Source organism: Spongiibacter sp. C9W, assembly GCF_057370015.1.
Window position 1 is genome coordinate 2,525,787 of record NZ_CM170672.1, and the last position, 56,410, is coordinate 2,582,196.

Genomic DNA, 56,410 nt, shown 5'->3' on the forward strand with positions numbered 1-56,410 from the left:
GGCACCTAAGAAGCGCGGCCGTAAACCCGCTGCTGCCAAAGCCGCTCCCGTCGCTAAAAAAGCGGCTGCTAAGAAGCCTCGCAAGAAGCAGGCCGCGCGCCCACTGCGTAAGTTTAAGCATCCAAAAACCGGTGAAGTTGCAGAGACGCGCGCGCCACAGGTTGATAAAAAGATCCGTGGTTGGGCAACTGAGCTGAAGACTGACTGGCGCAAGCTGGAAGTTTAAGCTAGTCGCACAGACAGAATTAAGCCGTTTGGCTTGATAAAAAAAACCGCCTTAGGGCGGTTTTTTTGTTTAGGGCGTTTGCACTTCTGTTGTCACACTGAGCAGCTTGTCGAGCTGGCAGGTAAGGGTGTCGCCATTTTGCAGTGGCCCCACGCCTGCCGGGGTTCCCGTCAGCACAATATCGCCGGGCTGCAATGTGAAGCTCTGACTAATGTCGGCAAGTAATACATCGATGGGAAACAGCATATCGCTGCAGTGACCCGATTGCTGCCGTTCACCGTTGCGATGCAGCTCAAAGCGCAGCTTTTGCCAGTCGGGGACACTGGCCGCCGGAACAAATGCCGACAGCGGGCAGGCGCCGTCGAACGCTTTGGCTCTCTCCCAGGGGTGGCCTTTGGCCTTTAGTTCTGACTGAAGCTCCCGAAGGGTGAGATCGAGTGCCAAGCCGTATCCCGCTATCGCGGCCAGGCAGTCTTCAGGTTTTGCCTGGCTTAACGTCGAGCCGATCAGCAGGGCGACCTCTAGTTCGTGGTGGCATTCACCCTTGCCCTGTGGGAGCGCTATTGGCGCCTCCAAGGCAGCCAGGGCGCTGGCGGGTTTGATGAAAAGCAGCGGCTGCTCGGGTACCGGGTTATTCAATTCCTTGGCATGAGCTGCGTAGTTGCGGCCCACGCAGACGATTTTTCCCGGTGGCATCTCCAGCGGGCGACCATCGATAAAACGGTGTTGCGAATACATGGCAAAGCCCTTTTAGTCGAAAATTTTTCCAGGGTTCATTACACCGTTGGGGTCAAAAACCTGCTTCACGTGACGCATCAGCGCAATTTCCTCGGGGCTGCGCGAGTATTGTAGATAGTCTTTTTTCAGCAGGCCGACACCGTGCTCGGCCGATACGCTGCCACCGAAGCGTTGCACAATATCGAACACCGCCAGACTGACCTTGCCACATTGCTCAAAGAATTCACTTTTATCCAGACTGTCTGGCTTGAGAATATTCAGGTGTAGATTTCCGTCGCCAATGTGTCCAAACCAAATGATCTCAAAATCCGGGTATTCGCTATTTACGATATTCTCGACTTCGCTGAGGAAGTTGGGGACTTTTGAAATGACCGTGGAAATATCGTTTTTATAGGGCGTCCATCGTGAAATGGTTTCGGAGATATCCTCGCGCAGACGCCACAGGTTTTTTAGCTGCTCAAGGCTTTGGCTCATTACGCCATCGAGTACCCAGCCTTCCTCTACGCAGGCTTCGAATAAGGCCATTGCCTGTTCTTCGGTTTCGTCGTTGAGTTTTTCGAATTCCAGTAGGGCGTAGTAAGGGCACGTCGACTCGAAGGGGCGTGGCAATTTGCTGTGCTCAACGACTTTTTGCAGCGCTTGCTCGGAGAAAAACTCGAAGGCAGTCAGATCCATTTCTGATTGAAAACGGTTGAACAGGTTCATGATGCCATCGAAGTTCTCAACACCCAGTACAAAGGCGGTGAGGTTTTTCGGTTGTCGGGTTAACTGCATCGTTGCTTCGCAGATCAGTCCGAGGGTGCCCTCGGCACCGATAAACAGCTGGCGAAGGTCGTAGCCGGCATTGTTTTTAAGCAGGCCGTTGTTCAATTCCAGTATGTCGCCAGCGCCGGTGACAACGGTCAGCCCGGCAACCCAGTCGCGGGTCATGCCCCAGCGAAGAACCTTGATACCGCCAGCATTCGTGGAAATATTACCGCCAATCTGCGAGGAGCCCGCAGAGGCGAAGTCGACGGGGTAGTAGAGGCCCTGCTCGTCGGCGAAGTGCTGCAGCTGTTCGGTAATCACGCCAGCCTGACAGCGCACGGTGCGGTCGATAGCGTTGAAGTCACTGAGCTGGTTCATATAGTCGAAGGAGACAACCACCTCGCCGTTGGCAGCCACGGCGCCGCCGCTCAGGCCGGTGCGACCGCCACTTGGCACCACTGCCAGCTGTTCGGCGTTGGCCAGTTTAACAATGGCTTGAACGTGCTCGGTGCTGCGCGGAAAAACGACCGCCAGTGGTGCGGGCTCCCAGGCCTTGGTCCAGTCTCGGCCGTGGCTGTGAAGGGTGTCGGCGTCGCAGCGAACTTTGTCTTCGCCAACAATGGCTTGAAGCTCAGCAATAACACGCTCTGGAGAGGAATGGGGATTGGCGGAAGACATGGCAAATTGCCTCGGAAATTGACTACAGGAAAAGCGTTTTATGATACCATATTGCGCTTTCATATTTCCCCTCCGAGAGCACATCCCCGATGGCAAAAACCTCCCTAGACAAGGCCAAGATTAAATTCCTTCTCTTAGAAGGTGTTCACCAGTCCGCCGTAGACGCACTCCACGCCGCTGGCTACAGCAACATCGACTACTATCAGAAGGCCCTGCCCGACGATGAGCTAAAGCAAAAGATCGCCGATGCTCATTTTGTTGGCATTCGCTCGCGTACCCAGCTGACGGCTGACGTGTTTGATTCGGCGAAGAAATTGATCGCGGTGGGTTGCTTCTGTATCGGCACAAATCAAGTAGACCTAAAAGCGGCAACTGAGCGCGGTATTGCGGTGTTCAATGCGCCGTTCTCCAACACGCGCTCGGTCGCCGAGCTGGTGATCGCCGAAGCGATCTTGCTGTTGCGTGGCATTGCTGAAAAGAACGCCGCGGCCCACCGTGGCGAGTGGATGAAAAGTGCTGTCGGCTCTTATGAAATTCGCGGTAAGCGCCTGGGAATTATCGGCTACGGCTCTATCGGTATGCAGCTTTCGGTTATCGCGGAAGGCCTGGGTATGGAGGTGTGCTTTACCGATGTTGTGAACAAGCTGCCACTGGGCAATGCCGTTCAAGTGAGTTTGGGTGAATTGCTGGCGACCTCCGATATTGTCAGCCTTCACGTGCCGGAAACGGCGTCCACGCAGGATATGATCGGTGCCAATGAGCTGGCCCAGATGAAGAGCGGGGCGATCCTGATCAACGCCTCGCGCGGTACGGTTGTTGATATCGATGCCTTGTGTAACGCGCTGAGCGATGCCCGCTTGTCAGGCGCTGCAATCGATGTATTTCCCGAGGAGCCGCGCGGCAATAACGACGAGTTTATCTCGCCGCTGCGTGAATTCGACAATGTTTTCCTCACGCCGCATATCGGTGGTTCAACGGTAGAGGCTCAGCAAAACATCGGTCTGGAAGTGGCCGATAAGCTGGTGAAATACTCTGACAATGGCACAACAACCTCGTCGGTTAACTTCCCTGAAGTGGCGCTGCCGGCCCACCCAGGCAAACACCGTATTCTGCACGTGCACCGCAACGTGCCGGGTATTCTCAGTGCCATTAACCAAATTTTCTCTGAGAACAATATCAATATCTCGGGTCAGTACCTGCAAACCAACGACCAAGTCGGTTACGTGGTCATGGATCTGGATAAGGACTCTGGGGCCTTGGCTCAAGAGAAGTTGTCGCAGATTCCCGACACTATCCGCTGCCGCTTGCTGTTCTAAGTCAGCGCACTGATGGCTGAGCTGGAACGCCTTGAGGCGCTGCTGGATAAAACGGCCCTGGTGGCGCTGAGCTACTTTGATGTAGACGGCGCCGCATTGCAGCAGCGTATGCTGTCGGGCAAGGTCGTGCGGGTAACGCCGAGCGACGGCATTACTCTGCGCCCGCCTCAGGGTGAGGAATTTACCCTGCCCTCGTCCATGTCGCCGTGGTTTATTGCGCCGCCAGGTCAATACCGCGATGGCGCTGGCCACGCTGTCGACAACCCGGATTACCTGGTCACGTGGAATGTGTATCGCTGCCAAGATAAGGATAAGCCAGAGGGCGAGCACCAGTGGTGGGAGTGGGTGGCCAATACCCAGCCACCCACGGTGGGCAGCTGATCTTTTTCGCCAGTGCCAAAATGCCAATTGAGCTGTTTTGCCATAGGTCTGCGCAAGCCACCTTTCTATACTGAGCGCTTATTCGCACAGTTAGAAGGACGCGGCCATGAAACTCGGCTTACATTTGGGCTACTTTCAAAAGCAACCCACAGATCGCTTTATCGAACTTGCACAGGCTGCGGAAAACCTCGGCTTTGACTCTGTGTATACAGCGGAAGCCTACGGCTCCGACTGTTTTACCCCCTTGGCGGCGATCGCCGCAATGACCTCTAAGATTCGACTGTGTACCGGCGTTATGCAAATTTCGGCGCGTACCCCCGTGTGCGCCGCGATGTCGGCACTGACCCTCGACCATATTTCCAACGGTCGCCTGTGTCTGGGCGTGGGGGTATCGGGGCCGCAGGTTGTTGAGGGCTGGTATGGCCAGCAGTTTAAGCGCCCTTTGGAGCGCACGCGTGAGTGGTTGGATATCTTCCAGCAGGTGATTGCCCGTGAGGCGCCGGTGGAGTTCAGCGGCAAGCAGTACAACCTGCCCTACAACGGGCCGGATAGCCTGGGTCTGGGCAAGCCCCTGAAGAGTATTACCCATCCGCTGCGCAATAAGATTCCGGTATTTCTCGGCGCTGAAGGGCCTAAGAACATCGCTCTTGCGGCAGAGCGATTCGACGGCTGGATGCCGATATTTGTCTCGCCCTACCGTATGGATATCTTTGAGGAAAGTCTGGCAAATAAGCCTGAGGGCTTCGAAATTAATGCCATGGTGAATTGCATCATTAACGATAACCTCGAAGAAGCGATGTTCCCGGGCAAGATGACCATGGCTCTCTATCTCGGCGGCATGGGCGCCCGCAAAGATAACTTCCATAAGAACTTGATGGGACGCATGGGCTTTGGCGACGAAGCCGAAAAAGTGCAGGACCTGTGGTACGAGGGTAAGCACGAAGAGGCGATCCAGGCTGTGCCGGATGCCTTAGTGGATGAAATTTCCCTGGTGGGTCCGAAGGAGCGAATTAAAGAACGCTTGCAGGACTGGAAGAAATCACCGGTGACGAGCCTGATGATCGGCCACCGCGATCACTTTGAGACGTCGGTCGAAACCATGGAGTTTTTAGCTGAGGCGGTTCTCTAAGCCTGCCTGTTCAACCTTTTCCCTCACCACCGGCCGGGTGGTGGGGCGCTTCTTGTTCTCTCCTCCTTTAAATTCGCAAAGACCCATAACGATAATATTGTGTTTTAGCGTTGCTGTAGTTAGGCTGCATATGTGCGTCGCGTGTTTTGGCGCGCCATAACAATAATGAATAATTACAGATGGTACTCACTATGCGTATGTTCTCCTGCCTCGGCCGGGGCTTGCTGCCCGGCTGCGTGTTGCTGCTGGGTGCGAGCCCGGCATTTGCTCAACAAGCGCCAGTTGCCGCCAAGGAAAAAATGGGCGGTACTATAGAAGAGGTGCTGGTAACCGCCCGTAAGCGCTCGGAAAATTTGCAGGAAACACCGGTTGCTGTCACCGCGATGAGCGGTGACGACTTGCGTGCCCAGGGCATTTTGAGCACCACTGAGTTGAGTAAATCGGTGCCCAGCTTGCAGATTAACGACAGTACGTCTGCGCAGATCTTTATTCGCGGTATTGGTCAGCGGGCACCGATGGCGCGCTTCGATCCCTCGGTGAGTGTTTATCTGGACGGCATATTTATTCCGCGCCCGGATGGCCAGCTGCTGGATACTATCGACGTAGACAGTGTGCAGGTGTTGCGCGGCCCTCAGGGCACCTTGTTTGGCAAAAACAATACCGGCGGCGCCCTCGTTTTCACGCTAAGCAAACCTGAAGATGTTGCCGGTGGTTATGTGGAGGGGGGCCTGGGTAGCTATGGCGAGAACCGGCTGCGGGCAGCGGTAAATATGCCGGTGAGTGAGGACTTCCTTACTCGCCTGTCAGTGAATAGCCACCGCCGCGACGGCTTTCTTGAGGACCGCAGTATCGGCGACACGCAGTCCATTGACCGGCTCTCGGCCATCTTTCAAACCCGCTGGCTCGCCGGTGATAGCCTGACACTGGATACCCTGACCTTCCTCGGCAAAATTCGCGAGCGCTATCCCACCTATCACTGCAAAATTGTCAATGATGATGCCTTGTTTGTGGATGGCCTCGGCCTGCTGTGGCCGGGCGATACCGACCCGAGCAACCCCCGGGCGTATCGCGACAACTGCGAGGCGAATGATCGGGATAAGCTGCCCGATTTGGTGACCAATCAGGGTGATCAGCAGTATCAAGTTAAAGATCAAGATGTTGTGCTGCTCGGCGCGACGGCAGACTGGGAGCTCAATGCCGATCACAGTATCAAGGGGATTTTTGGCTACCGCGACGCGGTGAAAGGCGGGCCTCAGAGCAATGCGGATGAAGGCGGCCCAGCGCCCTTTTTGCGCGGCATCGTGTTGGGTGACAGCGACCAGGAATCGCTGACCTTAGAATTGCAATTCAACGGCCGGCTATTCGATGGCGCCGTAGACTACACGGCGGGGCTGTTCTGGCAAGATGAATATAAGAACGAGCGCTTTATGGTCGGCAGCCCATTGGTTGGTGCCGATTCCACCTCCTTGGCGCAGTTGTTGGCCGGGCAAGTCCCCAACCCGGCATTGATCCCCCCGGGTGGCACTAACCCTCCGGTGCTGGGCGCGCTGGTGCCCCTGGCAACGGTGCAAGATTTTGAAATATTCGGCGAGACAGCGGCGGCCTTTGCGCAAGCAACATGGCACATCACTGAGGACTGGGAGCTGACCGTCGGCGGTCGCTACACCGAAGAGAGTCGCGACTCCGAACTGGCTACACGCGAGGCCGACTTGGCGGCGGTGTCTACCGCCTTGACCTCGGCCGATCCGCGATTTGTGCCGGTCGAGCCGTCGATGGGCATTCATACTTTCCTGGGTACGTGGTCTCAGGACCCGCTGAGTATTGCCCAGGATATTCTGCGAGAGGCCTACCCCGATATCATCGGTGCGCCATTAGGCGCTGCCAAAAACTACGAAACCAGCAGTACCTTTAAGGAGTTCACGCCGATGGCATCAACCTCCTGGGTGCTGCCGGAGTCGCTACTGGAAAATAGTCTGGTGGATTCCGCCATGGTCTATGCCACGTGGAGTAATGGCTTCAAGTCGGGCTTTCACGAGCCCAGCGGGGTCGATGGCTTGGCGGTGGTTGAACCGGAGTTGCTGGAAAACCGTGAAATCGGCTTCAAGATAGACGCGCTGGAGCGGTCGCTGCGCTTCAACGTGGCGCTGTATGCCATGACCTTCGAAAATATGCAGCTGATCACCGTGAGCGTGGACTCGGCCAATTCGCTGATCGTGACCTCGCAAAATGCCGGCGAGTCGACGATTGAGGGCGGCGAGATGGAGCTGACGTGGCTGCCGACCATGAATACCTTGATTACCCTGAGCTACAGCAATAACAACTACAGCTTTGTCGAGTTTGAAGACACGGCTCTGCTCCCGCTGGCAGTGGCGGGCGACAGCGTTGCAATCGATCGCAGTGATGAAGAGTTTGCAGTGTCGCCGAGGAAAACGGCGGCACTGGGTGTTCAGTACACCTTGAACACAGAGGTGGGGTTGTTCACGCCGCGTATTGATTTGAGCTACAAGGGTGAAGTGTATATGGGCTTGGATGACGCCTCCTGGGACGTGGCCAAGCGCAACCCGGGCTTGGTGTATGCCGACGACTATATGCTGGTCGACCTGCGCCTGAGCTGGAGCAATCGCGAGAACGACCTGAACATCGCCGCCTACGTGAAAAACGCCACCGACGAGCGCTACGATATTGGTGCTGTGGCAACGGGTGAGTCGCTGGGGACTTATGCTCAAGCGCTGGGGGATCCCCGGTTTTACGGTGTGGAGGTTTTTAAGCGTTTTTAGCGCTGTTTACCACTGAGACTGAATGTACCTTGGCCGTTTTGGCCAAGGTGCTCAGCGAGCGCTGGCAGGCAGTTTTCCAGCTCGGTGCGGAGGGTCCAGGGTGGGTTGGCAACAAACATACCGCTGCCGAACATGCCGTGCTCGCCTTGTGGGGCGCATACTTCCAGCCGTGCGCTGAGATAATTGTCGGCGACGCAACTAATTAGTTTCTTTTCGAGACCTAGCGATTCCTGCCGAGGCAGCAGCGGGTACCACAGTGCGTATACGCCGCTCGGGAAGCGTTTTAGTGCATCATTTAGGCTATGTATTAATGTCTGATAGTCGCGCTTGTTTTCATAGGGAGGGTCGATAAGCACCAGTGCCCGCCGAGATGGCGGTGGCAGCAGGGCCTTTAGTCCGGAAAAACCATCCTCTTGATGGACGCGGGCGCGCCCAGCAGTGACGCGCTGCAGCTCTTCATAGTCAGCAGGGTGCAACTCAAAGAGTTCGGCGCGATCGTTTTTGCGCAGCAGTTGCTGGGCAATCAGGGGTGAGCCGGGGTAGTTATTGGCATCGCCGGAGTCTTGATAGTAAGCATCAATCACCTCGAGATAACGGGCTAATTGTGCTGGCAGAGGGGTGTGCTCGGCGGCGCTACGCAAGCGGCTGATGCCACTGCGATGCTCGTGGTTTTTGGCTGAAAAACCGATGTCTAATGGGTATTGCCCAGCGCCCGCATGGGTGTCGATGTATAACAGCGGTTTGTCTTTTTTCTGAAGGTAGTCAAGCAGCAGGATCTCCACCACGTGTTTAAGCACATCAGCGTGGTTACCCGCGTGAAAGCCGTGGCGATAACTGAGCATCTTTTCGGCTAACTCTGGTGGTAATCAATACAGCGGGCGACTTCATCCGCGGCGCCGAGGATGACGGGTACGCGCTGGTGGATGTGCTCGGGCTGAATGTCGAGAATGTTCCCGTCGGGGGTGCAGACTTTGCCACCGGCTTGCTCGACGAGTAGTCCCATTGGGTTCGCCTCGTACATCAGGCGCAGTTTGCCGGCCTGCTCGGGTTTGCGGGCGTCCCAGGGGTAGCAGAACAGACCGCCGCGGCACAGTATGCGATGCACATCGGCCACCATCGCTGCCACCCAGCGCATGTTGTAATTCTTGCCTCTGGGGCCTTCGCGGCCCTGTAGCAGTTCACCAATATAGCGCTGCATGGCGGGGTGCCAGTGGCGCTGGTTCGACATATTAATGGCGAATTCCTTGCACTCCCTGGCAATGCTGACCTCGGCCTCGGTGAGCAGGTATTCCCCCGATTTCGGCTCGTAGGTAAACATCACCACGCCTTTGCCTAGGGTTAATACCAGCATTACAGATGGCCCGTAAAGTACATACCCCGCAGCCAATTGTTGGCGGCCCGGCTGTAAGAACTCAGCCTCGCTAACGGTGCCTTCGCCACGGCTGCCGAGCACCGAGAAAATGGTGCCGACCATACTGTTTATATCGATATTCGACGAGCCGTCCAGTGGGTCGAACGTGACCAAAAATTCGCCATCATTGTGGGCGGCGACGACCTCATCTTCCTCTTCAGAGGCAATACCGCGCACGCTGGGCAATGCCGACAGTGCGGTTTTAATGCGCTCGTTGGCGATCACGTCCAGCTTCTTTTGCTCTTCGCCCTGAACGTTCTCCGCACCGGCGGCGCCGAGAATATCGTTCAACGCGCCGCCGGACAGGTCGTCGCGAATGGCGCGGCTGACCTCGGCAATCGACAAAATCAGTTGTGCCAGTGTCGATGAAGGCGCGTTAGAGGAAAGGTAGTCAGAGAGGTTCTGGCGGGACATATCGGGAGCATCCGGTCGGTGTGGTGACAAAGCCGCTATTATGCCAGTGGGGGTGCATCAGTAACAGTACGTTGCGCAGGCGGGGTTACTGTTCTAGCTTCAAGGGGAAAGGTCGCTTCGCAACAGGGAGGTTGTCGAGATGCGTGGGTGGATCATTGTTGGACTAACGGTGTCACTGCTGTCATTGGAGAGTGCCAATGCAGCGGATTGGCCACAGTGTAAAAGTGCTAAGCGAGAGGCGGTGCGTTTGCAGCAGGCCTTGCGCGATGGTCGTAAGTTGAAGGGCTATAAAAGTGGTGCCGCCATGAAGCGGGCGCGAAAAAGCCGGGAGCTCTGGTTGCGCAAGAACTGTCGCTATCATTCCCGCCGATTGCGGGAGGTCGAGCGCAGCATGATGTGAGCGCTAATAAATGATGCTGTGCATCAAGTAACTAAGAATGGTGGTCGCGCCCAAAAAACTGCAATCGATAAGGGCGACCTTGCGATTTTTAGCCTGCACCCGGCGCAATAGCCAGGCCACGCTAATATAGCTGCTGAGGCAAAGCATCATTGTGCCAGAGGGAAGCAAGCCCTTGTGCAGCAACATCACCAGCACCCCAACCATCCAGCTTTGCAGCAAGCAGGCGCTCGCCATTGCCAGCAACGACGATTCCGGGCCAGCCGCTTTATCGCTGAGCCCCTGCTCTAAACGCCAGGCGTCGCCGAATACTCGCGGTGAATACCAGATGTAGCCAAGCAGTAAACTAAGGAGAAAGGCACTGGCTGCGGCGCCTGGGTGGAGGTCAAAAATCGACATGAGACTTGGGTCCGTACCGCAAGAGTTATCATCACCACTGGGTGTTGATGTAGAGTGTAGTCTGTAATGTTGAGAATACGAACCACGATGTGGTTTTTCATTGAGGCTGTTAATCAGGGAGAGAAAAATTAATGCGACTTTTTTCGTTATTGTTCGCCGCCATTTTGGCCTTGTCGGGCGTCAGCCAATCACTGGCCGCCGAGAAGGTTCAGCTGCCGGACGATCTCGGGACTGCAATGTTGTACAAGGCCAAGCGCAGTGACGCTCCCGCAGTTGTTGTGGTGCACGAATGGTGGGGCTTAAATGATTACGCTCGCAAGCGCGCCAAGATGCTTGCTGAGGCCGGCTATACAGCCATTGCTGTCGACATGTACGGACACGGCAAAACAGCGAGCCATCCAAAAGATGCCACGGCCTTTATGAATGCAGCACTCGCTGAGCCGGAAAAAATGAATGCCCGCTTTGATGCGGCGATGGCTATTTTGAAGCGCCAAACCAAAGGTGATATCTACGCGATTGGCTACTGCTTTGGTGGCGCTGTGGTGTTGAATCAGGCGCGTCGCGGGCTGGATTTGGCGGGAGTGGCGAGTTTTCACGGTAGCCTGGGTACCGAAACCCCGGCGCAAACGGGTGTGGTGAAAGCCAAGGTGCTGGTGGCCACAGGTGGGGCTGACCCCATGGTGCCCGCTGAGCAAGTCGGCGCCTTCGTAGAGGAGATGTCTTCTGCAGGTGTGGATTTACAGCTGATGAGCTTCCCTGGCGTTCAGCATAGCTTTACCAACCCCGGTGCCACGGCCGTCGGTAAAAAATACGGTCTGCCATTGAGCTATGACGCCAAGGCTGACAGCCAGAGCTGGGCAGCCCTGATGCGCATGCTGGAAGACTAAGCACGGCGATGGCCGGTTCGCGTTTATATAAGGTGCGCAACAGCCCTTTGCATGGCAAGGGCTTGTTTGCTCGCCGGGCTATTGCCGCCGATACCGTGATTGGCTGGTGCGAAACAGCGCCAACAGTGGAGCCGGGTTTGCACACCTTGAGCCTGGCGGATGGCCGCGACGTGGATGTTTGCTGCTCCTTGAAATACATCAATCACGGCCGGCCGGCCAATGTGATCTACTATGACGACTTTAGTGTGGTCGCGCTGCGAGATATCGCCCCTGGCGAAGAGCTGCTGCACGACTACGGGGATGACTGGCCCTAGGTCGCTCGTCCGCCAATTTCCCCGCCCAGTGCCACGTAGTTATGAGTGATAAAGAAAAGTCCCTGCACCGCATTAAAACCGGTGGTTTTTCGCGCCGCCTGGAATTATCCAAAGTGGGGCTGCGCTACGGCAGCCGAGCCTTGCGCCAGTCGCTGCGCGAGCGCTTTTCCAACGATGAGGAGGCCGCCCTGGCTCAGCGCCGTGAGAATATTGAATTCTTTATCGCAGAGCTGGGTAAATTGAAGGGTAGTGTGGTGAAAATTGGCCAGGTGATGGCCACCTACGCCGATTACTTAATGCCGCCAGAAGTTGCTGAAGCGCTACATTCTCTGGAGGACGACACGCCGCCAATGAGCTGGCGGGCGATTCGCAAGGTGTTGGAAAAAGAGCTGGGCGAAGAGCGCCTTGCTGAGCTGGATATCGACACCGAGCCGCTCGCCGCCGCCTCGCTAGGCCAAGTGCACAGGGCCGTTTTGCGCAGCAGTGGTGAACAGCTGTGCGTGAAGGTGCAGTACCCCGGCGTGGATAAAACTATCGACGCCGACTTCCAGGCGTTGATGGGGCTGTTGAAATTGTCTCGGCTGCTGGATGCCACGCGTAATATTGATGACTGGTTTGGTGATATCCGCCAGCTGTTGCACAAAGAAGTCGATTACGAGCAGGAAAAACGCGATCTCGATTTCGCCCGCCAGCGCCTGAGCGGTGAAGCGCGCTATGTGGTGCCCCGCAGTTACGACCGCTACTGCACTCGGCGTGTGCTCACCATGAGCTATGAAAGTTCGCTGGGCGTGGCTGCTTGCGACGTCGAGGCATTGTCGCAGGCGCGCCGCAACGCGCTGGGTGAGGCGCTGCTGAGGCTGTTTCTTACCGAGCTGTTTCGCTGGCAGCGTATGCAGACCGACCCCAATTTTGGCAATTACCGCGTGCGTATTAATGACGATGGCGACGACCAGTTAGTGCTACTGGATTTCGGCGCCATGCGACTGTTGCCGCCGGACTTCGCCGAGCGTTTTTGCGAGATGATGCGTGCCGCTTACCGTCGGGATCGCAAGGTGTTCCGGCAGTGCAGTATTGATCTGGGTTTTATGAAGGAGCACTTCCCGGACAGCGTGCTGGATAACTTCGTGGACATTGGTATGGATATCGGAGAGCCACTGCGCTCAGCCTCCCAGGCCCCGGATGAGGCGCGTAGCGCCGACGGCCTTTACGACTGGCGGCGCAGCAACCTTCCTAAACGTATTGCCAAGCGGGCAGTGGCGGCCTCCATCAGCACGTATTTTGCGTTGCCTCCTAAGGACTTCCTTTACGTTATGCGTAAACTCATGGGTGTCTATGCGCTGATTGCGCAGTTGGATGCCCATTTTGACGGTGAACCCGTATTCCAAGAATTTTTGTAGTGGTGTTTATTAACGAGCTGTAACCCCCGTGGCCAGTGACTTCGGGCACTTGAGCGGTCTTTAGTCTTGAACTTTTCGACTATTAGGCATCTAATAAGCAGTCGGTATTTTTGGGCCCCCGCGAGGGAGGCCGTAACCAGTGAGGAGGATGTGCATGAGCACCCATCTGCAGCCAGTACAGCAACTTGTGCCGGGTGGTGATCTCTCTGCATATATTCAAGCAGTAGGCAGTATCCCTGTGCTCAGTGTTGAGCGTGAGCGGGAACTGGCGGAAGAACTTCACTATCGTGGCAACCTTGAGGCGGCCCGCGAGTTGGTTATGTCGCACCTTCGATTTGTGGTGCACATTGCTAAAAGCTACAGCGGCTATGGCCTGCCCCAGGCTGACCTGATTCAGGAAGGCAATGTCGGCCTGATGAAGGCGGTTAAGCGCTTTGACCCCAGCAAAGGGGTGCGTTTGGTGTCTTTTGCGGTGCACTGGATCAAGGCGGAAATTCACGAATACGTATTGCGCAACTGGCGCATTGTGAAAGTAGCAACCACCAAGGCGCAGCGTAAGTTGTTTTTCAATCTGCGCAGTGCGAAGAAACAGCTGGCCTGGCTGAGTAATGACGAGGCCCACGCCGTGGCCAGTGATCTCGGCGTTGATGTCACTGAAGTGCGCCGTATGGAAGGGCGCCTGAGTTCGGTGGATGTCGGCTTCGATGCCAGCGACAGCGACGACGACAGCAGTTTCGTCGCGCCGGTGCATTACCTAGAAGACAACAGCCAAGACCCCGCGCGCCTGCTGGAAGCTGACAACTGGGAAGAGAGCAACCACCAGAGTTTAGCGCTGGCGCTGGACGAGTTGGACGAGCGTAGCCGGGATATCCTGCAAAGCCGCTGGTTGGCTGAGAGCAAAGCGACGCTGCACGAGTTGGCAGACCGCTACGGCGTTTCCGCTGAACGCATTCGACAACTGGAAAAAGCGGCGATGAAAAAGCTTAAGGCGGCCATGGAGTAAGCGCCCCCGCTGCGGCCCTCCCCAGTAACACCTGAAAACGCCCCGCTAGTCGGGGCGTTTTTTTTGCGGGCTGCCACGCATAAATACGCATGTTCCCCCGCTGAGGGACGCGCTACAAATGGCCAAGGTTTGGTGTGGCGGGGCAAAGAATAATGACACTCCCTTGGCTTTCAGCACGCGGCGGCAAGCGCTGCATCGTATTGTGCGGCGCGTTGTTACTGTGCCCGTGGCACGCCTATGGCAAGGGCTTTTTGGATTTTAACCTATACCCCTACCTTGATGACGTAGAAAGCGATTCGGTTTTTACACTGAATATTGGCGCCCGGCTTTCCGAACGCTGGTCATACTTTGGTTTTATCAATTTCTATAACCAGCCGGCTACGGCTGAGCTGTCGGAAACGAATAGCTATTACACCGAGCAAAATCTGCGTCGGCAGTTGGCGGCAGTACCGTCGCTCGATCTAAGCGTGCAGCATAATATGCGCACCGGCGAGGACAATGACCGACTGCGCTTTGGCCTGCGGTGGCGCCTGAATGATAGTTCGTGGTTTCGCCACCTGTTTGCACAACTCAATCTGACCTATTCGCTGACCCTGCACGCCCTGCAAATTGACGACCGCGACGAATCGGTTTGGCAGTTGGAGCATAGCTGGCGCTGGAGTTCCCCCGCCGTGAGTGAGCGCCTATTCCTCGCTGGGTTTATTGATCACACCTTTAATGAAGAGCTACCTGAGGGCTTCCCGGCCAACCCGATGGTTGCCGAGCTACAACTCGGCTGGCGGCTGTGGCAGCAGTGGTATGCGGTGGCGGAATACCGCCTCAATCAATATCGCCGGCAAGATGTGAATAACTTGGCGCTCGGGGTTGAATACCGCGTGCCTTTCTAATTGCCTAATTGCGACGCTGCCGCCGGCAGCTTTGCCTATCGGCTTCGAGCCCTTACAATACGCGCTGTTTTCGTGGGGGCAGTATGGCGTCGATCACTTTCTTTCTGGCCGGGCTTTCCGGCTTTTTCGCTGTGGCCTTGGGCGCCTTTGGTGCCCATGGCTTAAAGGGTCGTTTATCGGCTGACATGGTGGCCGTGTATGAAACGGCCGTGCAGTATCACTTCTATCATACCTTTGCGTTATTGGCCGTCGCGTTATTGATGCAGCTGGGCGTACAACACGGTGCGCTGCGTGCGGCCACCTGGCTCTTTGGCATAGGTATTGTGCTGTTTAGTGGCAGCCTTTACGCCCTGTCGATTAGCGGTATTAAAGTGCTGGGGGCGATCACCCCGGTGGGTGGCTTGTGTTTTCTTGCGGCGTGGATTTGCCTGATGGTGGCAGCCCTAAGAGGTGTGCAATGAGTGAAGAGAACACCAAAATGCGCCGAATTCGCAGCTTTGTACTGCGTACCGGGCGGATGACCGAAGGCCAAAAGCGCTCCTACGATTTGCACTGGCCAAGCAAGGGGCTGGAGCTTGAAAAGGGCGCGATAGACCTGGACGAGGTGTTCGGCCGCCGCGCACCAACGGTGTTGGAAATCGGTTTCGGTATGGGCGACTCGCTGGCCACCATGGCCGCTGCCGCGCCAGAGAAAAACTTTATCGGTGTTGAAGTGCACAGCCCCGGTGTCGGGCGTCTGATGCATTTAATCGATGAGTCCGGTATCGAGAATTTGCGCGCCTACTGCGACGATGCCGTTGAAGTGTTAGAGCGCTGTATCGCCAATGAGAGCTTAAGCCGAGTGCAGGTGTATTTCCCTGACCCCTGGCATAAAAAGCGCCACCACAAGCGTCGTCTAATTCAGCCGGAATTTGTTCAGTTATTGCGCAAAAAACTGCAGCCCGGTGGCGTGATTCACTTAGCGACTGACTGGGAAAACTACGCTGAGCACATGATGGAGGTCATGTCAGCCGCGCCCGGTTTTACCAACTGCGAGGGCGAAGGCCAATTCGCGCCGCGCCCGGAGTACCGGCCGGTGACAAAATTTGAGCGTCGCGGTGAACGCCTGGGCCACGGCGTGTGGGACTTACTGTTTGAGAAAACGGCGGACTGAGTCCGCCGCCGCTGTGCCGCTCATTTAGAATAAGCAAATGTTCCCTCTCATTCTTCGAACGGCGAATTTTTCGCTGCAACAGGCGTAACTCAACGAGTGTGAGCCGGCTCGAGTTGCTCGCTGTGAAAGCGAATATGGTCTTCAATAAAGCTCGCGATAAAAAAGTAACTATGGTCGTAGCCCTCTTGCATCCGCAGAGTCAGGTCAGCGCCGCCGGCTGTGGCTGCGGCCTGCAGCAACGCGGGTTTTAGCTGACTCTCTAAAAAGTCATCGTCGCTGCCCTGGTCAACCAGAATGCGCGGGGCAGTGGCGCCGTGCTCACGAATTAAAAAGCAGCTATCCGCTTGCTGCCACTGCTCACGATCTTCCCCCAAGTACTGGCCGAGTGCCTTTTCTCCCCAAGGGCAGTTCATCGGCGAGCTAATGGGCGCGAACGCCGACAAACTGTGGAAGCGCTCGGGGTATTTTAAGCCGAGAGTCAGCGCGCCGTGCCCGCCCATGGAATGGCCGAATAGACCACAGCGGCTGGCATCAACAGGTAAGTGTGCACTTACTAGTTCTGGCAGCTCGGTGCTGATATAGCTCTCCATTTGGTAGTGTTCAGCCCAGGGTTGCTGGCTGGCATTGACATAAAAGCCAGCCCCCAGGCCCAAATCGTAGGCGCCGTCGGGGTCGTCGGCAACGCCCTCTCCGCGCGGGCTGGTATCTGGCGCAACGATCGCCACGCCATAGCGAGCGGCAAATTGCTGTGAGCCTGCTTTTTGCACGAAGTTTTCGTCGCTGCAAGTGAGTCCGGAGAGCCAGTACAGTACCGGCACCTTGGCGCTTTTCGCCTGGGGGGGCAGAAAAACGGACACCTGCATTGAGCAGTTCAGTGTCTGGCTTTGGTGGCGGTAGCGAAGTTGTCGGCCGCCAAAACAGCGGTGCTCTGCAATTTTCTCCATCGTCGTCCCCCGGTTAATACAGTACGACGGAGCGAATGCTTTCGCCCGCATGCATTAGGTCAAAGCCCTTGTTGATGTCCTCAAGCGGCATGGTGTGGGTGATCAGGTCGTCGATATTGATCTTGCCATCCATGTACCAGTCGACGATTTTCGGTACGTCGGTGCGGCCGCGTGCGCCACCAAAGGCGGAACCGCGCCAGACCCGGCCGGTCACCAGTTGAAAGGGGCGCGTTGAAATTTCCTGGCCAGCGCCGGCCACGCCAATGACCACAGATTCCCCCCAGCCCTTGTGACAGCACTCCAGTGCTTGGCGCATGGTGGTGACATTGCCTATGCACTCAAAACTGTAGTCGGCACCGCCTTTGGTGAGCTCGACAATGGCTTCAACAATATCCGGCACTTCCTTGGGGTTGAGAAAGTGGGTCATGCCGAATTTCTTCGCCAGCTCGACCTTACTGGGGTTAATGTCCACGCCGACAATCATATTCGCGCCCGCCATGCGTGCGCCCTGAATAACATTGAGGCCGATGCCTCCCAAGCCGAACACCACGACATTGCTGCCGGGCTCTACCTTGGCATCGAAGACAACCGCGCCGACGCCTGTGGTGACGCCACAGCCGATGTAGCAGACTTTATCAAAGGGTGCATCCTCACGAATTTTCGCCACAGCAATTTCTGGCAGCACCGTAAAGTTGGAGAAGGTTGAGCAACCCATATAGTGCTTGAGTGGTGTGCCGTCGAGGGAGAAGCGGCTAGTGCCGTCCGGCATTAAACCCTGGCCCTGGGTGGTGCGGATCGACTGACACAGGTTGGTTTTGGGATGCAGGCAGAAGTCGCAGTGGCGGCATTCCGGGGTATACAGGGGAATAACATGGTCACCGGGTTTAACGCTGGTAACGCCCGCGCCGACTTCTACCACAATGCCAGCGCCCTCGTGGCCGAGAATAGTGGGGAACTCTCCCTCCGGGTCATCGCCAGATAGAGTAAAGGCATCGGTATGGCAAATACCGGTGGCCTTTAATTCAATCATCACTTCACCGGCGCGTGGGCCTTCCAGGTCCACATCGAGTACTTCCAGGGGCTTTCCAGCGCCAAAGGCGACAGCAGCTTTTGTTTTCATGGGTGTCTCCCAGTATTGGTCAATGGCGCTAGTCTAAATTGATAACTGATCAACGATAATCCACTATTTGGTAAACTCATTGTTTTTATATGACAACAATAAGGGGCAGCCGTGAAACATTGGGAAGCGGTGGAAGTGTTTGTTGCCGTGGTGGAGCAGGGCAGTTTTTCGGCGGCCGCGCAGCATTTGGGGATGTCAAAATCCCATGCCAGCCGTCAGCTCAGCCGTCTGGAAAATCACCTCGGTGTGCAACTGCTTACTCGCAGCACCCGGCGTTTGGTGTTGAGTGAAATCGGCGAGGCATACTTTCAGCGCTGCAAAAGCATTCTCGGGCAAATGCAAGAAACTGAGCAGGCGGTCATGCAGCAGCAGGCCAGCCCGCAGGGCAATCTGCGGGTGACGGTGGCAGGGGCCTTTGGTGAACGCTACGTGGCGCCAGCGGCGGCAGAATTTTTAAAGCGTTACCCCGCCGTGAATCTGCAGCTGGATTTTAATAATCGCAACATCGACTTGCTGGAAGACGGTTACGATCTGGCAATTCGCGCAGGGGTGCTTAAGGACTCGTCGTTGATCGCCCGGCGAATCGCCGAACGGCGCTTGTTAATTTGTGGAAGCCGCGACTACTTCGACCTCTATGGTGTGCCCAATAGCGTAGAGGACCTGCGCGAACACAGTTGTTTGGTGGGTTCTTTACCCACGTGGCGGTTTCGCGATTCCCGTGGTCAGCATGTCGAACTCAAGGTTGAGGGGCGCTGGCGCAGCAACAATGGCCATGCGCTATTGGCGGCGGCGCGCCGCGGGCTGGGTTTGGTGCAGTTGCCCGAGTTTTACGTTTACGAGGACCTGCAGGCAGGGCGCCTGCAAGCAGTGATGCAGAACTATCAACCCGCCGATACTGCCGTGTGGGCGGTTTACCCCCACAACCGTCATCTATCCGCCAAGGTCAGCGCCTTTGTCGACTTTTTAGCAGAGCAGTTTCGCCAGGTCGACTACCTCAGTTAGCGCGCTTTTGCTTGCGAGATCGCGGGTGTGGCTGGGCTTTCATGCGCGGACGCAGACGCAATATACGCGATTCGCGATGCTGCCAGTCGCGGCGGCGCTGCGCCGCAAAAGTATTGGCGCAAGTGTACAGGCGGCTCAAATCCTCTGGGCTGATATCGACAAAGGAGTCCAGCTCGCGCAGCGCCTTGGCAACGTCTTCTTCTTGCAAACTCGATGATGCTGCGGCGCCGCGTGCGAGGGTGCTGGGGTAGCGGCGCGAGGGAAACAGGTTGTTAAACAGCAGGCCTGCCAACACCAGGGTGCAGGCATTCAGCAGTACCGGATTAAGCAGTAGTGAATACGACAGCTGGTGAATTTCTGGCCCGCCCATCACGGCAAATAGCGCGGTGGCCACGCCGGGAGGGTGAAGGCAGCGCAGGTAGTACATCGCCGCAATAGATAACCCCGTTGCCGCGATCGCGGCGAATTCTTGGGCGGGTAAATAGCGCTGGCAGCTCACGCCGATAAACGCCGAGATAACATGCCCGCCCAATACTGGCCAGGGTTGAGACAGTGCGCCGTGGGGGATGGCGAAAATCAGGGCCGCGCTGGCGCCTGTTGAGGCGAGCATCCAGGCCAGCGAATTCCCGCCGGGCAGCTGGCTGCTCAGCCAGCAGGCGAAGGCCATGCCGAGTGTGCTGCCGATAATCGATAGCCACTTCTCAGCATGGGAAGTGGTGTTGGCCTCAATGCCAAGTAGGCGGGCGAGAGGCTGATGAACGTGGTGGCTTGGCACGTGCGATGGGCCCTTTGACTGGCCTTGCCGGTTTGGCATGGCACCAATTTAGGGCGTGCATTCTAGCGAGCAATAATTATTATGTTTATAGAATATTAATCATATTAAAATTTCATAAAAGTGAATTTAAATAGGCGGCGCCAGCTGTGGACAGAACCCTGTTAAAGACCTTTATGGAGATAGTGAGCGCCGGGAGTTTGCTCGCGGCCGCTGAGCGCCTGCATATCAGTCAAACGGCGGTGACTGTGCGTTTGCAGCGCCTGGAGCAGCAGCTCGGCTGTGCCCTGTTTGTGAGAAACCGCAAAGGCGCGCGCTTAACCCCGGAAGGGGAGCGTTTTGCGCCCCATGCACAGCGCTTGCTCAGTGAGTGGCAGCTGGCAGTTGACGCGCTAGCAGAGCCCCTTACCGAGCAAGCAAGGTTGGCGGTGGGGGGCGAAACCAGCCTGTGGAATCCCTTGCTGAGCGGTTGGTTGCAGTGGGCCCAGCAACAACTGGGCGGGGTGCAGTTTGAGGCCTGTGTCGAAAGTGCCGAGACCTTGCTGGCCAAGTTAGAGTGCGGTGAGCTCGATGCCGTGCTTGTGCACTTGCCGCGTTACCACAGCGACTACGTTGTGGAATTGCTGCTGGAAGAAAAGCTCCTCCTGGCTGAAACGCCATCGCGGTCAGGGCCATTTTATCTGGTTGATTGGGGGCCGGGCTTTCGCGAGCAATTTGAGGCGAGTTTGCCGCGAGCAAAGCATCACCGCTTTAGGGTGAATCTCGGGCCGTTGGCCCTGCAGCTGATGTTGGCCAGCGGCGGCAGCGGCTATTTTCGCAGCCGTGTATTAGCGCCCTACTTTGACAGTGGCCAGTTGCGCCGTGTGAACGACGCCCCCGAGTTCAGCTACCCGGTGTATTTGCTCACCAGGCGTGGTGAGCGCTCGCTGGTCTTGAGCCAAATGCTGGAGGGCTTGCGGCAACAAGCTGCCGAAGAAAAGCAGTGGCAGTTGTAACACCGCATTCCGCGACGCGTCATTGCGGTGAATCATTGAAGGAGAGTGCAATGGGGTTCTGGCACAGCGCAATGTCGCGGCCGGTCGCTTTCACCGCGCTGAAAGTGGCTGCCGTCGTGGGCACGATATTAAATGTGATCAATCAGGGTGAAGTGCTGTGGGCGGGTGTCGAGCCGGATCTGCCGCGCTTATTGCTCAACTACCTTACGCCCTACTGCGTTGCCAGCTACAGCGGCGCGAAAACGCAACAATTGGCCCAGCAAGCGGCTGGGCCAGGCGTGTGCCGCCAGAGTAAAGCGCCTTAGGTTAACTGGCTTTCTACCCAGTCGAAAACCGGGCCATAATTTTCCGGCAGCTGCTGTTTCAACGCCTCTAATGCCGTGCTCACCGCCGACAGCTGTGGATGATTGATATTGATATGGCCGAGTTTGCGCCCCGGGCGAACGTCTTTGCCATACCAGTAGCACTGAGTAGAGGGAATCGCCATCCAGCGGGTATCTCGCTCAATGCCAATCAGGTTGATCATCACGCTATGACCGCGTACCTCGGGTGCCTTGATCGGCAGTTTGGCAACGGCGCGCAAATGCATCTCAAACTGGCTGACGCAGGCGCCGGCCTGGGTCCAGTGGCCGCTGTTGTGCACGCGGGGCGCGAGCTCGTTGACGATCAGTTCGTCGCCAACCCGGAAGCACTCCATCGCCATCACGCCGACGTAGTTCATGGCGTCCATAATTTTACCCAGCATGGCCTGTGCCTGGCCCTGCAGGTGATCCACGCGAGACAGCGGCGCAACGGACGCCATCAGAATACCGTTGCTGTGCAGGTTGAGTGTCAGTGGATAAAACACGTGCTTGCCATTGCTGTCGCGGGCGCCGACCAGAGACAGCTCTTCCATAAATGGAATTTTCTGCTCGGCGATGGCGGTGCCTTGCCACGCCGCGGGCACATCGTCGGCATTGTCACTGTGCAGCCAGTACTGGCCCTTGCCGTCGTAGCCGCCCGTGCGACGCTTCAGTAATACGTCCTTGCCCAGTGCCTGGTGCAGTTCGTCGGCGCTGGTGTCCTGCTCAACGGCGCGCCACGGGGCCGTGGCAACGTCAAGGCTGTCGAGCAGAGATTTTTGGTGGAAGCGGTCGGCAATGCGCCAAAAAACATCGGCGTTGACGAAATTCGGGTGCTCACTCAAGTGGCGAGTCAGCGGTGTTTCCGGCCACTGTTCGCGCTCAACGGTGACAATATCGTTTTCGCCAATGCTGGGTAGCGCGGTCACGTCGGGGTCGAGTGGTTCAACGCGCAGCGCCAGCGGGTACGCGGCCTGTTGTAGCATGGCGCCCAATTGACCGGCGCCCAATACCCAAACAGTTTGCATTAGGCCTCCCGGGGGTCTGGATTGTCGAGAACCGTGTCGGTCTGCTTGCTGCGGAACTGTTCGAGTCGCTCGGCCAGCTCAGCATCGTGGGTGGCCAGAATCTGGCAGGCGAGCAAGCCGGCATTAAACGCACCCGCGGTGCCAATAGCCAGTGTGCCCACGGCAATCCCTTTGGGCATTTGCACGATGGATAACAGGCTGTCCATGCCATTCAGTGCGCGGCTCTGCACAGGCACACCCAATACCGGTAGGCGGGTTTTCGATGCCACCATACCGGGTAGATGGGCTGCGCCCCCAGCACCGGCGATAATCACCGAGTAGCCGTTGTCGACGGCTGTTTCGGCGAAGCTCATCAGCTTGTCGGGGGTGCGGTGAGCGGAAACCACTTCCACGTGGTGCTCGACCCCTAGCTCGCTCATGATCTCGGTGGCTGGACGCATGGTGTCCCAGTCGCTTTTGGAGCCCATGATTAGGGCAACTTTTGCTGACATTGGCTTTTGCTCTCGTCGCGTAAAAACCGCGCATTATAAATCAATTTTCCGGCTCTGCGCGCGTCAATTGGTGGATTATTGAACGAATTCCTGCGATCGCAGCGCCGGCCCTCGGCAATTCTGCTGCTTTTTGCTGGCCGCTTGCTCCGTCACTGGCATTGGCGCGTAAGCCTGCACATGCTGCGGCGCATTTTTTGACGAATTTTGTAACAAAGGCCACGCTTGTGAAACTATGAGCAGAGGCTGCATGTGCCCAGCCGGCTTACCGTTGATAAACAGGATAATTATGCAAGAGACCCTGCCGCTGTTAGAGCTGACCGAATTCCCCGCCATAGATCGCCACGCTATTGATACCTTACAGGTGAACCTGGGATACAAGTGCAACCAGCGCTGCCTGCACTGCCACGTGAATGCGGGGCCGACGCGGACCGAGATGATGACCGAGGACAATATCGCCCTGGTGCTCGATGTACTCCGCGCGCGCGATATTCAGGTGTTGGACCTCACCGGTGGGGCGCCAGAGCTTCACCCGCAATTCCGCGAGCTGGTTGTTAAGGCCAGGGCACTCGGGGTAAAGGTGATTGATCGCTGTAACCTGACAATTTTGTTTGAGCCAGAGCAGGAAGGGCTGGCCGAGTTTTTGGCGGTCAACGATGTAGAAGTTGTCGCGTCGCTGCCCTGTTATTCCATGGAAAATGTCGACGCCCAGCGCGGCGACGGTGTGTTCGATAAAAGTATTGCAGGCCTTCAGACTCTCAACCAATTGGGTTACGGGCAGAGCGGCAGCGGGCGGGTTCTCAACTTGGTGTACAACCCCCAGGGGCCGACACTGCCGCCGAATCAGCAGCGCTTGGAGGCCGATTATCGGCGTGAACTCATGGTGCACTTTGGCATTGTTTTTAACTCGCTGTTTGCGCTGGCCAATATGCCCATTCAGCGCTTCGGCTCCACGCTTATCTCCAGGGGGCAATTCGACGATTACCTCGCACTGCTAAAGGGCAGCTACAGCGAGGCCAACTTATCGTCGGTGATGTGTCGCAGTCTGGTCAGCGTTGACTGGCAGGGTTACCTGTACGACTGCGACTTTAACCAGCAGCTGGGGCTCGGCTTGCCGAGTACCGGTGATCAGCGCGCTGACTTGACGACCCTGCTTTCCACAACGCTGCAAGGGCAGCCAATTCGCGTAGCGGGGCATTGCTATGGTTGTACAGCGGGGCAGGGCAGTAGTTGCGGTGGGGCATTGTAAGGAAATGACACGATGAGCAGTCACGATATTGTTAAAGATTATTACGGCAAGCAGCTGCAGAGCTCCGACGACTTAAAGACCAGCGCCTGCTGCGATGCCAGTGTCATGCCCGAGTGGCTCAAGCCGCTGTTGGCCAAGCTGCATCCCGAGGTGTTGTCGCGCTACTACGGTTGTGGGCTGGTGTGTCCCACGGAGCTGCGGGGGCGGCGCGTGCTTGATCTGGGCTGCGGCAGCGGCCGCGATGTCTACGCCCTGGCGCAAATGGTGGGGGCGGAGGGCGAGGTAGTCGGGGTGGATATGACCGACGAGCAGTTAGCGGTCGCGCGCGATACCCAGGCCTGGCACGCTGAACAATTCGGCTTTGATAATGTGCGCTTTATCCAAGGCTATATTGAGCGCCTGGACGAATTGGACCTGGAGCCAGCCAGCTTCGACGTGGTGGTATCCAATTGCGTGATTAATTTATCACCCGATAAAGCCGCGGTGTTAGCGGGGGTGAAGCGGCTGCTGAAGCCCGGCGGCGAATTCTATTTTTCAGATGTTTACGCCAATCGGCGTGTTCCCGAGGCAATGCGCGATGATCCATTGCTCTACGGCGAGTGTTTGGGCGGCGCCCTGTACTGGAACGATTTTGTGCAACTCGCCAAGGGGCAGGGCTTTACCGACCCGCGGTTAGTCGAAGACCGCCCCCTGGAAATGACCGACCCGGCTGTTGCAGCAAAAACGGCTGGCGTGGAATTTTTCTCGGCGACCTATCGTTTGTTCAATCTCGATAATTTGGAAAGCGATTGTGAAGATTACGGCCAGGCGGTTCGCTACCGTGGCAGCATTCGTGAAACGCCGGTGAACTTTGTCCTCGACAAGCACCATATTATTGAAGTGGGTCGGGTGTTTCCGGTGTGTGGCAATACCTGGCGAATGCTGGCCGACAGCCGTTTTGCCGAGCACTTTGATTTTATGGGCGACTTTAGCCGCCACTACGGCATCTTTGAAGGCTGCGGCGTGTCGCTGCCTTTCAGTACGGCTGATGATGACGGCGCCTTGCCCTGTTGCTGAATTATTCGCGCAAAAATACAAAAGGAGTGTGTGATGAAAATGCGTCCCCTGGGAAATTCCACTATCGAGGTCAGTGAGCTCTGCCTGGGCACAATGACCTGGGGCGAGCAAAACACCTGTGACGAGGCCTTCGAGCAAATGGATTATGCTCGCTCGCGTGGGATCAATTTTTTCGACACCGCTGAAATGTATCCAGTGCCGCCCCGGGCGGAAACACAGGGGCGCACGGAGGAGTACATCGGTCGCTGGCTGAGTGAGCGCGGAGGTCGAGACCAACTGGTGCTTGCCAGTAAAGCCACCGGCCCCGGCAATGCACATATTCGCGGCGGCCGCGGGCTGGATCGCGACTCCCTGCTCAAGGCCTTCGAAAGCAGCCTTCAGCGCCTGCAAACCGATTACCTCGATCTCTATCAGATTCACTGGCCAAACCGCGACACCAATTTTTTTGGCAAGTTGGGCTACCGCCACAGCAGCGATAACGCCGACGTCGAAGCGAATCAGCATGAATTGCTGAAAACCCTCAGCGAGTTGGTGGCCAGCGGGCAGGTAAAAACGGTGGGGCTGAGCAATGAAACCCCCTGGGGCGTATTGAATTTCCTGCGCCTGGCCGAGCGCTATGCCCTGCCGAGGGTGGTGAGTATTCAGAACCCCTACAACCTGTTGAATCGCAGTTTTGAAGTGGGGCTGGCCGAAATTGCCCTGCGTGAAAATTTGGGGCTGCTGGCGTATTCACCGCTGGCCTTCGGCATGCTCAGTGGCAAATACCGTCATGGGCAGCGGCCCGAGAATGCCCGCATTACGCTTTTCGAGCGTTTTCAGCGTTACAACAATCCTCAGGCTGCCGTGGCGACAGAGCGCTACGCCCTGTTAGCGGAGGAACACGGTATAGACTTTGCGCAGATGGCGCTGGCGTTCGTAACGCATCAGCCATTTGTCACCAGCAATATTATCGGCGCAACTTCAATGGCGCAGCTAAAAAGCAATATCGACAGCGCCGCGCTCGTGCTCAGCGATGCGCTAATGGAAGGTATCGAGGCCATTCACACTGCCCAGCCAAATCCCGCCCCCTAGAGAACGAAAGGGCTAACTGCGGCAGATCCGGCTCAGTACGGCCTTCAGGTACCGGGTCTCGGGGATCGCCGGGTGTACGGGGTGGTCGGCGCCCTGCATTCCTTCGGCCAGTATTTGAGCGTGGCGGTCAATATGGCGTGAGGCCGCCCGCACAATATCCAGTAGTGACTCGCGAGGCATGTGCATGGAACAGGAGGCCGATAACAGATAGCCGCCGGGTTCGAGTAAGCGCATGGCCTGTTCGTTGATGCGCCGATACGCCAGAATGCCTTCTTTTTGGTCTTTCTTGCGTTTAATAAAGGCAGGTGGGTCGACGATGATGACATCGAAACGTTGGCCGTCTTCCTTAAGCTGTTTGAGCGCCGCAAAGGCATCGCCCTGAAGCGTGTTAAAGCGCTCGCCAATGCCGTTTAGCGCGGCGTTCTCGTGGGCTTTTTCCAGAGCTAGCTCGGAGGCGTCGTTGCACCAGACCTCGCGAGCGCCAAAAACGCCGGCTTGCACACCAAAACTGCCCACATAACTGAAGACGTCCAGTACCCGCTTATCTTTAACGATGTCGCGTAACCAAGCGCGATTGGGTCGCTGATCGTAGAACCAGCCGGTCTTTTGGCCGCTGCTCAGCGGCGCCAGGAAACGCACGCCGTTTTCCGTTAATTCAACGTCTTCCGGCGACTCACCGTGGACGCAGATCACTTCGCTGGGCAGGCCCTCGAGTTTGCGCACCGAGGCGTCGTTGCGCAGCAAAATTGACGCCGGAGACAGCAGTTTATCCAGCGCTTTCAGCACCGGCTCGCGCAGGGCTTCCATGCCCGCGGTATTAAACTGTACCGAGAGGTGGTCGCCGAAACGGTCCACGACCAAGCCCGGCAACAAGTCACTTTCACCGTAGACAAGCCGGTAGCAGGGCGATGAAAAGAGTTGCTCACGCAGTGCCAACGCCTGGGCGATACGCTGTTCAATCATTGCCTGGCCAAAGGGCTGCTGACCGCCGCTGAGCAGCCGCGCGCAGATCAGCGACTGCGGGTTTATGTACGCCACGCCCAGTGTTTTGCCCTGGGATGACTCGACAACCACTTGCTCCCCGGCCTGGAAACTCTTCAGTGGGCTGGCCTGTTTGTCGACCTCATTGCTATAGATCCACAGATGGCCGCCGCGCAGTCGACGTTCCTCATTTTTGGCAAGGCGCAGGGTAGGCAGGGTCATTGTGCTGTCTCGGTGTTGGCGAAAGGCAGCATTATCGGGGATTCTGTTCGCTGGTGCTATAAAAGCGGGCTATCTTAATGTTGCCGATAAAGTTATTTGCCTGACCGTTTATGAACTCGAAATTTGGTTAATGACCTGTTACTTTTGGGGCTAATGATGACCACGTTCCCGGGTCGTCACGCGGTAAATAATCGAAAAAAGCCCTCGTGCCGGGCGTAATTGAGGAAAACAATTATGAGCCAGTGTCCCTTTACCAACCTGCTCAGTCTGGATACCTACGTAAACGGTATGCCCTATGAAGAGCTGGCGAAGATCCGCCAAGCCGGTTCAATGGTGTACATGGATGACCCCGAAAATGGCGTGCCATACTGGGCCGTTGTAAAGCGTGATGCGCTGGATTTCGTCTCGCAAAACCCGGATTTATTCTCATCTAACGTTGAAGGCCCCTTCCCGATGGAAGTGCCCGAAGGTGAGGAAGAGATTCAAGCGGTGATGCACGAAAACATCATTATCGCCATGGATCCACCCAAGCACATGAAGTATCGCAAAATTGTTCGCGATGCTTTCACGCCGCGCGCAGTGGCAAATATGGAAGAGTGGCTGCGCAAAGGTGCGCGCTCAATCATTGACCGTGTTGCCAAGAAAGGCGAGTGTGAGTTTGTTGAAGATGTGGCTGCCGAGTTGCCCTTGATGGCAATTCTGGAATTGCTGGGCGTGCCCCAGGAAGACCGCAAGCAGTTCTTCGATTGGACTAACATCATGGCCTTCGCCGATGACCCTGACTTGGCGACCAGCCGCGATGAAGCCAACGCGGTCAGCTTTGAGGTTATTGCCTACGCTGCTGAACTGGCTGCCAAACAGCGCGAAAACCCCACCAGCCCCGTGGTTGAAGCCTTGCTGAATGGTGAAGTTGACGGCAAAAAAGTCGACGAGGAAATGTTCGCCTGGATGTTCATCCTGATTATGGTGGGTGGTAACGAGAGTACTCGTACTGCAACCGCTCACGGTATGCGCCTGCTGATCGAGCACCCCGAGCAGCTGCAACACTTGGTGGATCACCCTGAAGACATCCCCGATGCGGTTGAGGAAATGCTGCGCTACAACACCGCGTTCATCGCGATGCGCCGCACCGCCACTCAGGACATCGAATGGAATGGCCACAACATCAAAAAAGGCGACAAAGTTGTGCTGCACTACCATGCGGTCAACCACGACGAAGACGCCTACGGTGACGATGCCATGAAGTTCGATATTCACCGCGCTAAGCGCCTGCCGAATATGCGCCGCGAGATCCGTTCTTTTGGTATCGGCGAGCATTTCTGCCTGGGTATGAACCTGGCGCGCATGGAGCTGAACATTATTTTTGAAGAGCTGATTCCACGCCTGCGTAACCCCAAGTTTGCCGGTGATGTTACCTACATGCGCTCGTTCTTCATCAACACCATTAAAGCCATGCCGATTACTTTTGACCCAGAAGTCTAAGTGCAGCGGCCGTGCTAAGAGCCCCCTTTCGGGGGCTTTTTTTTGGTTCATCGTAAATCAGGGTGGAACGCCGCCCTGATCTTCATGAAGAAATAGTCGTTATCCCGATACCCGTATGCCATTCGCTTGATCACCTTTATCTTGTTGTTCATTCCCTCCAGCTTGCTGGTACTGAGTGGGTGGATGGCTGAGGCAAGAATACCGGGAAGGTAAGGCTTTAGCTTTCTCGCAAAGTCTTGCAAGGGCTTGATAGCGCTATCTTGTACCTGCTTCCACCAGAGCTTCCATTGCCGCAGAGCCACTAATTGAGACCGGCAGTACCAGACCTCTTTGAGCTGCTCCTTGAGGAGGTATACGGTCATGAGGGATTGGTTGGCGGCCAATAGCTCCTCGAGATAACTCTGCTGGTCACCCGTCATGTTCTCTCGATTTTTCAGTAATACCCAGCGGCTGCGCTTGATCCATTTTCGGGCTGTCATGTTCCCCTTGAGTTGATTGGCCTGATCTACCCTGACTCGATCAATCACCTCTCGGCCATATTTGGCGATGACATGAAACAGGTCATAAACAACCCTGGCTTGGGGGCAATGCTGCTGAACCTCGAGGTCGAAGGCGGTATTCATATCCATGGCGACTGCCTGGATATGCTGGCAATGACGGCCCATTTGTTTAAAGAATGGGCGAAATGGACTCTCGGCTACGGCCTTCACCGACCCAGAGTACTTCCTGTGTATCCGCATCTGCGACCACAGTGGCGTAGCGGTGCCCCTTAAAGAGGGCAAACTCATCCATCATCAAGCGCGTTACAGATGACCAGTCGGGATCACCGAGCTCTCGCTCTAATCGCTGCTTGTCGATGGCTTTAACAGTGTGCCAATTCAGCGCCAGCAACGAGGCAACATGCTTGATAGGCAAAAGACGGCACAGCCCCTCTACATGGCTCTGTAGTCGGCGTGTCAGACGCTTACAAGGAGAAAGCCAGGCAATCCGCTGAACACGAACACCGCAGGTATCACAGCGAACGCGCCCGATCTCAATGTGCAGCATGACTTGATAACCAAAGAAGTCCCGGTCGCGAACACGCCGGTGGCGGTGGTCATGAACCTGTCGGCAGGCTCTGCCACAGTTTGAGCAACGAGGATGAACCCCGCGATCGCGGGACAGGTGAAGGTGTAGCCAGCCCCCCTCTATCTTGTGTGTGTCGGCTTGAAAACCTTCAAATAAATGCTGAGATAGCGCAGAATCAGTAAACACAGGCGGGAAGTCGGTTGCTGGTGGTTTTGGTCGATTACTATCAACCGATAACCCGCCTGTTTTTGCAACCTACCCACCTGAATTTACGAAGAACCTTTTTTTTGCCTGAAGATTGCCGCTAGTTGTCCAGGCCACCCAGACACAGGTACTTCAGCTCAACGTAGTCGTCGATGCCGTATTTCGAGCCTTCGCGACCGATCCCCGATTCCTTCATGCCGCCGAAAGGCGCCATTTCACTCGATGTGACGCCCTCGTTAATGCCGATAATGCCGTACTCAAGGGCCTCTGCCACCCGCCAGACGCGGTTTAAATTCTGGGTGTAAAAGTAGGCGGCGAGCCCGTAGTTAGTGTCATTGGCCAGCGCGATCGCCTGTTGTTCATCCTCGAAGCGGAACAAGGGGGCCACCGGGCCAAAAATTTCTTCCTGAAATACCCGCATAGCTGGCGTGGCATCGCGCAGCACAGTCGGTTCAAAAAAATGCTCGCCGATACTGGCGCGTCGTCCGCCGGTAATGGCTGATGCGCCTTTCGACAGCGCATCGTCGACCAGCGCGGTGACCTTGTCGCACGCCTGGCGGGTAATGAGGGGCCCCATTGTGGCATCGCTGTCGCGGCCATCGCCGAGCCGGAATTGTTGGACTTCGGCGGCAAAGCGCGCGGCAAAGGCATCGTAGATGCCATCCTGCACGAGAATGCGATTGCTACAGATACACGTTTGGCCTGCGTTGCGGTACTTAGACGCCAGGGCGCCGGCGACGGCGGCGTCTATATCGGCGTCGTCAAATACGATAAATGGCGCATTGCCGCCCAATTCCATGGACGTTTTTTTAACCGTCGCGGCGCACTGTTCCATCAGAATTTTGCCGACGCGGGTCGATCCGGTGAAGCTGACTTTGCGCACCAAGGGGCTGCTTGTCATCACGCTACCGATATCGCTGGCCTGTGTGCCGCAGACCACATTAAACACTCCGGCAGGGAAGCCGGCCTCATCGGCCAGGGCCGCTAAGGCAAGGGCGCTGAGCGGCGTTTCATGGGCGGGTTTGATCACAATGCAGCAACCCGCCGCCAATGCCGGCGCGGCCTTGCGAGTGATCATGGCGTTGGGGAAATTCCACGGCGTAATCGCCGCAACCACACCAATAGCCTGTTTGATGACCAGTAGCCGTTTGTCGCGCGACGGGGCTGCGAGAATGTCGCCATCGATGCGCTTTGCCTCTTCAGAAAACCATTCAACATAGTTGGCGCCGTAGCCAATTTCAGCATCCGCCTCGGCGAGTACTTTGCCCTGTTCGGCGGTGAGAATCGCCGCGAGATCGCGGCGGTGTTCAATGATCAACTGATACCAGCGCTGCAGAATCTGCGCGCGGGTTTTAGGTGTTTCGCTTTGCCAGGCGGCTTGCGCGGCGTCAGCTGCTGTGATGGCGGCGTCCATGTCGGCGGTGCCGCCATCGGCAACCTCTGTCAGTTTCTCGCCATTGGCGGGGTTCTCTACGGGAAAGCGCCGGCCGCTGGCGGCAGCCTGCCATTGGCCGTTAATGTAGTTGTTGTCGCGAAGCAGATCGGGGCGCTGCAACTGCATACTTGCTCTCCTTTATTGATTGGTGGCGTGAAGTTCACACTCCATATAACGCTGGCCCGGTACGTAGCCGTAGGGGCTGCGCAGCTCGCCGCTGTATTCTCGCTGAACACGAAATCCGAGTTGCTCATACAGGGCTTGGGCGCGGGGGTTTTCCACCGACACATTGAGGCCTGCGCGCCGGTAGCCTTGCTGCCTGGCGCGGGATAGCAGCTCGGCGATCATTTGCCGCCCAAAGCCCCGGCTTCGTTGTTCGGGACACACGGCAAGCTGATAGATAAAGGCGACACCTTTACCCGGCGGCTTGATAACCGACTCGGTGCGCAGGCCACGCCAGGCTGTGCGCAGTGCCGCCAGTGGTGAATAGTGGGCGAAAATCAGGCGCATCGCGGCTAGGGTGAAACGATTGGTTTGTTCTGCGTAGCGCAGTGCGCCCACGGCCACCAGCTGGTCGTTGTCGATAAGCGCGAGGTGTTGATCGTGGCTGAATTCGTTGCCTTTGGCGACGAAGGCGCGTTCTAGAAACGACGTAAGTTGCTCGCTTTGGCGGTCGCAGAACACGTAGTGGAACGCTTCCGGGCCGGAGCTGATGATAAGCGGTAGGGCTTTTTCCCTATCGCTAGGTCGGCATTGACGAAATGCGGTGCTAGTCACGATGGTTCGGCCTCACGTTGAATTTTTTCCAGGCCCTGCCTAAGCGCTGGGGTCATCGGCATGGGGCGTTCGCTTTGTCGATTGACAAACACATGGGTAAAGCGGCCGTGTGCGGCAGCGATGGTTTCTCCCCGCCGGAAAATCGCTACGCCGTACTCTACTGAACTATTGCCCAGTTTGTTGACGCACAGCGCGCCCTCCAGCTCGTCTGGAAACGCCACAGCAGAGGTGTAGAAACACTCGCTGTGCACGATGTATCCGATTTGCTCGCCGCGGTGAATATCCAGTCCACAGGCTTCTATCAAATAACGGTTCGCGGTTGTGTCGAACCACGAATAGTAGTTCACGTTATTTGCGTGACCATAGACGTCGTTGTCCATCCAGCGGGTGGTGATTGGGGTAAACCAACGGTAGTGCGTGCGCTGGCTTAGCGGTGATGCGGTCATTGGTGTGTCCTTCGAGCTCGGTGCAGTAAGTGCGGCTATAAGGCGCAAATTGAAAGCGTGGTAGCCGTCAATAAGGGCTTGCCCATGCAGTCTATGGCAAGGCGGTCTCAATGTGTAATTTGGTCAGGAATAGCGCTCACTGACGCGCCCAAGTACGGCGCAAAGTCGGGGGTGTGTTTCATTGCGACAGGCTTCAAAATATAGGTAAACACTTGTTAAGATACGGGTATCTACGTATTACTGTTCGTAGTTGTGCATAGTAATGTAGCCCGCAATAACTCACTGATAGCAGAGTGTTTATTTATAACGCATTTAGTATGTGGCGATGTTGTCAAATGTGAGCGAGTTCAAATTTTGCTGCAGAGCTTGCGCGTAGGATCGTGCCGTTGATGGCTACTCGAAACGACACGTCTCGCAATAAATGATAAATACGGAGTCTTTACCATGTCTTTCCGCGGTTTAAGAAATGGCCTTGCCCTAAGCGTCTCGCTGGCGGCATCCAGCTTTAGTCATGCCCAAGCGGCACAAATTCCTGTTCTTGGTGGTCTGCTTACAAGCCTTGGCAGCCTGCCTATTATTGGCGCGCTGCCTCTCGATGCATTGACGAATCCCGCTGCGGGCCTGGATGGCCTGTCTGGCGCAGGCTTACCAGGGTTAGACGCGCTGCCGCTGCCAGGCTTGGAAGCGCTCCCCGATGTACTGGGCAATATTGGTAGCGGCGGTCTACCCGGTCTGGATTCACTGCCCCTCGTTGGCGTGTTGGGCATAGGTGGTATGGGCGGCGCTGGTGCAGGCGATGTTCCAGGCCTGAGTGACCTGTTGGATGCGCTGCCACTGCTGTCATCTGAAACGCCGCAATTACCCGGTGTGGATGCCCTGCTGAGTATCTTGAATGGTTTGGGCACTGGCGGACTGCCCGGCGCTGACTTTCTACCACTGGAGCAGATCGCAGCAGTGGGTACCGGTGACCTGAGTATTCCCGGACTGGACGCGATTATCGATATTCCGGCACTCGCTGATTACGCGACGCTGGCAAAAGTGGAAATGGCCGTGGGTGCCGTTGAAGGCTTCATCACAGGTGTTGTTGCCGACCCGCAGTCGCTAACGACCATCGGTTCAGGCCTTGGCCCCGACACGCTGTTTGCAGTCGTCCCCCTGCTGGGTGCCTTAAAAGATGACCCCGCATCGCTGGCCACCTACTTCAGCGACGGCGGCACCATTTTAAGCGCCGAAATCGAATTACTTCCCCCTATTCCAGTGGTCAGCCAGCCGCTGGCACTGTGATACCTCGCCCCGGGTTACGGGGCAAATGCTTCTCCAGCATCTACTTGGGCGCCCTAGGGTGCCCTTTTTTTCGCCTATTGGTTTGGCGGTTATCTCGATAGCGCGAATTCTGTATACACAAATTCCTGGGTGTACTCATAGCGCACGCTGACTTCACGGGGGCAGCCGGGTAGGCAAGAGAGCTCGTCGTCGATAGTGAACCGCAATGTCTGGGCGCAAGCCTCTGTCGCGACCAGCCGAGCGCAGGCAAAGCCAAAATAGCGCTTCACAATGGGGTAGAGCGCCTTATAAATGCTCTCCTTCGCCGAAAAACTCAGCGCGACCCCAGCAGCAAAGGGCAACGCGCTCGATGCCAATAACTGCACTTCGCTTGGAGACAAAATCCGCCGTTGCAGCTTTTGCGCTGCGGCTTCGCTCAGCGAGGGCTGAATATCGATACCCAGCGTTTGATACTCACTGGCTCGACCGATGGCGCAGCGAACCTGGTTGTCGCTGTGAGTGATGCTGCCGACGGTGCCCGCCGGCCAAAGTGGGCAGCGCTTTTCATCGGCTAAGACGGTGAAATTTTGATGTCCAAACTGAACCAGCGCTTGGCTGGTCAGCCAGCGGCCGGCGAAGAACTCTGCCTGGCGCTTGGTAATTGAGTCGGCAATATTGTCGGGGCAATACAGTGACCACTGCTCAAATAAAGAGGGTGAGAACGCCGCACTATCAAATTCCGCGCTCAGGCGTATCAGGCCCTCAGACGCAGCGCCGGTTTGCTGATAGGCGTGCAAAAAGGAGGGCGGGGGAGTGGCTGGTCGTGTGGGTTCACGCATGGCGAGCAGGTTCTTAGAATGTCGCCGCTATTGTAGGCTGCCCGGCGCATGCTGTCGCGCCGGGCTGGCATCTAGCTTACTTTAGCGAGGTGGGCTAGCAAGGCTTCGGCGAGGGCCGCCGAGGAGGCGGGGTTTTGGCCGGTAAAGATCAGGCCGTCACAGACGATATGGCTGGCCCAGTCCTCGGCTTTTTGATAGACCGCGCCGCGCTCGCTTAGCATATCCTCCAGTGAAAAGGGCACCACCTTGCTAAGCCCAACCGCCTCTTCTTCGCTATTGCTGAACGCCGTTACGCGTTTGCCCTTGACCAAGGGTTCGCCATTCGCGGCGATACTGTGGCGAAAGACGGCGGGCGCGTGGCAGACCGCGGCGACGGGCTTCTCGGCGTGAATAAACTGTTCGATGAGCAGCACTGAATGCGGGTCTTCCGCGAGATCCCAGAGTGGCCCGTGGCCGCCGGGGTAGAAGATTGCGTCGAAGTCGCGTTCGCGCATATCGTTTAATCGTTGCGTATGGGCAAGGCGCTGCTGAGCGTCGGCGTCCTGATTAAAACGCGCTGTTGCCGGGGTTTGGGCATCGGCCGCCGCGCTTTTGGGATCGAGTGGAGGCTGTCCACCGGCCGGTGATGCCAGCGTAACGTCGGCGCCCGCATCGTGAAAAACGTAGTAAGGGGCGGCAAACTCTTCCAGCCAGAAACCGGTTTTCTCGCCGCTGTCACCGAGTTGGTCGTGAGAGGTGAGAACCATCAAAATCTTCATAGTGCTTCCTGTGTTTTTTACTGTGATTCGGCGCTTCCCTGGACAAGCATTGTGCCGACATTACGCGACTCCAGCGGATTGATATAGGCTTTAGGGGCATTTTCCAAGCCCTCTACGCGGTGCTTGCGGCTGTCGATTTTAGCGTCGCTTAGCCATTGCTGCATCGTTGGGGCAAATTCTGGTCAGTGCTCATCGAAAATAATAACGCCGCGCGTCTGGCTGTGGGTAATGATGACCATGTCTCAGCTGTTGACTTCAGGCGCTTTGGTCTACCATAGGCGCCGTTTAGAAGGGCATAGCCGTCGACGATGGAGAAGTGAAGTTGGGTGATTTAGCAGCGTTAATCAAGGCGAATGGGCAGCCTCATTTTGGCGTTTTCGAGCGGCCTGTCGGCGATATCAATTACCGCGACTACGACCTGCGCAATGCAATGGATAAGCCGCGCGGCAAGTTGGCGCGCCACTTCGCTTTCAACCAATTTCAGTTTTTATCGCTGTGTTGTGACGAGCTGATAATTGGCGTGGCGATTGTCGACCTGAAGTGGGTGAGTAATGCCTTTGTCTATTGCTATGCGCCGGATAGCGGTGAGTACGATGAGTTCAGCTTTGTTCAGCCCCTGGGTCTGAAAACGGCCATTCACACTCAGCCCAATAACGGCGAGGCGCATTTTTGCTCGGGGAAAAATCGCGTAAAGATTGTCGCCGGGCCCGGCCAACGCCATCTCACCGTGTCGCTTGCCAGTGGTTTGCAGGTCGACGCAATTATCGATGAAGAACAGGGTTATCAACCGTTATCTATTTGCACGCGAGCAGGCTATGCGGGCTGGGTGTACACCCAGAAAACCACGGCCAGGCCGGTGTCGGGTAGCGTGCGGTGGCAGGGGCGCGACTACGACCTCGCGGCGATGTCGGCGCTGGCGGGGGTGGATTGGAGCGCGGGTTATATGCGGCGCGAGACGTTCTGGAACTGGGGAAGCTTGTCAGCCCACCTCAGTGATGGCCGCCGCATCGGCTTTAATTTAGTCGCCGGTGTGAATGATACGGGCTATACCGAAAATGCGCTGTGGCTGGATGATCAGATGGTGAAGCTCAGCACCGTCGTGTTCGACTTTGACCGCCAAGACGGCGAGGCGCCTTGGGGTATGCGATCGCAAGATGGCATCTTGGATCTGCGTTTTGAACCAGCGGGTCAGCGCAGTGAAAAGCGCAACGCGGTGGTGATCGCTTCAAACTTCACCCAGTTTTTTGGCCGCTACTATGGTCGCATTAGCCTGCCGAGCGAGGAGTTGGAATTGTCCGGACAGTGGGGTTTTGCAGAAGATCACTTCGCCCGCTGGTAGGGCATTTGTTGATCACTGTCACAAAACGAGGCAATTGAGTCGCGCCAGTTCTCCAATCGGCATCAGTTAACAGTTTGCGTAAGCGCGCTTTGTTTATAGTCGTCGCTGGCCCGAAGAAAGGATCGGGTTTTTTCGTTGGGACAATATAAAAATTGATTGGGGACGCACTTCAATGATGAAAAACAGAGCGCTGATTATGAGCTCGATGCTGGCCTTTGGCTTGTCAGCATGTGGCGGCGGTAGTGGTGGTTCGGGCGATGACGCGAACCTGCAGAGTGCCGCGCAGCAAGACGACACTCAGCAGCTAGGCACCTTTGAAACCTCGGTCTCTGACGATTTGACCGCAGGTGAGCCGATCGACGGTCAATACATTGTGCTGTTGCAAAAGGCAGAAGACAGCTTGCTTGGGGCGCTGCCTCTGCCAGATCTGGTGGATCAGTTGCTGGCGACAGTGGGTGGTCAGCTATTGGGTGTTTATCAAAATGCGGTCAGCGGTTTCGTGGCCAAAATGAGCCCGGAAGCGGCGGCCTTACTGGCCAAGAATCCCCTGGTAAAACTGGTTGAGCAGGATCAGACCGTCTCGATTGCTGCGGTTCAGAATAACGCGACCTGGGGACTGGATCGTGTCGACCAGCCTTCGCTGCCGCTCGATAATCAATACTCTTACAGCGCCGATGGCAGTGGCGTTCACGTTTACATCGTCGATACCGGTATTCGCAGCAGTCACAATGAGTTCTCTGGCCGTACAGGTGTAGGTCGTAACTTTGCCGCCTCTGGCGGCTTGTTCTTTAGCAGTACTGACCCTGAAGATACCGATGACTGTAATGGTCACGGCACCCACGTTGCCGGTACGGCCGCGGGCAGCACCTACGGTGTGGCAAAGGGCGCCACATTGTATCCGGTGCGTGTACTGGGTTGTAACGGTTCAGGCAGCAACTCCGGTGTTATTGCCGGTGTGGACTGGGTCGCGGCAAACCATCAAGCGCCGGCAGTTGCTAACATGAGCCTCGGCGGCGGCAACAGTACCGCTTTGGATGAAGCGGTAAAAGGCGCGATTAATGCGGGCGTTACCTTTGTGGTGGCAGCCGGCAATGACAATACCGACGCCTGTAGCGGTTCACCTAACCGCGTGGCTGAAGCGGTGACTGTTGGCTCAACAACGTCATCTGATTCGCGTTCTTCCTTCTCCAACAAAGGAAGCTGCGTTGATATCTTTGCTCCCGGTTCGGCGATCACCTCTGCCTGGTACCAGAGCGATAACGACACTAACACCATCAGCGGCACATCAATGGCTGCGCCACACGTTGCCGGTGCGGCGGCGTTGATTCTGTCGCAAAACCCTAACGCAGCACCGGCCAGTGTTTTCAGCACACTATTGCAAGACGGTACCAGCAATAAGTTGAGTGGTCTGGGCAGTGGTTCTCCCAACCTGCTGCTGCAGGTTGCCCAAGGTGAAGGTGTCGACTTCCCGCCGGTGGCGTCCTTTAGCTATAGCTGTAATGAACTCACCTGTAGCTTTGATGCGTCGGCATCGTCTGACGATCAGGGCATTCAGCAGTACAGCTGGAACTTTGGCGATGGAAGCTCGGCCGCTGGCGCGAGTGTTAGCCATACTTACGCAGCCTACGGCGACGTTACCGTTACGCTGACGGTGAGCGACACTGCTGGCCAGCAGGATACAGATAGCCAGCTGCTGAGCCTGCAAGAGCCCGGTGCTGGTCCCTGTCCTGAGTGTGAGCAAACCAGTGGCACGCTCACTGGCAGCAATGACAATGACTACAGCCCGAGCAACGGCGGTTTCTCCAGCAATGGTGGCCAGTTCTACGGTCTGCTAGAGGGCCCTGCAAATGCCGATTTCGATCTCATTCTGGAAAAATATAGCCGTGGCCTGTTTTTCAGCAGTTGGTCGAGCGTGGCCAGCGGTGAGACGGCGAGCTCAAACGAAGAAGTGACCTACAACGGCACCAGTGGCACCTACCGCTGGCGTGTGAAGTCATACAGTGGCAGTGGGGATTACACGCTCTACACTGACAATCCCTAAGCGGGATATCCTTCAGCTAAGGCACCTTCGGGTGCCTTTTTTATATCTCGGATTTTTTCCTGAGTTGCTGTCGGTAGACGCTGGGCGGGAATCCTGTCCAGCTTTTAAAGGCTTTCGCAAAATTACTGGCATCGCTATAACCCAGTTGTTCGGCGATTAACTCAATGCTTACCGCTTGGTTGAGTAACTCGCGGGCGCGCTTTTGCCGGAACTCATCTTTTAACTGCTGATAGCTGCACTGCTCGGTTTTCAGTCGCCGCTGCAGGGTCGCGGTAGACATATTGAGCCTCGCGGCAACGTCGTCAATGGTCGGTAACTCACCCTGGCTGCGCTGCAGTTGGGCGAGCACCCGCGACGATAGGCGTTGTGAAGAGAGGCTGCGTCGCAGGTCATTTTCGCAGCGCGCTTCCGCCAGTTTTGCCAGGTCGGCGTCGCGGGTCGCAAGGGGCAGATCGAGGATGCTGTTCGGCCACGACAGGCTGTAAACCGGAGCGCCAAAGCTGATTTTGGAGCCGCCGGGGAGCGCCGGTGGCGGGCAGTTTGGGGCCTCTCCCTGCATGGTGATATGGCTAGCCAGGTGCGCGGCGCCGCGTCCAAGTATTTGTCGGCACAAGGTGTCCAGGCAGGAAAGTAAAGACAGGCAGACATAGCGCATGGCAGGGTGTTGTGGTTCGAGTGGTCGGAGGCACAACATGGCGCGATCGCTGCCTTCGGTTATTTCAGGGTGGGTTTGTCCCGACTCGAGGGTGACAAAGTTAATGCGGGTAGATACGTAGCGATACAGCTTGTCCGCGGCCTCGGACAAACTGCGGCTATGCTGGGCGGCGTAGCCCAGGTAACCGTGCTTGGAGAGCGTCATCCGGCGGCCGCCTTCCAGTGCCGACCACAGGTTGTTATCAATTTTCTGAAAGTTGCTCACAGCCTGTAGAAAAGAGCGGTGGCCAATACTGACGTCTTGCAGAAGCAGCACCTCGCTGCTCAGCCCACAGCCCTGTAGCAGTTCCCCAATGGCCATGCCGCGCTCAAAAGCTTGCTCGCTGAGCGTCACCAGGTAGTCACTGGAAATGGAATACTCACCGTCGCCGTGTTGTTCTGCGTCCATAACGTGTCCTGTGTCGTTAAAGCACCGGAGGCTGCGAGAAATTAACCTGCTAGCAGTAAAAGCACTATGCCATAGTTTCCGTCGGGTGGTTGAGCGCGCGTAGCGCTGCGACAAGTTGGAGAATAATAATGCAGGTTAATAATGGGATTACCGTTCGGCGGATGCACTTTCCTGCGCCCGCATCCATGGACAAATACTGGTTTGGTGGGAATCCGCTGATTTCGACTTTTTTCTATGCGATGTCGGCGACCTTTCCCGACGGCGAGCGCTTTTTCATTGATACCGTGCGCCACTACCAGCCCGAGGTTAGCGACCCGGCGCTGACGCAGCGCATTCGGGCCTTTATCGGCCAGGAGGCCCACCACGGCAAGGCGCATGAAGACTTCAACAGTGCTTTAGAGGCCCAGGGCTTCCCTATGGCAAAGGTGGCCGCACGGGCAAAGGCGCTGCTCGATACTGCGCGAAAACGCCTGTCGCCCCAGCGCCAACTCGCGATTACGGTGTCTTTGGAACATGTTACCGCAACGCTTGCTGAGCACGCTTTGCGTCATCCCGAGGTACTGGGCGAGATGGACCCGACATTTCGGGACATGTTGGTATGGCACGCGGTTGAGGAGATCGAACACAAGGCGGTGGCCTTCGATGTCTTTCGTCGCCACGTGGGCAGTGAGTTTCTGCGCAGGCGTGTACTTATGCTGTCGCTGATGCTTTTTTTCTTCCGCATCAGCGTATTTCAGCGCCAGTTACTGCGGGCGGATGGCCGGCGTGTGACGTGGCGTGAGCGCTGGCAGGCGTTGTGCTTTTTCTGGGGGCGGGGCGGGCTGATGACGGAGGCAATGCCGCACTTTTTGAAGGCATTTCGTCGCGGCTTTCACCCCGATGATATTGACCAGCGTGCACTGATTAACGATTGGCAGTTGCGCTATCCCGATGTCGCTGCTCGCCAAGTGAATCGCTAGTTTTCCTTTCAAAGACACCGCTCTTTTCAGTGGCCTTTTCGATGCCTTTGCCCCTTTGTCCTCGCGAAGGGGTCTTTTTATCTCAATGAAAAATATAGAAAATTTCTAGAAATCTACACCGTGGGCGTATTTTTTACGCGATTGTAATGTGTGTGGGGCTTAACAGCCATGGCGGAAGCGGGTATCGTCAATGTAATACACGTAAACTTTGCTGTGTGTATTGGCTGTGCTTTTTTATGGCACGGTCTATGCTGAATAAAAATAATAATACTGGCCTGCACCACTCGTTGTGGCCAGTTCTACATAGGATTACGGAGCCGCCCCATGGAAAGTGTGTCTGGCCATTTCAATTTGCATAACTTCAAGCGCTATCGCCGCCTGGCGGTGGTGTTGTGCTCGCTTGCTGTCGTGGCGTGTAGTTCTGACCAGGGGCCATCGGCCGATAGCGAACAAGCCGCAGCGGCAGCTCAGCAACTGCTGGCCAAGGGAGCGGGGGCAGATGGCAAGGCGCTCTATCAGGCCTGCGTGGCCTGCCATGGCGATGAGGCACAGGGCAATCAGTCGCTGGGCGCGCCGTCGCTGCGCAACCAGCAGAGCTGGTATTTGACGCGTCAGTTGCAGGCCTATCGCTCGGGGCTGCGCGGCAGCCATCCTGAAGACAGCTATGGCCAGCAAATGCAGGCAATCGCCAAGACCTTACCCGACAGCGAGGCGGTCGACGCGGTCGTGACATACATCTCGGCGATGGGAAGTCAGGCGGCAGCGGCGACGCTCAGCGGCGACCTAAAACGCGGCGCCGATTACTACAGCAATCTGTGTGGTGCCTGTCATGGCCCCGCGGCTGAAGGGATTGAATTGCTGCAAGCGCCTGCTCTGGCGGGGGTTGATGACTGGTATTTAGAGCGTCAATTTATTCATTTTCGAGACGGTATTCGCGGTGCGGATGAAGCCGATAAATACGGCTACCAAATGGCGATGATGGCGGATTCCCTGCCAGACGAAGCCGTACTGCGCGATGTGCTGGCGTATATTCAGTCACTGGCCGACTAGCAATGAGTGCTTACACGCGGGCCTTGTTGCCTTGCCTCGTGCTGCTGTTTTATTTGCCGGCTGTCCACGCTGCGCAAACCTGGAAACTCAATGAATTTTGTCCGGCGGGTTTTACCTTGCGCGATGGCGGCTGCTATTTGCTGAGCTTGTATCGCGATTACCGATCGCTGCAAAAAAGTGGTGTGGGCGGACTGAAAACCGGCTTACCTACGCTGCGAGAAGGCTTTAGCCCCCAGCAAATTGACCTCGGCCGCTTGCTGTTCTTTGACCCGGTGCTGTCGGGTAATCACCAGTTGAGCTGTGCCTCCTGTCACGATCCGAGTAAGGGGTTTGCCGATGAACGTGGACTGAGCATTGGCGCCGGAGGGCAGCTTGCCAAACGATCGGCACCGAGTTTGTGGAATGTCGGTTTTCTTAAGCGCTTGTTCTGGGATGTCAGAGCAGACTCGCTGGAGGCGCAAATGCAGGGGCCCCTTTACGACCCGGTGGAGATGGCGAACAGCCCGGCACAGCTGCTGGCCGATCTTCGCGCCTCGGCGCATTACCCCGCGCTATTTGCCGAGGCCTTCGGTGGTGATGCATCGATTCAGTTGGATCAGATATACACCGCGATTGCCGCTTTTGAGTCTTCCCTGGTGTCGTTAAACAGCCGTTACGACCTCTACGCCCACGGCTATCACGATGTTCTCAACGCCCAGGAAATTGAGGGGATGAACATCTTTCGCTCGTTTGTGGCGCGCTGCGCGGAGTGTCACACCCCGCCGCTGTTTACTAACCAGCAGGTTGCGGTACTGGGTACGCCAGAGCCGGACGGGCGAGCACTTGACCCCGGCGTGCAGGGCGTGACCGGTGATGCGTCGCAGCGTGGCGGCTTTAAGGTGCCTTCGTTGCGCAACGTTGCGCTGACGGCGCCCTATATGCACTCGGGGCGTTTTGCCACGTTGCGCGATGCCACGGCGTTTTATAACGGCGGACGGGGACACGCTGTACCCGCCGGCGAGAAGCTCAGCCTGCACTGGCATATTTGGGAGCCGAATCTCACCGATGAGGAGCTGGATCGCCTCGTTGACTTTATGAAAACACTGACTGACGAAAGCTATATGCCGACACTGCCCGAACGCGTGCCGTCAGGGCTGACGCCAGTACTGGGAAGCCATTGATAGCAATCAATGCCTGGGTAGAAAACCTAAGGAGCAGAACCATGAAAAAGCCCGTTGCCAAGTTGGCGCTATGGCTGTGTTTGTTAATCACTTCAGGCGCGGCCTTTGCCGCCGAGCTTGCCGTGAAAGATGGCCAATCTATTCAGGAGGCAGTGAACGCGGCTGCGCCTGGGGATGTGATTTTAATTCACCCCGGTACATACAAAGAAAGCGTCTATATCGATAAGGACAATATCACCCTGCGCGGCGTGGTGGTTGAGGGGGAGTGGCCGGTACTGGACGGCGAGCACAAACGCAATGACGCGATTTTGTACTCCGGTAACGACGTTACCGTAGAGTGGCTGACCATTAAGCATTACAAAGGCAATGCCATTATGGGGCAGGCCGGTAATAACTACATCATCCGCTATAATCGGGTTATCGATACCGGCGTCTACGGCATATTCCCTCAGTTCGGTAAAAACGGCCTGATTGAATACAACGTGCTCAGTGGCATCGAGGATGCGGCGATCTACGTTGGCATGTGTGACAACGTCGTGGTTCGCCACAATGAAGTGTTTGACAACGTGGCGGGGATTGAAATTGAAAACACCCGGCATGCGATTGTCGAAAACAACTATGCTCACAACAATACGGCTGGTCTGCTGGTATTCATTACCCCTGGCTTACCGATTAAAACCGCCTACGATGTGATTCTGCGCGACAACTTTGTGGTGAATAACAATACCGAAAATTTTGGTGCGCCGGGCTCGATTGTTGCCAAGGTGCCACGCGGTATCGGTGTGGTTATCATGGCGGCGGATGATGTGATCGTCGAGGGTAATATCATTTCTGGTAACACGACGGCGGGTATCGTAATTACCGATCTCGGCTTTGTTACCGATATTGCTTCCGACCCCGAATCTGAGCCGAACCCGGACCGCATCGCCATTCTCGATAATCTAATGTATGACAACGGCACTGATCCTGTTCCCGAAATTAAAGCGGCCATGCTCACGCAATTCACCCGCCGTGGCCCGGATGTTTTTGCCAATATCGGTTCTGCTCAAGAGCCGGATAACTGCATCTTGCAAAAAGAGCAGTACATCACCTTTGGCCTAAAGAAATGGAGCAAGTGCGAGCGAACCAATACGCACGATATTGATACCTACCTGCTTGCTGATGGTGCACCACCACGAGAAATCGAAAATGATGAGGACCGTACTAAGCGGCTTTATCAAGGTATTTGTGCAGGGTGTCACGCCTACAATATGCGGATGATTGGGCCGCCTACGCTGGCGATCCAAGCCCTGTACCACAAGAACCCAGAAGGCATTGCTAATTATATTGCTGACCCACACAAGATTCGTCCGGATTATCCGCCTATGCCAACTCAATCGCATCTGTCGGAAGAGTTAAGGCGCAAAGTGGCAGAATATATGCTAGAGATTGAAAAGTAAGAGATTGAGAAGTAAGAGATTCAGAAGTAAGAGGTAAACGACCGAGGCTTGTGAGTTGTGACGGCGTCGCCAGAACGCCGCTCTTCTTTTCGAATGCAAGCCGCCGCGCAGCATGGTGAGAAGCGAAGAGGGTAAAGCATGAAGGCAGGGCATCGAGCGCGAATAGGCGCAGCAATCGCCGCGACCTTAGTGGCAACAGGCGCGCAGGCGGCAAACAACCTCGCCCTAGAGGAAGTTGTGGTCACCGCGCAGAAGCGGGAGCAGAGTGCCATGACGGTGCCGGTAACCGTGGATACCTTCAGTACCCAGGATCTGGAAAATACCGGGGCCTTAACCATGACCGACATTCAAGCCTATATTCCAGGCTTGAAAGTGGGGACTAACATTCAGGATGCTGGCGGTGTTACCCAGTCCTCTTTTGTGATCCGCGGTATTGAAAGCTCTAACATCAGCACCGGTGGCGACCCCTCTGTCGCCACATTCTTGGATGGTGTCTACCTTCCTCGCGCGGCGATAACGGTGCCATTTTCAGATATGGACCGTGTCGAGGTTTTGAAAGGCCCGCAGGGCACGCTGTTCGGGCGTAATGCCGCAGCAGGCGTGGTCAGCTTCGTTTCCAACCTTCCAGACCTTGAAGCGCGCGAGGGCTTCCTCTCAGCGAAACTTGGGAATTACGGCCTCGTTCGCATTGAGGGCATGGGGAATGTGCCGCTGAGCGACAATCTGGCTTTGCGAGTCAATGTGCTGCACAACCAGCGCGATGCCGTGGTCGACAATAAGGGGCCATCGCGGCCAGACCCGCGAGAGCAGGATAACCAATTCGCCAAAGTATCACTGTTGTGGCAGGCCAGTGATCGGCTGCGTATGCAGCTGTCTGCCGATTACGACAAGGTCGATAACGGCCCGCAGGCGATGATGGGAATTAGCGAGCAATACGCGGACTTTCCCGACCCAACGGATAGAAAAGTCAGTACCGATGCGCGCAATCCTGGTGAGCGTCGCGATATGTACGGCGTGGTCGGCAAACTCTGGTTTGATGTGAACGATGCCAGTACCTTAAGCCTGATCGCTAGCCATCGCGAATTTGAAACCTATAACTTGCAAGATGAAGACGGTACTGCCGTTGAAGATGTTTATGTAGATACCAACAACGTCGAAGATTCCGATATCAGCTACCTAGAAGCGCAGCTCAATATCGCACTGGAAAATGTCGATATGGTTTTCGGTGTTAACTACAGCACCGAAGATACCTACCAGCTCACCGCGTTAACCTTTAGTTATGGCGCCGTTGTCGAACTGGCCTCCGACATGTTGGGCCTGCCCGCCAACGTGCTCAACTCGTTAATCGGAGGGGTGATTGCCGGTAATTATGTTACCGAGACGATGACCAATATCGGTGACTTTGAAAACTACGGCGTTTACTCAGACGTCGATTTTACGGTGACGGACCGGCTGAATATTCTAGCCGGTTTGCGCTACAGCAAAGATGACAAGCAGTTCAGCTGGGATGCACCGCTTACTGATTTCCCGCTGTCGCAATTACAAGGGGAAAACTTTTTCTTCAACACCAATGGTGTTGAGCGTGCCAGCGAAAGCTGGGACAAAATTACCGGCCGCCTGGTGGCGAACTATCAGCTGGCCGAGGGAGCGATGGCCTTCGCCAGTTACTCTACGGGTTACAAGTCTGGTGGCTACGACTCGTTAAACCCCGGCTCGGGGGATGTTCCTCTGGAACCAGAGGTCGTTAATAACTATGAGCTGGGGATAAAAGGCGACTTTTTAGCCACGACGATTCGAACGCAGTTGGCGTTATTCCAAATGACCATCGACGACCGTCAGGAGGCTATTGAGTCGCAGCAGCCGGGCAGTGGCGCGGCAGTGCCGACGGTGATTAACACTGATGAAGATATCAGCGGTGTCGAGCTGACCTTAGATTGGTTGGCCACCGAGTCGCTCCGCTTTGGCGTGATTTATACCTACCGCGAGCAGGAGTCCAGTCGCGAGGCGCACTACGATGCGCAGGGTAATTTTGTTACCGCCGACAATCGTTCGGCGACAACACCTCAGGAATACACGCTCACCCTGGATTGGTCGCCAGAGCTTGCTGCGGGTACCGTGCTGTTTCACATCGACTATGTGTACGAGGAGAATACAGACCGCGAGAATGAGGACCACCTGGATGAGTTTAACCGTGTACCCGGTTACGGCGATGATACCGAGCTGCTCAATGCCCGCATGAGTTTTATCACTCCGTCAGGGGGCTATGAGTTTGCGGTGTGGGGTAAAAACCTCTTGGAAAACGAGCGGGTTTCGCAGCCCGGCGGTTTAACCGGCGATGTACTGGGCACCTACCACGTGGGCATTGTTGACCCACTCACCTACGGTGTCGACTTTAAGGCCTTTTTCTAAATCGCGTTTCCCGGTGGCAGTTACTGGGCTGTCACCAGATTTTCATATTGGCCACCTACACTCCCCGCGATATTGATATCGGGGGGGAGCCGTTGTGTCTTCAAGCAGTTTAAGTCGTCGCCGCTTTTTGACGGGCAGCATGGCAGGTTTGGCTCTAAGCGCGTGTGGGGGCTCCTCGGGCAGCTCATCAAGCAGCGGCCCTATCGATTCGCCACTTCCCCCGGATCCGCAGCCTGAGCCGATACCCGATAGCGCTGAGCCCGGCCCCATCCCGCCAAGAGGTTTGCACCTCAGCTTTGTTGGCGACAGCCACACCTCGCGCACGGTAACGTGGTTTACCGATGGTCTTGAACCGCCGCAGTCTCGCTTGGAGTTTGGCGTGGTTGAAGAGGGCATGAGCGAAGCTGATATCGCCGAGCAGGTGTTCGAGCATTTCGTCGATGCGAGTGCCGACGAAACGCCGGGGGTGGAGAGTTTTACTCACCGCGCAACGGCAGCGGGGATTGATGCTGAAAAGCCCATGCGTTACCGCGTGGGGTCAGATGAGGGCGGTTGGTCTCCTGTGTATGTGGTTGCGCCGTCGCCGCGCGGCGAGTGGAGCTTTATCCACTTTGGCGACCACGGTATTGGTGACCTGCCCCAGCAACTGACGGCCGAAGTACTAAAAACACCCGCAGACCTGATTATGATTGCTGGGGATCTCAGCTACGCGAATGGCGACCAGCCAATCTGGGATACCTGGTTTGAGCAAATGGAACCGCTGCTGGCTCACCGCATTACCATGACCGCGCCGGGCAATCACGAGCAAAAAGATTTTGGTGGCGAGGCTTTTAAAAACCGCTTTACCCACCCGCCCAAACCATTGAGTTCGGTGATTGGTCAGGGGAGCCCCGGCAGCTCGTTCTATTCCTTCGACTACAACCGCGTGCATTTTCTTGTAACAACGGCCGGGGCCTTGATCAACGACGGCACCCTCGTTGAAGAAATTATCAATATTGAGGTCGATCTGGCTCAGGCTGCACTGCGTCGAGCGCGGGGTGAGATCGACTTTATTGTTGTTATGCAGCACTACACGATCTGGACTGATCAGCTCGGTCGCAGCCCGGCTAACCCCACGTTGGTGGCGCTAGAAGAGAACATTATGCTGCGCTATGGCGTTGATCTGTTAGCGGTGGGGCACGACCATGTCTATCAGCGCTCCAAACCGATGGGGCTGGGGCTGCCCAACCCCCTTGGTTATGTGCAGGTGCTGGTGGGAACGGGTGGCGCTTCCATTCGCCTGTTCGACGAAAATGGCCCGCAAATTTGGTCTGCGGCTGAATTTATTGGTGTTGGCTTTTGCCGCTATGCGGTTAGCCCCGGCAAGATTCGAGGCGAGTACTATGGCTCGCCGCCGCTGGACCTGAGCGATGAGGGGCGGCAGTACATTACCGGCGACTTCTCACTTCAGGACAGTTTTGAGATAAGTGCCAAGCCGCAGATTGCCTGCCAGTTGTGCGCCAAGCCGGCTCGCAGTAGTGATATTCTGCTCGCCGACTACGAGGCGATCTCCCGGCATACTCGCGAGCGAAACCGCCACGACTTGAGACACTGCTAGGCGTTGTCCTGGGTGGCGCAAAACGCCAGCAGGTCATCGAAGGGCAGGTGATCGCCTTCGTCTTTGCCATAGTGAGCAACGCGAACAATGCCGTCGCGGTCAATTAAAAAATTGGCTGGCATGGTTGTCATATTGCCCTTGATCGTAGTCGGCACATAGCCTTTACACATACCGCGTATCGCTGTGGGCATGCGCGTCAGCATACCCTTTATCACCCCAAGTATTGAGCGTTGCACTGAGTAGCGCTCGTAGTATTGGCCGGTTTCATCGGCGAGAATTGGGAAGGGGGCGTGATGGTCAGCTGCGTGCTCCTGAAGGTTGTCCAGCGGCGAGTCAAATACCGCGACCACCGTAAAATCGTTAGTAAATTCATCGAAACGCTTTACCAGTTCATGAACCCGCATATTGCAAAAAGGGCAGCTGGCAAAGCGAAAGAACGACAGCATATACGGTCGGCCTGCTAAGCTGGCTATGTCAAACTCCTCACCATTTATGGCGGTCAGGCGTAGGGGTAGGGCACGGTCGCCGGCTTGTACTGTCATACTGTCTCCAATGTTAGGCTCTTACATATCGACCTGTGTGACGCACACGCCGCCACTTTGTTACACCCGCTGCACGATTGTGCGATTGGCTCACAGAAATAACCTTTCCTTGTTGGTGCTACGGCACACTTCTTGACCTGCTGTGCAACTTAACGTAAAAGTTTAGAAAAATAATAATGAAATGTCAGACCTCGCCTTGGTTGCGCAGGTAGGCATTTTGAGTGTTTCAAGAAGAAACAGGCCTTCCGGCCCAACCGGGGTTCATATGTCATTATCAAAGTTTGCTATTGCGGTATTGTCCGTTGGTCTTGCTGCCTGCGGAGGTTCCTCTTCCTCAAGCTCTAATTCTGGTGGCGGTACGACATCACCTAAACCTATCGAACAGGGGCGGCTGATAGATAGCCCGGTTAAGGGTGCGGGCTTCGTTAGCAGCTCGTCGATCAGCGGTCTCACCAATGTGAATGGGGTATTTTCCTACCGCCAGGGCGACGCTGTCTCCTTCCGGCTTGGGGGGCTTTCGCTAGGGAGTGCGCAAGGGGCCGCCATTATTACCTTGCTGGATCTTGTTGATGGTGCTCGGGCAGCGGCGAACAGTGGTAGCAGCACTGATGAGGTGTTGGATGACTTTCCGGCGATCGTAAACCTGGCGCGCCTGCTCCAGTCTCTGGACGTGGATGGCGATAGTGGCAACGGTATACAAATTCCGTCAGAGGCAGCCCAAAAAGTTAGTGCTTACGTCAATAGCATCGACTTCACTGACCCGGATATGTTTGCCGACAGTGATAAACCGGCAGTGAAATTTATCTGCGAAGTAAAAGCGGCGAGAGGGATACCCGCCTGCAGTGAAAGTAATATTGTCGACGAGGACGCGGCTCGAAGCGAAGTAAAAGACACTGAAGAGCAGCGGCGCACTGGCAATATCAATGAGCTGCCTATCGTCAGTGCTGGTGCTGACCTGGTCGTTGCTGAAGCCGGCAGCGTTACCCTGCAGGGAAGTGCGCAAGATAACGACGGCAATGTCACGGGCACGCTCTGGCAGCAGACTGACCGCAATGGTGTTGCGATTAATGGCAGCATCGAAATCAATAATCCCGGGTCCTTAACGGCCAGCTTCACCGCGCCGGAAGTCGATCAAGATAGAATCTTTTATTTTTCATTAACGGCGACTGACAACGACGGCGACCGAGCCAGCGATACCGTTGCTGTACTAGTGCGCGACAGCAGTGGTGGTGGAAATGCGCGGCCTGTGGCCAATGCCGGTGTCGACCAAAATGTTGAGTCAGGCGAAGTTGTTGTACTCGACGGAAGTAATAGTGAAGACCTGGATGGCCAGATAACAAGTTATAGCTGGTCGCAAATCGACGAGGATGGAAACTCGGTTAGCAGTGGTGTTGCCCTGCAAAATGGCGATACCGCTGAGGCCAGTTTCACGGCGCCGAGTGTTGACGTAATTACTCAGCTGCGTTTTCGCCTTACGGTTTCGGATAACGAATCGGCGACCGATTTTGATGACATCACGATCAACGTAAGCCCTGAGGATACCGAGCCCGAAAATGTGTCTCCTGTTGCTAATGCAGGTGATGACCAAAACGCTATAGCCGGCGAGAGTGTCACTCTCGACGCCAGTGCTTCAAGTGACGCCGATGGCGACGAGCTTAGCTATTCTTGGGAGCAGACTGACGATACGGATATCCAGCTCACCGGTGCCGATACAAAGGTTGCCAGTTTCACGGCACCAGATGTTAGCGAGTCAAGAACCCTGACATTCAAAGTAACAGTGAGTGATGGCGCACTCAGTGCAGACGACCATGTCAGCGTCGTTGTTGCGCCCGCGCCTGCGGTTTGTGATCCAGCGGATCCCGGTACCTACCAGCAGTGTTTTGCAATTTGTACTGACGGCGACCCCGACACAGCGTGCCCGCTGCCGTACGAGGATTTCTCCCCGAATCCAGAGCAATTTGAGGAGGTCTTTAGCCAGCTGCAGGCCTGTGCCGACCAAGACCCTGAAACACAGTGCCTCTTGCCCTTGGAGGGTGAGCCGGAATTTCCATCGCAGATAGAGGAGGTTTTGGGCGAACTCTGTGACGATGCGTCGAATCCGCAGCAGTGCTTAACCGACGGTCAGGATGCGATCTGTAGTGCGTTTGACCCTAATAGTGAGACGCCATTCTGCGGCGGTGGCGACCCAGGTACTCCCCCAGAACTGCCGGTCGATCCCACTGACTTATTGGGCGAGCTTTGCGAAGATGCCTCGAATCCGCAGCAGTGCTTGACCGATGGGCAAGATGCTTTGTGTGGTGCCTTTGACCCGAATAGTGAAACGCCATTCTGCGGCGGTGGTGATCCGGGCACTCCGCCGGAGCTGCCGTTTGATCCCACTGACTTATTGGGCGAGCTTTGCGACGACACGTCCAATCCCCAACAGTGCTTGACCGATGGGCAAGATGCTTTGTGTGGTGCCTTTGACCCGAATAGTGAGACGCCATTCTGCGGCGGTGGCGACCCAGGTACTCCCCCAGAACTGCCGGTTGATCCCACTGACTTATTGGGCGAGCTTTGCGAAGATACCTCGAATCCGCAGCAGTGCTTGACCGATGGTCAAGATGCTTTGTGTGGTGCCTTTGACCCGAATAGTGAAACGCCATTCTGCGGCGGTGGTGATCCGGGCACTCCGCCGGAGCTGCCGTTTGATCCCACTGACTTATTGGGCGAGCTTTGCGACGACACGTCCAATCCACAGCAGTGCTTGACCGATGGGCAAGATGCTTTGTGTGGTGCCTTTGACCCGAATAGTGAGACGCCATTCTGCGGCGGTGGTGATCCGGGCACTCCGCCGGAGCTGCCGGTCGATCCCACCGACTTATTGGGCGAGCTTTGCGAAGATGCCTCGAATCCGCAGCAGTGCTTGACCGATGGGCAGAATGCTTTGTGTGGTGCCTTTGACCCGAATAGTGAGACGCCATTTTGCGGCGGTGGTGATCCGGGTACTCCGCCGGAGCTGCCGGTTGATCCCGCCGACCTACTGGGCGAACTCTGTGACGACACGTCCAACCCGCAACAGTGCTTAACCGATGGCCAAGATGCGATCTGTGGTGCGTTTGACCCCAGTGGCATGACGCCATTCTGTGGCGACCCCGGCACTCCGCCGGAACTGCCGGTCGACCCGGCCGACTTATTGGGTGAACTCTGTGACGATACCTCGAATCCCCAACAGTGCTTGACCGATGGGCAAGATGCGATCTGTGGCGCGTTTGACCCCAATGGCATGACCCCATTCTGCGGCAATGCAGGAGACCCCGGTACTCCACCAGAGCTTCCAGTCGATCCCGCCGACTTATTGGGTGAGCTTTGCGACGATGCGTCCAATCCACAGCAGTGTTTAACCGATGGTCAAGATGCGATCTGTGGCGCGTTTGACCCCAATGGCATGACCCCATTCTGTGGCGATGCTGGCGATCCGGGCACCCCCCCAGAACTACCAATCGATCCGACTGATTTATTGGGTGAGCTCTGTGACGATACCTCGAACCCCCAGCAGTGCTTGACCGATGGGCAAGATGCTCTTTGCGGAGCTTTTGATCCAGAAGGTTTGACCCCATTCTGCGGAGATGCTGGCGATCCCGCTACTCCCCCAGAGCTTCCAGTCGATCCCGCCGACTTATTGGGTGAACTTTGCGACGACACGTCCAATCCACAGCAGTGCTTAACCGATGGCCAAGATGCGCTGTGCGGGGCTTTTGATCCTAATAGTGAGACGCCATTCTGTGGTGACGGTGGCGATCCGGGCACTCCGCCTGAGCTGCCAGTCGATCCGACTGATTTATTGGGCGAACTCTGTGACGATACCTCGAATCCCCAACAGTGCTTGACCGATGGCCAAGATGCGCTGTGCGGGGCTTTTGATCCAGAAGGTTTGACCCCATTCTGCGGCGGTGGCGATCCGGGCACCCCCCCAGAACTACCAATCGATCCGACTGATTTATTGGGTGAGCTCTGTGACGATACCTCGAACCCGCAACAGTGTTTAACCGGTGGCCAAGATGCGATCTGCGGTGCGTTTGACCCCAATGGCATGACCCCATTCTGCGGCGATGTAGGCGATCCCGGTACTCCCCCAGAGCTTCCAGTCGATCCCGCCGACTTATTGGGTGAGCTTTGCGACGATGCGTCCAATCCCCAGCAGTGCTTGACCGATGGCCAAGATGCGCTGTGCGGAGCTTTTGACCCAGAAGGTTTGACCCCATTCTGCGGGGGTTCTAGTGATCCGGGTACTCCGCCGGAACTGCCGGTCGACCCTGCTGACTTATTGGGTGAACTTTGCGACGACACGTCCAATCCACAGCAGTGCTTAACCGACGGTCAAGATGCTTTGTGCGGAGCTTTTGACCCAGAAGGTTTGACCCCATTCTGCGGCGGTGGCGACCCCGGTACTCCGCCGGAACTGCCGGTCGACCCGGCCGACTTATTGGGTGAACTTTGCGACGATACCTCGAATCCGCAACAGTGCTTAACCGATGGTCAAGATGCGATCTGTGGTGCCTTTGACCCCAATAGTATGACGCCATTTTGTGGAGGCTCTAGTGACCCGGGCACCCCACCGGAATTGCCGGTCGATCCCGCTGACTTATTGGGCGAGCTCTGTGACGATACCTCGAACCCACAACAGTGCTTGACCGATGGGCAAGATGCTTTGTGTGGTGCCTTTGACCCCAATAGCATGACGCCATTTTGTGGAGGCTCTAGTGACCCAGGCACCCCACCGGAATTGCCGGTCGATCCCGCTGACTTATTGGGCGAGCTCTGTGATGATGCCTCGAACCCCCAGCAGTGCTTGACCGATGGCCAGGATGCGATCTGTGGTGCCTTTGACCCCAATAGCATGACGCCATTTTGTGGAGGCTCTAGTGACCCGGGCACCCCACCGGAATTGCCGGTCGAACCCGCTGACTTATTGGGCGAGCTCTGTGATGATACCTCGAACCCCCAGCAGTGCTTAACCGATGGCCAAGATGCGATCTGTACTGCGTTTGATCCGAATAGTGAGACGCCATTCTGCGGGGGTTCCAGTGATCCAGGTACTCCGCCGGAACTGCCGGTCGACCCCACTGACTTATTGGGCGAGCTTTGCGACGATACCTCGAATCCGGCGCAGTGCTTAGCCGACGGTCAAGATGCGATCTGTGGTGTGTTTGACCCGAATAGCGCGACGCCGTTTTGCGGAGGGGGCTCGGGCATTCCATTACTGCAGTGATTAGTGTGTGGGCATGGGCCCACACCCGGGGAATACTAGTTGGTGTTGCGGTCTATCCATAGCTGAGAAGGCTCTGCTTAAGTTCCGAAAGCACCACTGACGCGCTCCTTTGGGAGCGCTCGTAGGGAACGCAAACATAGCCGCTGTAGATATCGGGACTGGCATTTTCAGTGTCTGCTGCAGCGTTTTCAAACTGGCTGATAAATCGTTGGCATATTGCCGGGCAGGCTTCTGCTTCGGCACTGGGGCAAACCACTACAAAATCTGCGTCGGTGATACGTGCGACGATATCGTCACGGCGGCAGTGGCGGTCGACCCGCTGTGCGATCGCTTGCAGAAAGGCAACATTGTCCTCTTCAGAAATACATTCCCGTATGACGGAATAGTGGCGAATGCCAACCAAAAATACCGACAGTGCCTGCTGGTCGTATTCACAGCGGTTGAGTTCGTTTTGGAGTAACGAGGTTAGTGCATGGCGGTTGTACAGCCCCGTTATCGGGTCGATAGATTCGCTAACTTCGCTAACATCACGCGCTTTGTGCTTGTCTGGTTTTGGTAACTCGTCCGATGTCTTTAGGGCGTTCTCAATGCGCCGTGGTTGTAGCGCCTCTCTCAGGTGCTGTCCGGCTTTTTGAAATACTGCGGCCGGAATTTTCATTCGGTCAGCCAGTGGGCGCAGCTCATTGTATGCACTGCGAAACAGGTGTAGCTGCATGGTTAGTTGGCCACTGTGCCATTCCAGTTCGTTCAAGCAGTGATAGTGAAGGCGTTGCAGGATGGCGTCAGGGTCGCTTGAAAAGGCCAGGTCCGCGGCCAGTGACGCAAGCCTGGCGATAAACCCCAGCTGCTCCGCCAGGTTGTTGCGCAAGGGCGCTTCATTGAGATGGCTCAGGCCGGTGGCGTTGCATATTGCTTCGGGTAAGCCCCATTTTTCTAAAATTGACTGACTCAGCGCCGAATGGTCGATGCCGAATTCATTGCGCTCACGCGTTGCGACGGCGTTGTGATCGTCGCCCTGGTCGGTGTTTGCTGGATAAAACGCCGGCAGTAAGTGGTCGATGACGAGCATGCCGATGTCTTGCAAACTGGCAGCAATGATGGCCTCCTCAGCGGGAAGCGATTTATCCAGCTCACTCAGCAAACGTGCTGCGGTGGCGCAGAGCATGACCCGCAGCCAGAAGTGATGTTGGTCCAGGCCTTGGGTACCTGCCTTTGCATAGCTTTGCGCGATGGTTGTGGCGAGGCTTAGCGCCGCGACGGTTCTTGCTCCAAGCAACACGGCGAGACGATGAACGTCACTGTGCGGCCGCCTCGGTTGGAAAATGGGGGAGTTGACAAAATTCAGCGTATCTTCGGCAAGCCCAGGCGTGCCCTCGAGTATCTGCGTTAGCTGCTGAACTTCAAATTCACCGCTACGCAACAGGTCCGCCAGCAGCAGACTGGCCGGTGTGGGTGCGGGGAGCGTGCTGTCGTTAATATCGAAAGCCATCAGTCCAACAATCTCAATTAGGGTGAATCTGCATGCGGCTTGACTTCAAGATAGCAGCGAGCAGGGTATTGATCAGCCACTTTTTCATTTTAATACGAAAAGCTTACTCGCCGTGGCGTCTGGGCTGAGAGGGATTCGTCCGCAAATCGATAGAAATAGCGCCCTTCAGGTGGTTCACCTCGCAGAGGCAGCTGGGCTAGTATTGGCCTAATTCAAATGAGGGAGAGTAATAATAAT

The 56,410-nt window shown here is 56.2% G+C and carries 53 protein-coding genes (2 of these 53 only partly in view); 31 read left to right on the top strand and 22 right to left on the bottom strand.

What is annotated here, in order from left to right:
* Positions 1-226, top strand: the 3' portion of a protein-coding gene (locus AC2Q8J_RS12005) for a hypothetical protein (protein ID WP_204996087.1). The gene continues 152 nt to the left of window position 1, outside the view; the window shows 226 of its 378 coding nt (coding positions 153-378); its start codon lies off the left edge, out of view; it ends in the stop codon at positions 224-226.
* Between the two features lie 69 nt (positions 227-295).
* On the opposite strand, the gene AC2Q8J_RS12010 is transcribed toward AC2Q8J_RS12005, so the two are convergent.
* Positions 296-964, bottom strand: a complete 669-nt coding sequence (locus AC2Q8J_RS12010) for a fumarylacetoacetate hydrolase family protein (RefSeq protein ID WP_486451392.1) — start codon at positions 962-964, stop codon at positions 296-298.
* A 12-nt stretch (positions 965-976) separates the two neighbouring features.
* Positions 977-2,389, bottom strand: coding sequence for an FAD-binding oxidoreductase (locus tag AC2Q8J_RS12015; RefSeq protein WP_286695603.1), 1,413 nt, complete (start codon positions 2,387-2,389; stop codon positions 977-979).
* 89 nt (positions 2,390-2,478) lie between these two features.
* Here AC2Q8J_RS12015 and serA point away from each other — a divergent pair, with 89 nt between their 5' ends.
* From serA to AC2Q8J_RS12035, 4 genes are all read left to right on the top strand, one after another.
* A complete protein-coding gene (gene serA, locus AC2Q8J_RS12020; RefSeq protein WP_204996090.1) occupies positions 2,479-3,705 on the top strand; it encodes a phosphoglycerate dehydrogenase in 1,227 nt (408 codons plus the stop codon).
* Positions 3,706-3,717: 12 nt separating this feature from the next.
* Positions 3,718-4,086, top strand: coding sequence for a hypothetical protein (locus tag AC2Q8J_RS12025; RefSeq protein ID WP_204996091.1), 369 nt, complete (start codon positions 3,718-3,720; stop codon positions 4,084-4,086).
* A gap of 106 nt (positions 4,087-4,192) precedes the next feature.
* On the top strand, positions 4,193-5,215 hold the full coding sequence (locus AC2Q8J_RS12030) for an LLM class F420-dependent oxidoreductase (RefSeq protein WP_286695605.1): 1,023 nt from the start codon (positions 4,193-4,195) through the stop codon (positions 5,213-5,215).
* A gap of 191 nt (positions 5,216-5,406) precedes the next feature.
* Positions 5,407-7,992 carry a TonB-dependent receptor gene (locus AC2Q8J_RS12035; RefSeq protein ID WP_486451393.1) on the top strand — a complete coding sequence of 862 codons (2,586 nt, stop codon included), beginning with the start codon at positions 5,407-5,409 and terminating at the stop codon, positions 7,990-7,992.
* On the opposite strand, the gene AC2Q8J_RS12040 is transcribed toward AC2Q8J_RS12035, so the two are convergent.
* Positions 7,989-8,834, bottom strand: coding sequence for a 23S rRNA (adenine(2030)-N(6))-methyltransferase RlmJ (locus tag AC2Q8J_RS12040; protein ID WP_486451394.1), 846 nt, complete (start codon positions 8,832-8,834; stop codon positions 7,989-7,991). The two genes, AC2Q8J_RS12035 and AC2Q8J_RS12040, sit on opposite strands and share 4 nt — an antisense overlap.
* An 8-nt stretch (positions 8,835-8,842) precedes the next feature.
* Entirely contained in the window at positions 8,843-9,817 is a 975-nt protein-coding gene (locus tag AC2Q8J_RS12045; protein ID WP_486451395.1) for a class 1 fructose-bisphosphatase, read from the bottom strand.
* Between the two features lie 139 nt (positions 9,818-9,956).
* On the opposite strand from AC2Q8J_RS12045, the gene AC2Q8J_RS12050 reads away from it, so the two are divergent.
* Positions 9,957-10,217, top strand: coding sequence for a hypothetical protein (locus tag AC2Q8J_RS12050; RefSeq protein ID WP_204996094.1), 261 nt, complete (start codon positions 9,957-9,959; stop codon positions 10,215-10,217).
* A 3-nt stretch (positions 10,218-10,220) separates the two neighbouring features.
* Here the strand turns inward: AC2Q8J_RS12050 and AC2Q8J_RS12055 are convergent, their stop codons facing one another.
* Positions 10,221-10,613, bottom strand: a complete 393-nt coding sequence (locus AC2Q8J_RS12055) for a DUF1761 domain-containing protein (RefSeq protein ID WP_286695609.1) — start codon at positions 10,611-10,613, stop codon at positions 10,221-10,223.
* A gap of 131 nt (positions 10,614-10,744) precedes the next feature.
* Here AC2Q8J_RS12055 and AC2Q8J_RS12060 point away from each other — a divergent pair, with 131 nt between their 5' ends.
* From AC2Q8J_RS12060 to trmB, 7 genes are all read left to right on the top strand, one after another.
* Positions 10,745-11,500, top strand: a complete 756-nt coding sequence (locus AC2Q8J_RS12060) for a dienelactone hydrolase family protein (protein WP_288362897.1) — start codon at positions 10,745-10,747, stop codon at positions 11,498-11,500.
* Positions 11,501-11,508: 8 nt separating this feature from the next.
* Positions 11,509-11,814 carry an SET domain-containing protein gene (locus tag AC2Q8J_RS12065; RefSeq protein WP_204996097.1) on the top strand — a complete coding sequence of 102 codons (306 nt, stop codon included), beginning with the start codon at positions 11,509-11,511 and terminating at the stop codon, positions 11,812-11,814.
* A 41-nt stretch (positions 11,815-11,855) separates the two neighbouring features.
* Complete coding sequence (locus AC2Q8J_RS12070; protein ID WP_486451396.1) at positions 11,856-13,211, top strand: ABC1 kinase family protein; 1,356 nt, start codon at positions 11,856-11,858, stop codon at positions 13,209-13,211.
* A 154-nt stretch (positions 13,212-13,365) separates the two neighbouring features.
* The gene (gene rpoH, locus AC2Q8J_RS12075) at positions 13,366-14,214 is read left to right on the top strand and encodes an RNA polymerase sigma factor RpoH (protein WP_286838741.1); all 849 of its coding nucleotides are present in this window, start codon (positions 13,366-13,368) and stop codon (positions 14,212-14,214) included.
* A 152-nt stretch (positions 14,215-14,366) separates the two neighbouring features.
* Positions 14,367-15,101, top strand: coding sequence for a hypothetical protein (locus AC2Q8J_RS12080; RefSeq protein ID WP_486451397.1), 735 nt, complete (start codon positions 14,367-14,369; stop codon positions 15,099-15,101).
* Positions 15,102-15,184: 83 nt separating this feature from the next.
* Positions 15,185-15,562 (top strand): DUF423 domain-containing protein, encoded by a 378-nt coding sequence (locus tag AC2Q8J_RS12085; RefSeq protein ID WP_424145765.1) that lies wholly within the window; start codon positions 15,185-15,187, stop codon positions 15,560-15,562.
* A complete protein-coding gene (gene trmB, locus AC2Q8J_RS12090) occupies positions 15,559-16,254 on the top strand; it encodes a tRNA (guanosine(46)-N7)-methyltransferase TrmB (protein ID WP_286838743.1) in 696 nt (231 codons plus the stop codon). The genes AC2Q8J_RS12085 and trmB overlap by 4 nt, the downstream gene beginning before the upstream one ends.
* 89 nt (positions 16,255-16,343) lie before the next feature.
* Here trmB and fghA read toward each other — a convergent pair whose 3' ends face one another.
* Together fghA and AC2Q8J_RS12100 are read right to left on the bottom strand one after the other, a co-directional pair.
* Positions 16,344-17,198 carry an S-formylglutathione hydrolase gene (gene fghA / locus AC2Q8J_RS12095; RefSeq protein ID WP_486451398.1) on the bottom strand — a complete coding sequence of 285 codons (855 nt, stop codon included), beginning with the start codon at positions 17,196-17,198 and terminating at the stop codon, positions 16,344-16,346.
* 13 nt (positions 17,199-17,211) lie between these two features.
* Positions 17,212-18,318: an S-(hydroxymethyl)glutathione dehydrogenase/class III alcohol dehydrogenase gene (locus AC2Q8J_RS12100; RefSeq protein ID WP_027875124.1), complete on the bottom strand. Its 1,107-nt coding sequence runs from the start codon at positions 18,316-18,318 to the stop codon at positions 17,212-17,214.
* Positions 18,319-18,429: 111 nt separating this feature from the next.
* Between AC2Q8J_RS12100 and AC2Q8J_RS12105 the strand changes: the two genes are divergently transcribed.
* Positions 18,430-19,320 (top strand): LysR family transcriptional regulator, encoded by an 891-nt coding sequence (locus AC2Q8J_RS12105; RefSeq protein WP_286838745.1) that lies wholly within the window; start codon positions 18,430-18,432, stop codon positions 19,318-19,320.
* Here the strand turns inward: AC2Q8J_RS12105 and AC2Q8J_RS12110 are convergent.
* Positions 19,313-20,095 (bottom strand): HPP family protein, encoded by a 783-nt coding sequence (locus AC2Q8J_RS12110; RefSeq protein ID WP_486451399.1) that lies wholly within the window; start codon positions 20,093-20,095, stop codon positions 19,313-19,315. The genes AC2Q8J_RS12105 and AC2Q8J_RS12110 overlap by 8 nt on opposite strands.
* 146 nt (positions 20,096-20,241) lie before the next feature.
* Here AC2Q8J_RS12110 and AC2Q8J_RS12115 point away from each other — a divergent pair, with 146 nt between their 5' ends.
* Both AC2Q8J_RS12115 and nrtS read left to right on the top strand, forming a co-directional pair.
* The gene (locus AC2Q8J_RS12115) at positions 20,242-21,087 is read left to right on the top strand and encodes a LysR family transcriptional regulator (RefSeq protein WP_286838748.1); all 846 of its coding nucleotides are present in this window, start codon (positions 20,242-20,244) and stop codon (positions 21,085-21,087) included.
* A gap of 50 nt (positions 21,088-21,137) precedes the next feature.
* Positions 21,138-21,392, top strand: coding sequence for a nitrate/nitrite transporter NrtS (nrtS, locus tag AC2Q8J_RS12120; protein WP_286838750.1), 255 nt, complete (start codon positions 21,138-21,140; stop codon positions 21,390-21,392).
* Here nrtS and purK read toward each other — a convergent pair.
* Positions 21,389-22,456: a 5-(carboxyamino)imidazole ribonucleotide synthase gene (gene purK / locus AC2Q8J_RS12125; RefSeq protein WP_486451400.1), complete on the bottom strand. Its 1,068-nt coding sequence runs from the start codon at positions 22,454-22,456 to the stop codon at positions 21,389-21,391. The two genes, nrtS and purK, sit on opposite strands and share 4 nt — an antisense overlap.
* A complete protein-coding gene (purE, locus tag AC2Q8J_RS12130; RefSeq protein WP_027875119.1) occupies positions 22,456-22,947 on the bottom strand; it encodes a 5-(carboxyamino)imidazole ribonucleotide mutase in 492 nt (163 codons plus the stop codon). Before purE ends, purK begins: the two co-directional genes overlap by 1 nt.
* A gap of 286 nt (positions 22,948-23,233) precedes the next feature.
* Here purE and arsS point away from each other — a divergent pair, with 286 nt between their 5' ends.
* Genes arsS through AC2Q8J_RS12145 form a run of 3 tightly spaced genes read left to right on the top strand, consistent with a single transcriptional unit; the run spans position 23,234 to position 26,320 of the window.
* Positions 23,234-24,193, top strand: coding sequence for an arsenosugar biosynthesis radical SAM (seleno)protein ArsS (arsS, locus tag AC2Q8J_RS12135; RefSeq protein WP_486451401.1), 960 nt, complete (start codon positions 23,234-23,236; stop codon positions 24,191-24,193).
* A gap of 12 nt (positions 24,194-24,205) precedes the next feature.
* Positions 24,206-25,249 carry a methyltransferase domain-containing protein gene (locus tag AC2Q8J_RS12140; protein WP_486451402.1) on the top strand — a complete coding sequence of 348 codons (1,044 nt, stop codon included), beginning with the start codon at positions 24,206-24,208 and terminating at the stop codon, positions 25,247-25,249.
* Between the two features lie 33 nt (positions 25,250-25,282).
* A complete protein-coding gene (locus tag AC2Q8J_RS12145) occupies positions 25,283-26,320 on the top strand; it encodes an NADP(H)-dependent aldo-keto reductase (protein WP_486451403.1) in 1,038 nt (345 codons plus the stop codon).
* Positions 26,321-26,332: 12 nt separating this feature from the next.
* On the opposite strand, the gene AC2Q8J_RS12150 is transcribed toward AC2Q8J_RS12145, so the two are convergent.
* A complete protein-coding gene (locus tag AC2Q8J_RS12150) occupies positions 26,333-27,523 on the bottom strand; it encodes a class I SAM-dependent rRNA methyltransferase (protein ID WP_486451404.1) in 1,191 nt (396 codons plus the stop codon).
* 234 nt (positions 27,524-27,757) lie between these two features.
* Between AC2Q8J_RS12150 and AC2Q8J_RS12155 the strand changes: the two genes are divergently transcribed.
* A complete protein-coding gene (locus tag AC2Q8J_RS12155; protein ID WP_286695623.1) occupies positions 27,758-29,005 on the top strand; it encodes a cytochrome P450 in 1,248 nt (415 codons plus the stop codon).
* Between the two features lie 47 nt (positions 29,006-29,052).
* Here the strand turns inward: AC2Q8J_RS12155 and AC2Q8J_RS12160 are convergent, their stop codons facing one another.
* The 5 genes from AC2Q8J_RS12160 to AC2Q8J_RS12180 all read right to left on the bottom strand — a co-directional run bounded on the left by AC2Q8J_RS12160 (position 29,053) and on the right by AC2Q8J_RS12180 (position 32,935).
* Complete coding sequence (locus AC2Q8J_RS12160; RefSeq protein WP_486451405.1) at positions 29,053-29,634, bottom strand: ISL3 family transposase; 582 nt, start codon at positions 29,632-29,634, stop codon at positions 29,053-29,055.
* A 40-nt stretch (positions 29,635-29,674) separates the two neighbouring features.
* Entirely contained in the window at positions 29,675-30,259 is a 585-nt protein-coding gene (locus AC2Q8J_RS12165; protein ID WP_486451406.1) for a transposase family protein, read from the bottom strand.
* A 118-nt stretch (positions 30,260-30,377) separates the two neighbouring features.
* The gene (locus AC2Q8J_RS12170; protein ID WP_374973192.1) at positions 30,378-31,838 is read right to left on the bottom strand and encodes an NAD-dependent succinate-semialdehyde dehydrogenase; all 1,461 of its coding nucleotides are present in this window, start codon (positions 31,836-31,838) and stop codon (positions 30,378-30,380) included.
* Between the two features lie 12 nt (positions 31,839-31,850).
* Positions 31,851-32,489 carry a GNAT family N-acetyltransferase gene (locus tag AC2Q8J_RS12175; protein WP_288364236.1) on the bottom strand — a complete coding sequence of 213 codons (639 nt, stop codon included), beginning with the start codon at positions 32,487-32,489 and terminating at the stop codon, positions 31,851-31,853.
* Positions 32,486-32,935: an acyl-CoA thioesterase gene (locus AC2Q8J_RS12180; RefSeq protein ID WP_204996113.1), complete on the bottom strand. Its 450-nt coding sequence runs from the start codon at positions 32,933-32,935 to the stop codon at positions 32,486-32,488. Before AC2Q8J_RS12180 ends, AC2Q8J_RS12175 begins: the two co-directional genes overlap by 4 nt.
* A gap of 444 nt (positions 32,936-33,379) precedes the next feature.
* On the opposite strand from AC2Q8J_RS12180, the gene AC2Q8J_RS12185 reads away from it, so the two are divergent.
* The gene (locus AC2Q8J_RS12185; RefSeq protein WP_486451407.1) at positions 33,380-34,219 is read left to right on the top strand and encodes a hypothetical protein; all 840 of its coding nucleotides are present in this window, start codon (positions 33,380-33,382) and stop codon (positions 34,217-34,219) included.
* Positions 34,220-34,308: 89 nt separating this feature from the next.
* Here AC2Q8J_RS12185 and AC2Q8J_RS12190 read toward each other — a convergent pair whose 3' ends face one another.
* The 3 genes from AC2Q8J_RS12190 to AC2Q8J_RS12200 form a co-directional block, all read right to left on the bottom strand.
* On the bottom strand, positions 34,309-35,037 hold the full coding sequence (locus tag AC2Q8J_RS12190; protein WP_486451408.1) for a 4'-phosphopantetheinyl transferase family protein: 729 nt from the start codon (positions 35,035-35,037) through the stop codon (positions 34,309-34,311).
* A 71-nt stretch (positions 35,038-35,108) separates the two neighbouring features.
* A complete protein-coding gene (locus AC2Q8J_RS12195; protein WP_486451409.1) occupies positions 35,109-35,795 on the bottom strand; it encodes a type 1 glutamine amidotransferase domain-containing protein in 687 nt (228 codons plus the stop codon).
* Positions 35,796-35,812: 17 nt separating this feature from the next.
* Positions 35,813-35,959, bottom strand: coding sequence for a hypothetical protein (locus AC2Q8J_RS12200; RefSeq protein ID WP_486451410.1), 147 nt, complete (start codon positions 35,957-35,959; stop codon positions 35,813-35,815).
* A 152-nt stretch (positions 35,960-36,111) separates the two neighbouring features.
* Here AC2Q8J_RS12200 and AC2Q8J_RS12205 point away from each other — a divergent pair, with 152 nt between their 5' ends.
* Together AC2Q8J_RS12205 and AC2Q8J_RS12210 are read left to right on the top strand one after the other, a co-directional pair.
* On the top strand, positions 36,112-37,134 hold the full coding sequence (locus AC2Q8J_RS12205) for a DUF2804 domain-containing protein (RefSeq protein ID WP_486451411.1): 1,023 nt from the start codon (positions 36,112-36,114) through the stop codon (positions 37,132-37,134).
* Positions 37,135-37,306: 172 nt separating this feature from the next.
* A complete protein-coding gene (locus AC2Q8J_RS12210) occupies positions 37,307-39,175 on the top strand; it encodes a S8 family serine peptidase (protein WP_486451412.1) in 1,869 nt (622 codons plus the stop codon).
* Positions 39,176-39,215: 40 nt separating this feature from the next.
* Here the strand turns inward: AC2Q8J_RS12210 and AC2Q8J_RS12215 are convergent, their stop codons facing one another.
* On the bottom strand, positions 39,216-40,277 hold the full coding sequence (locus AC2Q8J_RS12215) for an AraC family transcriptional regulator (RefSeq protein ID WP_486451413.1): 1,062 nt from the start codon (positions 40,275-40,277) through the stop codon (positions 39,216-39,218).
* A 128-nt stretch (positions 40,278-40,405) separates the two neighbouring features.
* Between AC2Q8J_RS12215 and AC2Q8J_RS12220 the strand changes: the two genes are divergently transcribed.
* From AC2Q8J_RS12220 to AC2Q8J_RS12245, 6 genes are all read left to right on the top strand, one after another.
* Positions 40,406-41,236 (top strand): metal-dependent hydrolase, encoded by an 831-nt coding sequence (locus AC2Q8J_RS12220; protein ID WP_204996121.1) that lies wholly within the window; start codon positions 40,406-40,408, stop codon positions 41,234-41,236.
* A 324-nt stretch (positions 41,237-41,560) separates the two neighbouring features.
* On the top strand, positions 41,561-42,286 hold the full coding sequence (locus AC2Q8J_RS12225) for a c-type cytochrome (RefSeq protein ID WP_204996122.1): 726 nt from the start codon (positions 41,561-41,563) through the stop codon (positions 42,284-42,286).
* Positions 42,287-42,288: 2 nt separating this feature from the next.
* Positions 42,289-43,446 (top strand): cytochrome-c peroxidase, encoded by a 1,158-nt coding sequence (locus AC2Q8J_RS12230; protein WP_486451414.1) that lies wholly within the window; start codon positions 42,289-42,291, stop codon positions 43,444-43,446.
* A gap of 41 nt (positions 43,447-43,487) precedes the next feature.
* Positions 43,488-44,885: a parallel beta-helix domain-containing protein gene (locus AC2Q8J_RS12235; RefSeq protein ID WP_289083672.1), complete on the top strand. Its 1,398-nt coding sequence runs from the start codon at positions 43,488-43,490 to the stop codon at positions 44,883-44,885.
* 138 nt (positions 44,886-45,023) lie between these two features.
* Positions 45,024-47,294 carry a TonB-dependent receptor gene (locus AC2Q8J_RS12240; protein WP_486451415.1) on the top strand — a complete coding sequence of 757 codons (2,271 nt, stop codon included), beginning with the start codon at positions 45,024-45,026 and terminating at the stop codon, positions 47,292-47,294.
* 94 nt (positions 47,295-47,388) lie between these two features.
* Complete coding sequence (locus AC2Q8J_RS12245) at positions 47,389-48,891, top strand: purple acid phosphatase family protein (RefSeq protein ID WP_486451416.1); 1,503 nt, start codon at positions 47,389-47,391, stop codon at positions 48,889-48,891.
* Here AC2Q8J_RS12245 and AC2Q8J_RS12250 read toward each other — a convergent pair.
* Positions 48,888-49,433: a peroxiredoxin family protein gene (locus tag AC2Q8J_RS12250; RefSeq protein WP_204996126.1), complete on the bottom strand. Its 546-nt coding sequence runs from the start codon at positions 49,431-49,433 to the stop codon at positions 48,888-48,890. The two genes, AC2Q8J_RS12245 and AC2Q8J_RS12250, sit on opposite strands and share 4 nt — an antisense overlap.
* Before the next feature lie 265 nt (positions 49,434-49,698).
* Here AC2Q8J_RS12250 and AC2Q8J_RS12255 point away from each other — a divergent pair, with 265 nt between their 5' ends.
* A complete protein-coding gene (locus AC2Q8J_RS12255) occupies positions 49,699-54,684 on the top strand; it encodes a PKD domain-containing protein (RefSeq protein ID WP_486451417.1) in 4,986 nt (1,661 codons plus the stop codon).
* 52 nt (positions 54,685-54,736) lie between these two features.
* On the opposite strand, the gene AC2Q8J_RS12260 is transcribed toward AC2Q8J_RS12255, so the two are convergent.
* The gene (locus AC2Q8J_RS12260; RefSeq protein WP_288362977.1) at positions 54,737-56,173 is read right to left on the bottom strand and encodes an HDOD domain-containing protein; all 1,437 of its coding nucleotides are present in this window, start codon (positions 56,171-56,173) and stop codon (positions 54,737-54,739) included.
* Between the two features lie 235 nt (positions 56,174-56,408).
* Here AC2Q8J_RS12260 and AC2Q8J_RS12265 point away from each other — a divergent pair, with 235 nt between their 5' ends.
* Positions 56,409-56,410 carry a 2-nt sliver of a long-chain fatty acid--CoA ligase gene (locus tag AC2Q8J_RS12265; protein ID WP_486451418.1) on the top strand. 1,630 nt of this gene lie beyond the right edge of the window, so only 2 of the gene's 1,632 nt are visible here; the start codon is cut by the window's right edge — 2 of its three bases fall inside, at positions 56,409-56,410; the stop codon falls past the right edge of the window.

Bases quoted from the DNA above. Each gene is read 5' to 3' on its own strand.
- AC2Q8J_RS12010 (WP_486451392.1), bottom strand. From the start codon at position 964: ATGTATTCGCAACACCGTTTTATCGATGGTCGCCCGCTGGAGATGCCA.
- AC2Q8J_RS12015 (WP_286695603.1), bottom strand. From the start codon at position 2,389: ATGTCTTCCGCCAATCCCCATTCCTCTCCAGAGCGTGTTATTGCTGAG.
- serA (WP_204996090.1), top strand. From the start codon at position 2,479: ATGGCAAAAACCTCCCTAGACAAGGCCAAGATTAAATTCCTTCTCTTA.
- AC2Q8J_RS12025 (WP_204996091.1), top strand. From the start codon at position 3,718: ATGGCTGAGCTGGAACGCCTTGAGGCGCTGCTGGATAAAACGGCCCTG.
- AC2Q8J_RS12030 (WP_286695605.1), top strand. From the start codon at position 4,193: ATGAAACTCGGCTTACATTTGGGCTACTTTCAAAAGCAACCCACAGAT.
- AC2Q8J_RS12035 (WP_486451393.1), top strand. From the start codon at position 5,407: ATGCGTATGTTCTCCTGCCTCGGCCGGGGCTTGCTGCCCGGCTGCGTG.
- AC2Q8J_RS12040 (WP_486451394.1), bottom strand. From the start codon at position 8,834: ATGCTCAGTTATCGCCACGGCTTTCACGCGGGTAACCACGCTGATGTG.
- AC2Q8J_RS12045 (WP_486451395.1), bottom strand. From the start codon at position 9,817: ATGTCCCGCCAGAACCTCTCTGACTACCTTTCCTCTAACGCGCCTTCA.
- AC2Q8J_RS12050 (WP_204996094.1), top strand. From the start codon at position 9,957: ATGCGTGGGTGGATCATTGTTGGACTAACGGTGTCACTGCTGTCATTG.
- AC2Q8J_RS12055 (WP_286695609.1), bottom strand. From the start codon at position 10,613: ATGTCGATTTTTGACCTCCACCCAGGCGCCGCAGCCAGTGCCTTTCTC.
- AC2Q8J_RS12060 (WP_288362897.1), top strand. From the start codon at position 10,745: ATGCGACTTTTTTCGTTATTGTTCGCCGCCATTTTGGCCTTGTCGGGC.
- AC2Q8J_RS12065 (WP_204996097.1), top strand. From the start codon at position 11,509: ATGGCCGGTTCGCGTTTATATAAGGTGCGCAACAGCCCTTTGCATGGC.
- AC2Q8J_RS12070 (WP_486451396.1), top strand. From the start codon at position 11,856: ATGAGTGATAAAGAAAAGTCCCTGCACCGCATTAAAACCGGTGGTTTT.
- rpoH (WP_286838741.1), top strand. From the start codon at position 13,366: ATGAGCACCCATCTGCAGCCAGTACAGCAACTTGTGCCGGGTGGTGAT.
- AC2Q8J_RS12080 (WP_486451397.1), top strand. From the start codon at position 14,367: ATGACACTCCCTTGGCTTTCAGCACGCGGCGGCAAGCGCTGCATCGTA.
- AC2Q8J_RS12085 (WP_424145765.1), top strand. From the start codon at position 15,185: ATGGCGTCGATCACTTTCTTTCTGGCCGGGCTTTCCGGCTTTTTCGCT.
- trmB (WP_286838743.1), top strand. From the start codon at position 15,559: ATGAGTGAAGAGAACACCAAAATGCGCCGAATTCGCAGCTTTGTACTG.
- fghA (WP_486451398.1), bottom strand. From the start codon at position 17,198: ATGGAGAAAATTGCAGAGCACCGCTGTTTTGGCGGCCGACAACTTCGC.
- AC2Q8J_RS12100 (WP_027875124.1), bottom strand. From the start codon at position 18,318: ATGAAAACAAAAGCTGCTGTCGCCTTTGGCGCTGGAAAGCCCCTGGAA.
- nrtS (WP_286838750.1), top strand. From the start codon at position 21,138: ATGGGGTTCTGGCACAGCGCAATGTCGCGGCCGGTCGCTTTCACCGCG.
- purK (WP_486451400.1), bottom strand. From the start codon at position 22,456: ATGCAAACTGTTTGGGTATTGGGCGCCGGTCAATTGGGCGCCATGCTA.
- purE (WP_027875119.1), bottom strand. From the start codon at position 22,947: ATGTCAGCAAAAGTTGCCCTAATCATGGGCTCCAAAAGCGACTGGGAC.
- arsS (WP_486451401.1), top strand. From the start codon at position 23,234: ATGCAAGAGACCCTGCCGCTGTTAGAGCTGACCGAATTCCCCGCCATA.
- AC2Q8J_RS12140 (WP_486451402.1), top strand. From the start codon at position 24,206: ATGAGCAGTCACGATATTGTTAAAGATTATTACGGCAAGCAGCTGCAG.
- AC2Q8J_RS12145 (WP_486451403.1), top strand. From the start codon at position 25,283: ATGAAAATGCGTCCCCTGGGAAATTCCACTATCGAGGTCAGTGAGCTC.
- AC2Q8J_RS12150 (WP_486451404.1), bottom strand. From the start codon at position 27,523: ATGACCCTGCCTACCCTGCGCCTTGCCAAAAATGAGGAACGTCGACTG.
- AC2Q8J_RS12155 (WP_286695623.1), top strand. From the start codon at position 27,758: ATGAGCCAGTGTCCCTTTACCAACCTGCTCAGTCTGGATACCTACGTA.
- AC2Q8J_RS12160 (WP_486451405.1), bottom strand. From the start codon at position 29,634: ATGGATATGAATACCGCCTTCGACCTCGAGGTTCAGCAGCATTGCCCC.
- AC2Q8J_RS12170 (WP_374973192.1), bottom strand. From the start codon at position 31,838: ATGCAGTTGCAGCGCCCCGATCTGCTTCGCGACAACAACTACATTAAC.
- AC2Q8J_RS12180 (WP_204996113.1), bottom strand. From the start codon at position 32,935: ATGACCGCATCACCGCTAAGCCAGCGCACGCACTACCGTTGGTTTACC.
- AC2Q8J_RS12185 (WP_486451407.1), top strand. From the start codon at position 33,380: ATGTCTTTCCGCGGTTTAAGAAATGGCCTTGCCCTAAGCGTCTCGCTG.
- AC2Q8J_RS12190 (WP_486451408.1), bottom strand. From the start codon at position 35,037: ATGCGTGAACCCACACGACCAGCCACTCCCCCGCCCTCCTTTTTGCAC.
- AC2Q8J_RS12195 (WP_486451409.1), bottom strand. From the start codon at position 35,795: ATGAAGATTTTGATGGTTCTCACCTCTCACGACCAACTCGGTGACAGC.
- AC2Q8J_RS12200 (WP_486451410.1), bottom strand. From the start codon at position 35,959: ATGCAGCAATGGCTAAGCGACGCTAAAATCGACAGCCGCAAGCACCGC.
- AC2Q8J_RS12210 (WP_486451412.1), top strand. From the start codon at position 37,307: ATGATGAAAAACAGAGCGCTGATTATGAGCTCGATGCTGGCCTTTGGC.
- AC2Q8J_RS12215 (WP_486451413.1), bottom strand. From the start codon at position 40,277: ATGGACGCAGAACAACACGGCGACGGTGAGTATTCCATTTCCAGTGAC.
- AC2Q8J_RS12220 (WP_204996121.1), top strand. From the start codon at position 40,406: ATGCAGGTTAATAATGGGATTACCGTTCGGCGGATGCACTTTCCTGCG.
- AC2Q8J_RS12225 (WP_204996122.1), top strand. From the start codon at position 41,561: ATGGAAAGTGTGTCTGGCCATTTCAATTTGCATAACTTCAAGCGCTAT.
- AC2Q8J_RS12230 (WP_486451414.1), top strand. From the start codon at position 42,289: ATGAGTGCTTACACGCGGGCCTTGTTGCCTTGCCTCGTGCTGCTGTTT.
- AC2Q8J_RS12235 (WP_289083672.1), top strand. From the start codon at position 43,488: ATGAAAAAGCCCGTTGCCAAGTTGGCGCTATGGCTGTGTTTGTTAATC.
- AC2Q8J_RS12240 (WP_486451415.1), top strand. From the start codon at position 45,024: ATGAAGGCAGGGCATCGAGCGCGAATAGGCGCAGCAATCGCCGCGACC.
- AC2Q8J_RS12250 (WP_204996126.1), bottom strand. From the start codon at position 49,433: ATGACAGTACAAGCCGGCGACCGTGCCCTACCCCTACGCCTGACCGCC.
- AC2Q8J_RS12255 (WP_486451417.1), top strand. From the start codon at position 49,699: ATGTCATTATCAAAGTTTGCTATTGCGGTATTGTCCGTTGGTCTTGCT.
- AC2Q8J_RS12260 (WP_288362977.1), bottom strand. From the start codon at position 56,173: ATGGCTTTCGATATTAACGACAGCACGCTCCCCGCACCCACACCGGCC.